The 57,671-nt window shown below is 64.1% G+C and carries 55 protein-coding genes and 1 pseudogene (1 of these 56 only partly in view); 23 read left to right on the plus strand and 33 right to left on the minus strand.

Translation table 11 applies throughout. The features are described 5' to 3' along the window. Positions 1-85 precede the first annotated feature (85 nt). Entirely contained in the window at positions 86-1,117 is a 1,032-nt protein-coding gene (locus E3T39_RS07525) for an NADPH:quinone reductase (protein WP_134514098.1), read from the plus strand. Positions 1,118-1,181: 64 nt separating this feature from the next. Here E3T39_RS07525 and E3T39_RS07530 read toward each other — a convergent pair whose 3' ends face one another. Beyond that, the gene (locus E3T39_RS07530) at positions 1,182-3,047 is read right to left on the minus strand and encodes a DEAD/DEAH box helicase (RefSeq protein ID WP_134514099.1); all 1,866 of its coding nucleotides are present in this window, start codon (positions 3,045-3,047) and stop codon (positions 1,182-1,184) included. Between the two features lie 247 nt (positions 3,048-3,294). On the opposite strand from E3T39_RS07530, the gene E3T39_RS07535 reads away from it, so the two are divergent. Then, a complete protein-coding gene (locus E3T39_RS07535; RefSeq protein ID WP_134514100.1) occupies positions 3,295-3,726 on the plus strand; it encodes a VOC family protein in 432 nt (143 codons plus the stop codon). Between the two features lie 3 nt (positions 3,727-3,729). Here E3T39_RS07535 and E3T39_RS07540 read toward each other — a convergent pair whose 3' ends face one another. Next, positions 3,730-4,506 (minus strand): alpha/beta fold hydrolase, encoded by a 777-nt coding sequence (locus tag E3T39_RS07540; protein WP_134514101.1) that lies wholly within the window; start codon positions 4,504-4,506, stop codon positions 3,730-3,732. 313 nt (positions 4,507-4,819) lie between these two features. On the opposite strand from E3T39_RS07540, the gene E3T39_RS07545 reads away from it, so the two are divergent. After that, positions 4,820-5,629, plus strand: a complete 810-nt coding sequence (locus E3T39_RS07545) for an aggregation-promoting factor C-terminal-like domain-containing protein (RefSeq protein ID WP_134514102.1) — start codon at positions 4,820-4,822, stop codon at positions 5,627-5,629. A 234-nt stretch (positions 5,630-5,863) separates the two neighbouring features. Then, positions 5,864-6,277, plus strand: a complete 414-nt coding sequence (locus tag E3T39_RS07550) for an ankyrin repeat domain-containing protein (protein WP_198416105.1) — start codon at positions 5,864-5,866, stop codon at positions 6,275-6,277. A 55-nt stretch (positions 6,278-6,332) separates the two neighbouring features. Here the strand turns inward: E3T39_RS07550 and E3T39_RS07555 are convergent, their stop codons facing one another. The 4 genes from E3T39_RS07555 to E3T39_RS07570 form a co-directional block, all read right to left on the minus strand. Further along, on the minus strand, positions 6,333-6,893 hold the full coding sequence (locus tag E3T39_RS07555; RefSeq protein ID WP_134514103.1) for a hypothetical protein: 561 nt from the start codon (positions 6,891-6,893) through the stop codon (positions 6,333-6,335). A 245-nt stretch (positions 6,894-7,138) separates the two neighbouring features. Further along, a complete protein-coding gene (locus E3T39_RS07560) occupies positions 7,139-7,999 on the minus strand; it encodes a 3-methyladenine DNA glycosylase (RefSeq protein ID WP_241979583.1) in 861 nt (286 codons plus the stop codon). A 37-nt stretch (positions 8,000-8,036) separates the two neighbouring features. Then, the gene (locus E3T39_RS07565; protein ID WP_134514104.1) at positions 8,037-8,924 is read right to left on the minus strand and encodes a dihydrodipicolinate synthase family protein; all 888 of its coding nucleotides are present in this window, start codon (positions 8,922-8,924) and stop codon (positions 8,037-8,039) included. A 254-nt stretch (positions 8,925-9,178) separates the two neighbouring features. Next, complete coding sequence (locus E3T39_RS07570) at positions 9,179-9,367, minus strand: hypothetical protein (RefSeq protein ID WP_134514105.1); 189 nt, start codon at positions 9,365-9,367, stop codon at positions 9,179-9,181. 299 nt (positions 9,368-9,666) lie between these two features. Here E3T39_RS07570 and E3T39_RS07575 point away from each other — a divergent pair, with 299 nt between their 5' ends. Continuing rightward, positions 9,667-10,665, plus strand: coding sequence for an LLM class flavin-dependent oxidoreductase (locus E3T39_RS07575; RefSeq protein WP_134514106.1), 999 nt, complete (start codon positions 9,667-9,669; stop codon positions 10,663-10,665). A gap of 8 nt (positions 10,666-10,673) precedes the next feature. Next, complete coding sequence (locus E3T39_RS07580; protein WP_241979584.1) at positions 10,674-11,024, plus strand: MmcQ/YjbR family DNA-binding protein; 351 nt, start codon at positions 10,674-10,676, stop codon at positions 11,022-11,024. Between the two features lie 56 nt (positions 11,025-11,080). Here E3T39_RS07580 and E3T39_RS07585 read toward each other — a convergent pair whose 3' ends face one another. Beyond that, positions 11,081-11,743 (minus strand): histidine phosphatase family protein, encoded by a 663-nt coding sequence (locus E3T39_RS07585; protein ID WP_134514108.1) that lies wholly within the window; start codon positions 11,741-11,743, stop codon positions 11,081-11,083. A 97-nt stretch (positions 11,744-11,840) separates the two neighbouring features. After that, complete coding sequence (locus tag E3T39_RS16405; protein ID WP_241979585.1) at positions 11,841-12,347, minus strand: putative quinol monooxygenase; 507 nt, start codon at positions 12,345-12,347, stop codon at positions 11,841-11,843. Positions 12,348-12,374: 27 nt separating this feature from the next. Between E3T39_RS16405 and E3T39_RS07595 the strand changes: the two genes are divergently transcribed. Next, complete coding sequence (locus E3T39_RS07595; protein WP_134514109.1) at positions 12,375-12,701, plus strand: antibiotic biosynthesis monooxygenase family protein; 327 nt, start codon at positions 12,375-12,377, stop codon at positions 12,699-12,701. 69 nt (positions 12,702-12,770) lie between these two features. Here the strand turns inward: E3T39_RS07595 and E3T39_RS07600 are convergent, their stop codons facing one another. The 3 genes from E3T39_RS07600 to E3T39_RS07610 are packed head-to-tail and all read right to left on the minus strand — an operon-like array spanning position 12,771 to position 14,714. Then, positions 12,771-13,244: a hypothetical protein gene (locus E3T39_RS07600; protein WP_241979586.1), complete on the minus strand. Its 474-nt coding sequence runs from the start codon at positions 13,242-13,244 to the stop codon at positions 12,771-12,773. Beyond that, positions 13,237-14,256, minus strand: a complete 1,020-nt coding sequence (locus E3T39_RS07605) for a DUF6545 domain-containing protein (protein ID WP_134514110.1) — start codon at positions 14,254-14,256, stop codon at positions 13,237-13,239. The genes E3T39_RS07600 and E3T39_RS07605 overlap by 8 nt, the downstream gene beginning before the upstream one ends. After that, entirely contained in the window at positions 14,256-14,714 is a 459-nt protein-coding gene (locus tag E3T39_RS07610; RefSeq protein WP_134514111.1) for a hypothetical protein, read from the minus strand. The genes E3T39_RS07605 and E3T39_RS07610 overlap by 1 nt, the downstream gene beginning before the upstream one ends. A gap of 162 nt (positions 14,715-14,876) precedes the next feature. On the opposite strand from E3T39_RS07610, the gene E3T39_RS07615 reads away from it, so the two are divergent. The 3 genes from E3T39_RS07615 to E3T39_RS07625 all read left to right on the plus strand — a co-directional run bounded on the left by E3T39_RS07615 (position 14,877) and on the right by E3T39_RS07625 (position 19,973). Then, complete coding sequence (locus E3T39_RS07615; protein WP_134514112.1) at positions 14,877-15,527, plus strand: hypothetical protein; 651 nt, start codon at positions 14,877-14,879, stop codon at positions 15,525-15,527. 87 nt (positions 15,528-15,614) lie between these two features. Next, a complete protein-coding gene (metH, locus tag E3T39_RS07620; RefSeq protein WP_134514113.1) occupies positions 15,615-19,232 on the plus strand; it encodes a methionine synthase in 3,618 nt (1,205 codons plus the stop codon). 99 nt (positions 19,233-19,331) lie between these two features. Beyond that, positions 19,332-19,973: a M23 family metallopeptidase gene (locus E3T39_RS07625; protein ID WP_134514114.1), complete on the plus strand. Its 642-nt coding sequence runs from the start codon at positions 19,332-19,334 to the stop codon at positions 19,971-19,973. A 74-nt stretch (positions 19,974-20,047) separates the two neighbouring features. On the opposite strand, the gene E3T39_RS07630 is transcribed toward E3T39_RS07625, so the two are convergent. From E3T39_RS07630 to E3T39_RS07650, 5 genes are read right to left on the minus strand one after another with little or no spacing between them, the layout of a single operon-like run. Further along, complete coding sequence (locus E3T39_RS07630) at positions 20,048-20,956, minus strand: ECF transporter S component family protein (protein WP_338145263.1); 909 nt, start codon at positions 20,954-20,956, stop codon at positions 20,048-20,050. Beyond that, entirely contained in the window at positions 20,953-22,944 is a 1,992-nt protein-coding gene (locus E3T39_RS07635) for an ATP-binding cassette domain-containing protein (RefSeq protein WP_134514115.1), read from the minus strand. Before E3T39_RS07635 ends, E3T39_RS07630 begins: the two co-directional genes overlap by 4 nt. Next, a complete protein-coding gene (locus E3T39_RS07640; RefSeq protein ID WP_134514116.1) occupies positions 22,944-23,531 on the minus strand; it encodes a hypothetical protein in 588 nt (195 codons plus the stop codon). Before E3T39_RS07640 ends, E3T39_RS07635 begins: the two co-directional genes overlap by 1 nt. A 20-nt stretch (positions 23,532-23,551) precedes the next feature. After that, complete coding sequence (locus tag E3T39_RS07645; RefSeq protein WP_134514117.1) at positions 23,552-24,919, minus strand: O-acetylhomoserine aminocarboxypropyltransferase/cysteine synthase family protein; 1,368 nt, start codon at positions 24,917-24,919, stop codon at positions 23,552-23,554. Between the two features lie 56 nt (positions 24,920-24,975). Continuing rightward, positions 24,976-26,160, minus strand: a complete 1,185-nt coding sequence (locus tag E3T39_RS07650; protein WP_134514118.1) for a MalY/PatB family protein — start codon at positions 26,158-26,160, stop codon at positions 24,976-24,978. A gap of 282 nt (positions 26,161-26,442) precedes the next feature. Here E3T39_RS07650 and E3T39_RS07655 point away from each other — a divergent pair, with 282 nt between their 5' ends. Further along, positions 26,443-27,090: a hypothetical protein gene (locus E3T39_RS07655; RefSeq protein ID WP_134514119.1), complete on the plus strand. Its 648-nt coding sequence runs from the start codon at positions 26,443-26,445 to the stop codon at positions 27,088-27,090. A gap of 120 nt (positions 27,091-27,210) precedes the next feature. Here E3T39_RS07655 and E3T39_RS07660 read toward each other — a convergent pair whose 3' ends face one another. The 6 genes from E3T39_RS07660 to E3T39_RS07685 form a co-directional block, all read right to left on the minus strand. Further along, positions 27,211-27,867 (minus strand): anti-sigma factor, encoded by a 657-nt coding sequence (locus E3T39_RS07660; RefSeq protein WP_134514120.1) that lies wholly within the window; start codon positions 27,865-27,867, stop codon positions 27,211-27,213. Next, on the minus strand, positions 27,857-28,393 hold the full coding sequence (locus E3T39_RS07665; RefSeq protein WP_338145265.1) for an RNA polymerase sigma factor: 537 nt from the start codon (positions 28,391-28,393) through the stop codon (positions 27,857-27,859). The genes E3T39_RS07660 and E3T39_RS07665 overlap by 11 nt, the downstream gene beginning before the upstream one ends. A 372-nt stretch (positions 28,394-28,765) precedes the next feature. Then, positions 28,766-28,972, minus strand: a complete 207-nt coding sequence (locus tag E3T39_RS07670) for a hypothetical protein (RefSeq protein WP_134514122.1) — start codon at positions 28,970-28,972, stop codon at positions 28,766-28,768. Between the two features lie 140 nt (positions 28,973-29,112). Next, positions 29,113-29,556 (minus strand): hypothetical protein, encoded by a 444-nt coding sequence (locus E3T39_RS07675; protein ID WP_134514123.1) that lies wholly within the window; start codon positions 29,554-29,556, stop codon positions 29,113-29,115. Positions 29,557-29,568: 12 nt separating this feature from the next. Continuing rightward, positions 29,569-30,105 carry an RNA polymerase sigma factor gene (locus E3T39_RS07680; RefSeq protein ID WP_134514124.1) on the minus strand — a complete coding sequence of 179 codons (537 nt, stop codon included), beginning with the start codon at positions 30,103-30,105 and terminating at the stop codon, positions 29,569-29,571. Positions 30,106-30,285: 180 nt separating this feature from the next. Next, on the minus strand, positions 30,286-31,212 hold the full coding sequence (locus E3T39_RS07685; RefSeq protein ID WP_166784081.1) for an alpha/beta hydrolase: 927 nt from the start codon (positions 31,210-31,212) through the stop codon (positions 30,286-30,288). 178 nt (positions 31,213-31,390) lie between these two features. Between E3T39_RS07685 and E3T39_RS07690 the strand changes: the two genes are divergently transcribed. Further along, positions 31,391-31,819 (plus strand): GNAT family N-acetyltransferase, encoded by a 429-nt coding sequence (locus E3T39_RS07690; protein ID WP_134514126.1) that lies wholly within the window; start codon positions 31,391-31,393, stop codon positions 31,817-31,819. Positions 31,820-32,003: 184 nt separating this feature from the next. On the opposite strand, the gene E3T39_RS07695 is transcribed toward E3T39_RS07690, so the two are convergent. After that, positions 32,004-32,573, minus strand: coding sequence for a GNAT family N-acetyltransferase (locus tag E3T39_RS07695; RefSeq protein WP_134514127.1), 570 nt, complete (start codon positions 32,571-32,573; stop codon positions 32,004-32,006). Between the two features lie 310 nt (positions 32,574-32,883). After that, complete coding sequence (locus E3T39_RS16160) at positions 32,884-33,027, minus strand: hypothetical protein (RefSeq protein ID WP_166784082.1); 144 nt, start codon at positions 33,025-33,027, stop codon at positions 32,884-32,886. 124 nt (positions 33,028-33,151) lie between these two features. Between E3T39_RS16160 and E3T39_RS07700 the strand changes: the two genes are divergently transcribed. Further along, the gene (locus tag E3T39_RS07700; RefSeq protein ID WP_134514128.1) at positions 33,152-35,065 is read left to right on the plus strand and encodes a sensor histidine kinase; all 1,914 of its coding nucleotides are present in this window, start codon (positions 33,152-33,154) and stop codon (positions 35,063-35,065) included. A 56-nt stretch (positions 35,066-35,121) separates the two neighbouring features. Then, entirely contained in the window at positions 35,122-35,772 is a 651-nt protein-coding gene (locus E3T39_RS07705) for a LuxR C-terminal-related transcriptional regulator (RefSeq protein ID WP_241979587.1), read from the plus strand. Between the two features lie 34 nt (positions 35,773-35,806). Here the strand turns inward: E3T39_RS07705 and E3T39_RS07710 are convergent, their stop codons facing one another. Further along, on the minus strand, positions 35,807-36,376 hold the full coding sequence (locus E3T39_RS07710; protein WP_241979588.1) for a cysteine hydrolase family protein: 570 nt from the start codon (positions 36,374-36,376) through the stop codon (positions 35,807-35,809). Between the two features lie 796 nt (positions 36,377-37,172). Here E3T39_RS07710 and E3T39_RS07715 point away from each other — a divergent pair. Further along, entirely contained in the window at positions 37,173-37,628 is a 456-nt protein-coding gene (locus E3T39_RS07715; RefSeq protein ID WP_134514130.1) for a GNAT family N-acetyltransferase, read from the plus strand. A gap of 137 nt (positions 37,629-37,765) precedes the next feature. On the opposite strand, the gene E3T39_RS07720 is transcribed toward E3T39_RS07715, so the two are convergent. The 4 genes and pseudogenes from E3T39_RS07720 to E3T39_RS07735 all read right to left on the minus strand — a co-directional run bounded on the left by E3T39_RS07720 (position 37,766) and on the right by E3T39_RS07735 (position 39,815). Continuing rightward, positions 37,766-38,077 carry a cytidine/deoxycytidylate deaminase family protein gene (locus E3T39_RS07720; RefSeq protein ID WP_134514131.1) on the minus strand — a complete coding sequence of 104 codons (312 nt, stop codon included), beginning with the start codon at positions 38,075-38,077 and terminating at the stop codon, positions 37,766-37,768. Between the two features lie 81 nt (positions 38,078-38,158). Beyond that, the gene (locus tag E3T39_RS07725) at positions 38,159-38,371 is read right to left on the minus strand and encodes a hypothetical protein (protein WP_134514132.1); all 213 of its coding nucleotides are present in this window, start codon (positions 38,369-38,371) and stop codon (positions 38,159-38,161) included. 396 nt (positions 38,372-38,767) lie between these two features. Then, positions 38,768-39,095 (minus strand): annotated as a pseudogene (locus E3T39_RS07730) (phospho-N-acetylmuramoyl-pentapeptide-transferase); the annotation flags it as partial. Positions 39,096-39,389: 294 nt separating this feature from the next. Continuing rightward, complete coding sequence (locus E3T39_RS07735; RefSeq protein WP_241979589.1) at positions 39,390-39,815, minus strand: hypothetical protein; 426 nt, start codon at positions 39,813-39,815, stop codon at positions 39,390-39,392. 160 nt (positions 39,816-39,975) lie between these two features. Here E3T39_RS07735 and E3T39_RS16700 point away from each other — a divergent pair, with 160 nt between their 5' ends. Beyond that, positions 39,976-40,461: an HXXEE domain-containing protein gene (locus E3T39_RS16700; RefSeq protein ID WP_166784083.1), complete on the plus strand. Its 486-nt coding sequence runs from the start codon at positions 39,976-39,978 to the stop codon at positions 40,459-40,461. 221 nt (positions 40,462-40,682) lie between these two features. Here E3T39_RS16700 and E3T39_RS07745 read toward each other — a convergent pair whose 3' ends face one another. The 3 genes from E3T39_RS07745 to E3T39_RS07755 all read right to left on the minus strand — a co-directional run bounded on the left by E3T39_RS07745 (position 40,683) and on the right by E3T39_RS07755 (position 44,204). Next, complete coding sequence (locus E3T39_RS07745; protein ID WP_134514133.1) at positions 40,683-41,966, minus strand: Fic family protein; 1,284 nt, start codon at positions 41,964-41,966, stop codon at positions 40,683-40,685. A 247-nt stretch (positions 41,967-42,213) separates the two neighbouring features. Further along, positions 42,214-42,915, minus strand: a complete 702-nt coding sequence (locus E3T39_RS07750; protein ID WP_134514134.1) for a hypothetical protein — start codon at positions 42,913-42,915, stop codon at positions 42,214-42,216. 647 nt (positions 42,916-43,562) lie between these two features. Next, the gene (locus tag E3T39_RS07755; protein ID WP_134514135.1) at positions 43,563-44,204 is read right to left on the minus strand and encodes a hypothetical protein; all 642 of its coding nucleotides are present in this window, start codon (positions 44,202-44,204) and stop codon (positions 43,563-43,565) included. A 684-nt stretch (positions 44,205-44,888) separates the two neighbouring features. Here E3T39_RS07755 and E3T39_RS07760 point away from each other — a divergent pair. The 7 genes from E3T39_RS07760 to E3T39_RS07790 all read left to right on the plus strand — a co-directional run bounded on the left by E3T39_RS07760 (position 44,889) and on the right by E3T39_RS07790 (position 57,426). Further along, positions 44,889-47,114: a HelD family protein gene (locus E3T39_RS07760; RefSeq protein WP_134514136.1), complete on the plus strand. Its 2,226-nt coding sequence runs from the start codon at positions 44,889-44,891 to the stop codon at positions 47,112-47,114. Between the two features lie 204 nt (positions 47,115-47,318). Beyond that, positions 47,319-48,866 carry an HNH endonuclease signature motif containing protein gene (locus E3T39_RS07765; RefSeq protein WP_134514137.1) on the plus strand — a complete coding sequence of 516 codons (1,548 nt, stop codon included), beginning with the start codon at positions 47,319-47,321 and terminating at the stop codon, positions 48,864-48,866. Positions 48,867-48,926: 60 nt separating this feature from the next. After that, positions 48,927-51,020, plus strand: coding sequence for a S9 family peptidase (locus tag E3T39_RS07770; protein WP_134514138.1), 2,094 nt, complete (start codon positions 48,927-48,929; stop codon positions 51,018-51,020). 59 nt (positions 51,021-51,079) lie between these two features. Further along, positions 51,080-52,591, plus strand: a complete 1,512-nt coding sequence (locus E3T39_RS07775) for a DUF3375 family protein (protein ID WP_166784084.1) — start codon at positions 51,080-51,082, stop codon at positions 52,589-52,591. Then, positions 52,584-53,279, plus strand: a complete 696-nt coding sequence (locus tag E3T39_RS07780) for a DUF4194 domain-containing protein (RefSeq protein WP_134514140.1) — start codon at positions 52,584-52,586, stop codon at positions 53,277-53,279. Before E3T39_RS07775 ends, E3T39_RS07780 begins: the two co-directional genes overlap by 8 nt. Then, positions 53,276-56,644 carry an ATP-binding protein gene (locus E3T39_RS07785; RefSeq protein WP_134514141.1) on the plus strand — a complete coding sequence of 1,123 codons (3,369 nt, stop codon included), beginning with the start codon at positions 53,276-53,278 and terminating at the stop codon, positions 56,642-56,644. Before E3T39_RS07780 ends, E3T39_RS07785 begins: the two co-directional genes overlap by 4 nt. Before the next feature lie 164 nt (positions 56,645-56,808). Continuing rightward, the gene (locus E3T39_RS07790; RefSeq protein WP_134514142.1) at positions 56,809-57,426 is read left to right on the plus strand and encodes a hypothetical protein; all 618 of its coding nucleotides are present in this window, start codon (positions 56,809-56,811) and stop codon (positions 57,424-57,426) included. Positions 57,427-57,475: 49 nt separating this feature from the next. On the opposite strand, the gene E3T39_RS07795 is transcribed toward E3T39_RS07790, so the two are convergent. Continuing rightward, positions 57,476-57,671, minus strand: partial view of a GNAT family N-acetyltransferase gene (locus tag E3T39_RS07795; protein WP_134514143.1) — the final stretch only. It continues 338 nt past the right edge of the window; 196 of the gene's 534 nt are visible here — the last part of the coding sequence; the start codon falls outside the window, past its right edge; it ends in the stop codon at positions 57,476-57,478.

A 57,671-nucleotide genomic window follows, 5' to 3' on the forward strand; every position in this document is an offset into this window, starting at 1 on the left:
TCAACCGTAGGTAGTGTCTAGAGGCCACCTTCGAGCGCGCCGCTGGGTGAGGGAACATTCCGGCGCCCCGAACGTTAGGTCTCCTATGAAGACCATTGTGTACAGCGAAACCGGTGACCCGTCCGTGCTCCACCTTGTTGATCGACCGGTGAGCGAACCCGGTTCGGGAGAGGTGCGCGTTCGGATCGCGGTGAGCGCGGTCAACCCCACCGACTGGAAGTCGCGCCGTGGCACCAAATCGGGCGAGGCGCTGGCTTTCACCGACGTAGTCCCGAACCAGGACGGCGCGGGCTTCGTCGATGCCGTCGGCCCCGGTGTGTCGAATGTGGCCGTCGGCGATCGCGTCTGGCTCGCCCTCGCCGCCTACCAGCGGGCGAATGGCGGAACTGCCCAGGAGTACGCGGTGCTTCCGGCCGAACGCGTCTTTTTGCTGCCCGCCCCGGCCACTTTCGATCAGGGAGCCAGCCTCGGCGTGCCGGCCATCACCGCCTACCGGGCCCTCACAGTGGCCGAAGATGGGCCAACGCGTCTGCATCCCGGGGCGCTCGACGGCAAGATTGTGCTCGTCGCGGGAGGCGCCGGAGCCGTCGGCCACGCCGCCATCCAGCTCGCCCGCTGGGCGGGCGCCACCGTGATCACGACCGTGAGTGGGCCAGTTAAGGCGACCCTCGCGACAGCTACCGGGGCACACCACGTGCTCACCTACACCGACTCCGATGTGGCAGCCGAAATCCGAAGCATTGCGCCCGATGGCGTCGACCTCATCGTCGAGGTGGCTCCCGCCCAGAACTCCGAACTCGACCTCGAGGTCATTCGCAATCGCGGATCCATCGCGGTCTACGCCAACAACGGCGGCGACCAGATGACCCTCGACGTGCGTAAGCACTTCAGCCTCAACGTGCGGTACCAGTTCCTACTGCTATACACCGTCGGCATAGAGGTCGTGCAGCAGGCGGCCGCCGCGATCAATGAGGCACTCCTTGACGGCGCGCTGCCGATCGGAGCGGATGCGGGTCTGCCGCTGCACCGCTTCGACCTCGCCCACACAGCGGATGCCCATGCTCTCGTCGAAAGCGGAGTCACCGGCAAGGTGCTGATCGACGTCTCCGCGGGCTGAATACTTGCCTGAATGCACAAACACCCTCGTCGCGAGCGACGAGGGTGTTTGACTGCTACAGGCTTTAGTACTCGCGGCGCGGAGCGCGCGGCGGGCGATCACCCTGCTCGGCGGAACGCGAGGCGCCGCCCTTGTCGGCACGCAGCTCGATGAGCTTGCCGCTGATGCGGGTGTTCTCCAGCTTGGAGAACACGTCGTTCGACAGGTCAGCGGGCAACTCGACCAGCGAGAACTCCGGCAGAATCTTGATGTGCCCGAAGTCGTCGCGGCTCAGCCCGCCCTCGTTGGCGAGGGCGCCGACGATCTGACGCGGCTCGACCTTGTGACGCTTGCCGACCTCGATGCGGTACTGAGCCATCGGCTTACCGCTCGAACGTACCGGGCGTTCGCTTCGCACCGGCCGGTCGTCGCGGGCGCTGTAGCTGCCGCGGTCGTCGCGGCTGCTTCGCTCGTCCCGATTGAAGCGGTCGGGGCGGTCCGAACGTCCGCCGCGTTCGGGGCGGTCGCCGCGCTGCTCGGAGCGTTCAACCCGTTCGTCGCGCTCGAGGCGCTGCTGGGCGCGAACATCCTCGGCCGAGAGCAGCAGCGGAGTTTCGCCCTGCCCGACAACGGCAAGGGCCGCGGCCACATCGACCTCGGGCACATCGTGGTGGGATACGTAGTGCGCGATGATGTCGCGGAACTTGCTGATGCGGTCGGTCTCGTCGAGTGCCGCCGTGATGGCGTCGTCGAAGCGGGTGAGGCGCGTCACATTGACGTCCTCGACGCTCGGCAACTGCATCTGGGTGAGCGGCTGGCGGGTCGCCTTCTCGATCGCGGAGAGCAGACGGCGTTCGCGCGGCGTGACGAAGCTGATCGCTGCGCCCGAACGGCCGGCGCGGCCGGTGCGGCCGATGCGGTGCACATACGACTCGGTGTCGATCGGAATGTCGTAGTTAACGACGTGGCTGATGCGCTCCACGTCGAGGCCGCGAGCGGCGACATCCGTTGCGACCAGAATGTCGAGCTTGCCACTCTTGAGCTGATTAATCGTGCGTTCGCGTTGTACCTGCTGCACGTCGCCGTTGATCGCCATGGCCGAATAACCGCGCGCACGCAGCTTTTCGGCAAGGATTTCGGTCTCGTTCTTGGTGCGGGCGAAAATGATCATGCCCTCGAAGTTCTCGACCTCAAGAATGCGGGTGAGTGCGTCGAGCTTCTGCGGGTACGACACCATCAGGTAGCGCTGGGTCGTGTTCGCGCTGGTCGTGGTCTTGCTCTTGACCGTGATCTCTTCCGGGTCGTGCAGGTACTTTTTGGAAATACGACGAATCTGCGCCGGCATGGTGGCCGAGAACAGAGCCACCTGCTTGTCGTCGGGGGTATCGGCGAGAATGGTCTCGATGTCCTCAACGAATCCCATGTTCAGCATCTCATCGGCCTCATCGAGCACCAGGAACTTCAGCTCAGAGAGGTCGAGGGTGCCCTTGGCGAGGTGGTCCATGATTCGACCCGGAGTACCCACGACGATGTGCACTCCGCGACGCAGGGCCGACAGCTGCTGGCCGTAGCCCTGTCCGCCGTAAACGGGCAGCACGTGCACGCCTCGCATATGGGCGGCGTACTTCTCGAACGCCTCACACACCTGCAGCGCGAGCTCGCGGGTGGGCGCGAGCACGAGGGCCTGCGGGTTCTTCTGCGCTAGGTCGAGTCGGTTCAGAATGGGCAGCGCGAACGCAGCCGTCTTGCCGGTACCGGTCTGGGCGAGTCCGACAACGTCGCGACCCTCCAACAGCGGGGGAATAGTGGCGGCCTGAATAGCCGAGGGGGTCTCGTAGCCGACGACTTTGAGCGCCTTAAGCATGGCGTCATTGAGTCCAAGGTCGGCAAAGGTCTTCGTTATGGAGGCAGAATCTGCCTCGTTCTGCGTTGTAGTGTCTGGGGCGGTCATAGTATCAACGGTAGTCGAAGAGTTCGCCCCCCGCGTTAAGGCACGTCTGGCAACTTGAAAAGCGGATGCCCGCGGCCGCGGCATCCGCTTATGTCCTGCGCTGGCCGGCCACGCGTCCGCCCCCGCTGGCGGCACGTGTTTGAGAAGTTCGCCCCTGTTTAAACCAGTGCCAACTTCTCAAACCCGTGCCACGAGAGCCATGCAGACAGCTGACCGCATGCTCAGGCCGGGCTGCAACACTCGTCTAATGGAACAGCGCGTGAACTTCATTACCCTGGCCACAAACGACCTCGAGGCAGTGCGCACGTTCTATCGCGACGGCCTCGGCTGGACTCCGCTGGTGGACGTACCCGGCGAGATCGTCTTCTTTCAGGTTGGGCCCGGCCTGATGCTCGGCCTGTTCGACGCTGCGAAGTTCGACGAAGACCTGCAGCGCGAACACACGAGCGGCGGTGCGACCGGCATCACCCTGTCGCACAATCTCCAAAGCCGTGACGAGGTCACCAGCACGATCGCCGCGATGGCCGCAGCCGGCGGTACCGTGCTCAAACCCGCCCAGGACGGCGCCTTCGGCGGCATCTTTCACGGGCACGTCGCCGACCCAAATGGCGTCATCTGGGAGATCGCTCACAACCCCGGCTGGCACGTAGACGACGACGGAACGGTATCGCTTGGCTGAGGCCTAAGCCTTCAAGAAGCCAATCGCCGCCTCGCGGAACGCCCGCGATGTGGGCGCATTGAAGTGATTGCGGCCGGGAATCTCGAAAAAGCTGCCGTTGGGCGTGGCCTCGGCCAAGACCCGGGAGGCGTCGAGAATGCTGTCCTCGCTGCCGGTGGCAAACAGCACCGGCTGAGTGGGTGCGTTTGCGGCGCCGGGCTGCGGGCCGCCGCGCATACCTTCGACCAGGGCGACGAGTGCCGCCAGATCGTTGCCCGGTAGAGCCTTCGCCATCGTGAGATAGGTGCCCGTGAGGCGATCGGTGAGTTCGGTGCCGTGTTCGAGGTGGGCGCGGGCATCCGCTATTTGAAATCTTTTGAGCGGATCACCGTCGGGAATCCCTCCGAGCACCGCCTGCGTGATGCGGCCGCCGAAGTCGCGGGTAGCCTGCCAGCCCACCCGGGCACCGAGCGAGTAGCCCACGTAACGCACCTCGGTGAGCAGGTAGGCATCGAGCACTGCCTCAACGTCGGCGACGAGTAATTCCATCGTGTAAGCGTCGGGGGAGTGCGGTTTGTCACTGGCGCCGTGGCCGCGCTGGTCGATGCCGATGACGTGAAAACCGGCCCGGGTCAGATCGCGGGTCCAGCCGGTGGCGTGCCAGTTCGCGATGGCGCTTGAGGCGAAGCCGTGCACCACGAACACGGTCGGATGCTCCGGGTCGCCGAGCTCGTAGGTGGCCAACTGCACGCCGTCGACGGACGGAACAAAACTGTGCTCGGGGATGTTTCGGTGCAACATCCCCCTATCTCACCACGGATGCTGCGCGGCAGGCGGCCACCGGCCTCGCCAGCACTGGATCTTGGTACGGCGACGGCTGCGCTAGCGACCGGTATAGCAAAAGTGAGGAAGTTTTCAGGAAAGCCGTGCATACTGGGAACTTCGCCCGCGACGCCGCCCGTGGAGTATCGATCCAGAACCGCCAGTGCGACCGCCAGCGATTCGTCCTCTGAAAGCCAGGCCTATTTCTTCTTCAACCACGCCCACCACATCCCTTGAGACCGACGGCAGACGCCTTCAGACTGCCCGTCGTCGCCGGAAGCGGAGCCGCTTGATGGCAGCCGGCGCCGCCATTGCCATCACCGCGGTCGTCGGCACCGGCTTCGCGGTGCAGTCCGCTGTCGCAGACCAGAACGAGCGCACAGCCGTCATGACGGCGCTGGTCGCCAGCGGTGCTGGCCATGCCGAACAGTTGGAACTAAATGCGGGACGCTTGCGAGACCGTGCCGAACACGCCTCAGAAACTGCCGTGACAGGTGCCAGCGTCGTAATCGCTGCAGCGCAGGGCAAAACGGATGCCACCGGCCTGTCGGAATCCGTTGCAGCGCTCTCCCACGTCACCCTTCTTGCTCCGGAACGGATTTTCGAACTCGTCGACGAAACGACAACCGAAACCGCGAATGTGCACGCTTCCACGACCGAGATCGATCGCGTCACCGCCGAGCAGGCAGCGCTTGCCGAGGCCGATGCTGAGGCCGCTGCTGAGGCCGCTGCCGCCGAGGACGAAGCTGCAGCAGCCGTCCCGGAGGCACAGGCCCGCCCGTCCGCTCCAGCTGACCCCAGCGCGGCGCAGCAGATCGCCCATCAACTCATGGCCAGCCAGTACGGTTGGGGTGAAGATCAGTTCGGTTGCCTCGTGAGCCTGTGGGACAAAGAATCCGGCTGGAACGTAAATGCCTACAATTCCTCCAGTGGTGCCACAGGTATTCCTCAGGCACTGCCCGGCAACAAGATGGCCTCGGCCGGAGCCGATTGGCAGACCAACCCCGCCACCCAGATCACCTGGGGCCTGGGCTACATTGCGAGCCGGTACAGCACACCCTGTGATGCCTGGGACAAGTCGGAAGCGTCGGGCTGGTACTAGAGCGGGAGCGGTACGTCGTAGCCAGGCGGTTCCCGATGCGCCACGTTCTGGTCAGGTAGAGATTAGGCGATCCACGCCGGCGCGCTCAACTCGCCCTCGCCCTTCTGCAAAACGGTGCCCTGGCCGAATTGCGCCACCAGTTCAAGCCGCTCCGGCACCCAAATCGTAACGTTCACGTCGCTCGCCGGGCCGAAACGGATACGCTGGGCGTTCGTCTGTCGAGTGGGAGTATCAGTGAACGAGAACACGCAAATACCCGGCGGAGCTATCAGCTCGCAGGTCATCGAGGGCGTTTTCGACCTCGCCCGCGACGGCTTGACCGGTCCGCTGGGCGAGATGATCGACGCCGGAGTGCCCCTCAACGTGGTCAACCCGCGCGGCGACACACTGTTGATCGTCGCAGCGTACCAGCAGCACGCCGAGACCGTCGCTGAGCTGCTTCGGCGCGGGGCGGAAACATCCGCGGTCAATGCCATGGGGCAGACCGCCATCTCGTGCGCGGTTTTTCGCGACAATGAGCCGGTTCTGCGGTTGCTCCTCGAAGCGGATGCCGACCCTGACCTCGGCACGCACAGCGGCGTGGCCATCGCCGACCAGTTCGGCCTGCCGCGCATGCGCGAGATCATCGAGTCGCACCCGCGCGGCTGAAACCAGAAAAGGGCGCCCCCCGAATGGGAGGCGCCCTCACTTCTAGTCGAATGCGTTAGCGTCCGAGGCCGAGTCCGAGGTCGCCGAGAACATCGTTGACGATCGAGTCGACCGAGCCGTCGATGTTTTCAATGTCGACGCCGCCGACATCGGTGCCGTTACCGGCGTCAACCGGGGCGTCCACTGGGGCGTCAATCGGGGCGGTGACGGGTGCCTCGATCGGAGCGACAACGTCGTTGCCGCTGCCGACGGATGCGTCGTTGCCGACCTCGTTGCCCGACGCGACATCACCGATGTCACTGTTGAGGGAATCATTGACGACGCCGCCGTTGAGGATTCCGCCGTTGCCGACGCCGCCTACTGAGGTGTCGTTGCCGAGCACGCCGTTACCGGTCGAGTCGTTGCCGGAAAGGTTGAACAGGTCGCCGATAACGTCGAGGCGGTTCTGCTCGGACGAGCTGTCGGTGCTCGTGCTCGTCGTCGTGCTGGTGCTGTCGCCGTCAAACGCCTGCGCGGGGGCGACGAAACCACCAATGATGAGAGCGGATGCTGCGGCGCCGGTGATTCCCAGGGCGGTGATCTTGCGAACGTTCGTGTGCTTCGTAGTCGTGTTCATGGGAGCTCCTATTCGTTGTTCTGTTCCGGCCTCGTTGTGTTCTCGGGCCGCACAGGTGGTCCGGAGCCGGGACCGTTGTGGTTTGGTCCCCGTGCCCCAAATGGGTGCCGTCGGACAGTTTGGGCGAGCGTCACGCTCGTGGCAACACCTTGAGATCGCCGCAACGAGGGGCATCCGCTCGCCGCGGCGGCACAACCTGAGAAAGGACTGGCAACCGGTGCTCGATGGCAATCGACGGAGCTGCTCTAGACGAGAAGGCCCAGCACGCGGTCACGCAGCGCGTTGCTGCGCTCGGTGAAGCCGCGTTGGCGACGCACGTACTCAGCCTTGCCCCCGGCAGTCTCAACCTCGACCGGTTCGTAGCCCCATTCGGCGAGGTCGTAGGGGGAGGCCTCCATATCAAGCTGGCGAATGTCTCGCGCGAGCTCGAAAGAGTCGAGCAAAACCTCGCCGGGAACCAGCGGGCCGAGCTTGATCACCCACTTGTAGATGTCCATTCCGGCGTGCAGGCACCCCGGCTGTTCCATCATCGGTTGGTTCTCGCGGGAGGGTTGCAATTGGTTGAGGGGCAGTGCTGCCGGGGTGAAGAACCGAAACGCGTCGAAATGGCTGCAGCCGATGCGATTTCCGTCGACGACAGCGTCGGTGTCAGCCTGGCCCAGTCGGAGCGGTGCGACATGCCGGTGCTCGCCCTGCCGGTAGACCATCGCCCACTCGTGCAATCCGAAACAGCCAAAGTGCGCCGGCCGCTGGCGGGTCGCGGCGAGGAGTGTTCTGATGAAGCGCAGGACGCGCTCATTCTTCTCGCAGAAGGCGGCAGCATCCACTTGACTGGCGCCGCCCTCGCTGCGGTACCACTTCCAACTCGCGCGGGGCTGGCCGGCGGCACCCTGCAGGAGCACGCCGGCGCCGGGATGCCAGCGGCGCAATAGGCCGGGACGAAACGGGTAGTACGTGAACAGAAAATCGTCGACCGGATGCACCTGGCCGATTGCCGCGCGCTCGCGGCGACCGAGAGTGAACGCATCAGCGCGTTCCTCATGGGCTTGCTCGAGGCTCCGCCAGTCGGCGGTCTCGAGCACCCGGGTCAGGTCTGTAAGTTGCACCCATCGACCTTACGCCGTCATCCGTGGGGGCCCGGCCTCAGTTTCCGAGGCCCAGCTCGCGCAGTGTCGCGTTGAGTTCGGTGCGGGCGACAGGGTCGAGGCCGAGCAGCGGCAGCGGCAGGTTGGGCGAGGCGGCGAGGCCCAGAGTTTCGGCCGCAGCGGACATGACGCGAAGGCTGCCGTGCCGGCGAAAGAGCGCCCAGAGGGGTTCGAGTTGGTCGGAGGCTGCGACGGCCGCTGTACTGTCGCCGGCCTGGGCGGCACGCGTGATCGACATGGCGGTCTCGGGAAAAAGCCCGCCAAGCACGCTGTACCACGCGTCGGCGCCGCCAAGCAGTCCGCCGATGGCGAGCCAATCCCCGGAGACTCCAATCGTGACGTGCGGGGGAATCACCGCGCGGAGAGCGGCGATTCTGGCCCGGGCCGCCGTGGCGGTGAGTCCCGGAATCTTGATCGAGCCGACGTTCGGCAACGCGGCAATGCGCCCGTGCAATTCGTCGCTGAAGGCGACGTGCGTGGTTCCCGGGTTGTCGTAAACGACGAGCGGAATGGTCAGCTCCGCGGTCACGGCCTCGTACAGGCCGAAGACTTCATCGTCGTTGAGGGGCTGGTACGTCATCGGCGCGAGCAGTACGCCGGCGGCGCCGGCAGCGTGGGCATCCGCTGCCAGGTCGAGCACCTGCCGGGTGCGGAGTGCGCCGATTCCCACGATGACAGGGGTGATGCCGGCCGCCTCGACTGCGGCCCTGGCTGCCCAGGCACGTTGTTCACGGCTGAGGTAGGCGTACCCGCCGGTCGAGCCGAGCGCGCCGATCGAGTCGACGCCAGCTGCGGCAAGTCGGGAGATCAGGCGCACGAAGGCCAGCTCGTCGATGCCGCTCTCGTCGGTTGGCGTAAGGGGAAATGCGCTGAGCCCCGTGAACATAGCTGTGCCCCTTCGTCGGTGCGCGCGCGTACGCGGCGCTTCCACCATCCTCCCGCACGCTGGGGCGAAGAGTCTGCCCATCCAGATGCGCCCCACGCGGGTCGAGCCCGTTGCGATCGTCGCGACTGCCGGAGCATCGCGGTCAGCCGGGTCGAGTACGGCTGGCCGGTTGGGCGCCTATTTTTCCCAGTTGGGTTTTTCGGTGGGGGTGGCGGCGCGGTTCGAACAGCAGACGCAGCCTTTCGGTGGGGCGGCTACGCGGCCAGAGCGCCGGCCACCCAGCGAATGGCCCGCACTCCGGCCCGGGTGCCGTGCGTGTCGTCCTCGTGGCCGCGCTGGCGGCGGCACTCAACGAGGTCCTCGGCCGGCGTGATGTGCAGGTCCCGGCAGGAGCTGTCGTAGTCGGTGTAGTCAATTTCAAGAAGGAGTTCGTCGTCGGTCATGGTGTGGATCCACTTCAGCAGCGCATCTCAGGGTTGGATGCCGGAAGGGTGCACGTGACGGAGCACATGCTTACCCCGAGCTGATCGTGCGCGAGTTTTTGGCGCATGATCTGAATCGAGGCCGATGTCACTCTCCGGCAGCGCCGACGGAGCTGGTTCAGCGATTGACAGCGTAAGTCGCCATCATCCGGATTGTCTGTAACACGGTGAAATTGTTTCATTTCGTTACCGGCCGGAGATGCGTCTTGCCCATTTCGAGCCCCTGGTAACGATTTGCGCGCGAAAGCGTTGGCCCCAGTATGACTATTCCGCTCTCCATCCTTGACCTTGCTCCGATTACCCCTGGCCAGACCGCTCGGGAGAGCTTTGCGGGGAGTGTTGCGCTCGCCCAGACGGCCGAAAAACACGGGTATGAGCGGGTCTGGTATGCCGAGCACCACAATATGCCGACCATCGGTTCGTCGGCGACGAGCATTCTGATCGGCCACGTGGCCGGCCAGACCTCCACGATTCGGCTCGGATCCGGCGGCGTCATGCTGCCCAATCACTCACCGCTCGTGATCGCCGAGCAGTACGGAACCCTCGCGGAACTGTACCCCGACCGCATCGACCTGGGCCTCGGCCGGGCACCCGGAAGCGACCAGAACACCGCTCGGGCAATGCGCCGCGACCCACGTGCTTCTGACCAGTTTCCGCAGGACGTCATGGAGCTCCAGGCCTACCTGCGCGGGCAGTCGATCGTGCCGGGCGTGCAGGCCATCCCCGGAGCGGGTACCAATGTGCCACTGTTCATTCTCGGATCGTCGCTGTTCGGCGCCGGGCTCGCCGCAGCCCTCGGCTTGCCCTACGCCTTCGCGTCGCATTTCGCGCCCGACGCGCTGCACGAAGCGATCGCGCTCTACCGCCGCGATTTCACGCCGTCAGAGCAGCTTGCAGCGCCGCACCTCATCATTGCCGCCAACGTGATCGCTGCCGATGACAAAGCGGATGCAGTGGAGCAGTTTGAGACGACCCGCCGCACCCGGGTGCGCGGCATGCTCTCTCGCGGACCGGCAACCCCCGAATACGACGACGACCAGATCGACGTCTTCCTGACTACGCCGGAGGGTCGCAATATCGCCAACATGATGCGCTACTCGGCGGTTGGTACCGCCGACGAGGTGCGCGCCTACCTTGAGGAGTTCGCCGAGGGAACCGGGGCCGATGAGCTCATTCTCGCCCACCAGTCCCCGTCGATCGAGGACCGCCTGCGCTCGGTCGAGCTCACGGCCGATGCGATGAACCTCGTCACTGCCTGAGTCCGTACGTGACCCCTGACACGCTCGTGGACCTCTGCCTGGGCCTGCCCCAGGCGATGGAAACTTTTCCATTCGGCGAGGAGACGAGCGTGTTCAAGACCAGTGGTAACGGCAAAATCTTTGCCCTCGCGGCCCTGGCAAGCGAGCCGCTCACGGTATCACTCAAGTGTGACCCGGAAGAAGGTCGCGCCCTGCGCGAGGAGTTTCCTCTGTGGATCACTCCGGGCTATCACCTGAACAAGAAGCACTGGATCACGATCGTGCTCGATGGCGATGTGCCAGCTGAGCTCGTCGAACAACTGCTGCGGGACAGTCACGCGCTGGTACGGCCCCGGGTTCCCCGACCCCAGCCAAACTAGCGGGGCTGGTCCCTGGCCGCGGCCAGTGTTTCAGGTCGGGGAGCGGATACCCCGACTTACGCCCCGGGGAGCGGGTCGCCCAGGGGATCGGCAGCGCTCAGGTCGGCAAGGGCCATCCCGCCCACCGGCAAGCCGGCCCAGGACAGTAGGGTCCATCCCGCCTCTGGCGAGCCGGTGAGTTCGACGACACCGGTGTTATCGAGCTCGTTCTCCCCAGCAAAAGTCGACGGAACGTTCTGCGCGCGGGCCGCGGTCCAGACACGAATGGCTGCCCCGTGGCTGAATACCGCGGCGACCTCGGAGCCCGCAGCTGCGAGCGCGATGTCGGCGTCGAACCGACGGAAGAAGGCGTGACCGTCGTGCGCACCCGGCATCCGTTTGTCGAGGTTGCCAGAGCCCCAAGCCACCGCCGTCTCCAAATAGGTGCGAACGGATGCCCGATCGCGCAGCCCCTCGAGGGATCCGGCTTCGATCTCGTGCAACCCGGTCGCGACCTGCACCTCCAGCCCGCGATCGGCGGCGAGCGGATGCGCCGTCAGGTGCGTGCGCAGCAGCGTCGACACGAAGATGGCGTCAATCGAGTCGGAGCGCAGCGCATCGGGAATAGCGGATGCCTGGCGCAGGCCGAGATCGGTCAGTCCGGGACCGGGATGATCGGTATCGAGCCGCCCGAGAACGTTGCCGGGAGTCTGGCCATGGCGGATCAAGAGAAGTCGCATATCCCCTCCAGCATAGGGAACGCTGCCAGGCAATAGAAGACGTCGGTATAGACGGCTCCAGCGTTGAGGGTTTCGAGTTTCACCTCCGGCGGTGGCGTCAGATGTCCGTGGCGGTCTCGAACTTGGTGAGCACGGGCTTGCCGGACAGGATCGCTCCCAAAGAAGATTTACCCGGACCAGCACGATAGGTGCGGTAAGCGGTGTCGTGCTCTAAGGAGATCCATTTTTCCACGAGGACGAAGTGGGTGGGGTCTTCGGTGTCGACGAGCACATCGACACCGAGGCATCCATCGAATGCGCGGGTGGCGAGGAGAGTGTCGTGTATCACCTCGGAAGCCTCAGCGAGGGACTCGGGCTTTACATGAATATCGAGAAAAGCGGTGATTGGCACAACAGCTCCAGACAGGTTGAGGTCACGGGAAAAATTGGTTACGAGTGGTCGATCTGGCACGCCCTGACCGATCAGGAGAAGGGTCGCGTATTTCCAGCATAGGGAACGCGGTGTGCCAGGGGGAGTCGGATGCGCCGACCGCACGGCTGTGCCTGGTCGCCGCAGCGCCGGCGCGGCCTGGCCGCCGAGCGTGGCAGCATGGAGCAAATACACTTTGCCCCTTCGACAGGAAGCAGTTTCATGACGATTATCAAAATTAACGCCATTACCGTGCCGAGCGACGGCGGCGACGAGCTCGCCCGCCGATTTGCTGCCCGTGCTGGCGCTGTCGACGACCGGCCCGGCTTCGAGGGCTTCGAGCTTCTGAAGCCGACCGATGACCGCCTCACCTGGCTTGTCGTGACCCGCTGGGCCGACGAAGAATCGTTCCAAGCCTGGTTGAGTTCTCCGTCGTTCGCCCATGGGCACCGCAGCGAAACGCCGAAAGAGGGCGAGCCGGCCGCGCGCCCGGTCGGTGTCAGCAGCGAGCTATGGTCGTATGCCATCGCCGGCGGTACCGCCAGCTAGCCGATCGCCCGACAGATCGGGACGTCGCAATTTTGACGGTGTCGTTCCGAACGGACACGCTGGCCCGCGCTACGTAGGCGGGCGCGACTCTGGATCGGGGGTGTTGTCCTGGAGCAGGTCTGTGATCGACCGGAGGGTTTCTGGCGAGACGTCGCCGAGCATCCGTGCTGCGAAGCTCACCACGCGGGCAACGCGCAGGCTCTTGACGAAAGAGAGTTGTGCATCGACGCGTTCCGGCAGGTCGCTGTCGGAGCCGAGCATGTATTCCGCGGGGATGCGGAAGAATTCGGCGATGCCGGTGAGGAGTGCGGGATCGGTCACAAGGGGCCCATCGCCAGTGATCATGTAGGCCCAGCGTGCGCGCGACAAGGCGACGCCCTTGTTCTTGAGACCGTGCTCAATCTGCTTGTAGGTGTAGGGGGTGTTACCCTCGGCCACAACCACATCAAGCAGCAGATTGAGTTTTCGAGCCAGCTCTACTTGGGGGCTGACGGTCGGTCCATGGCGTGGAGTGGGAGACTCCTGCCCTGGGAGATTAGACAACAGTATTGATCCCATCGTGTCGGATCGGTCCGGGCGGCACCTGGGTCTGCCGTTCGACCCGATCGATGATCGATTGTTCGGCCAACGACACGGCCTGCGTCGGGTCAAGAAGTAGGCTGTCGCGAATTTCAACGTACCGACGGTACAAGTGGAGACCGGGCCGCCGAACGACGAGCAGGCCAGGACGAGTCAGCTTTCTGTCAATACTGAGGTCAGGCGTAGTCAAGAGTAAACGGCGCCACATTGGTGTAATGCGCCACAGCAACACCCGATCGTGAAAGGTCTTGCGGCTGGCGGTAAGTCCGTCGACGGTTGCGGTGAGGCCCAGGCCGATTGCCAGACTTACCGGTGCGATTTGGAGCGCAAGCGCGTACGTCGTACGCGGCCATCCTTGAAAGACAAATCCTGGATCCCGCATCGATTGCGCAGCACTAGTCAGACTGATGAGGGCATACAACAGCACCCCCAAGCATGCCAGGGTCACAAATACTAAGGACAAGCGTGTGATCATTCTGGGCTGCTTGCGAATGTCCGACAGGCACGCGTGCGACACGGAGACGGCGAAGAAGGCCATGGCAATCCAGGTGGTCGATGCGTACAAGGTGAAATCCCACCGGGCGACAAAGCCCTGGGAGACGATGTCCTTCAGGCGCCAATCGCTCGACAAGAAAAGAACTGCCTGCGCGGTGATGATTAGGCCGGCGACGAGAGCCGAAGCTCGTCCACGGTTCCGCGTGATTCCTCCGGCAGACAGTGCCCCCTGCACGATCACATCGAGCAACGCCACGGCTACGATCGCGAGGGCATGGAACAGAAAGTACGTGGCATTGATTCCGCCCAGAAACGCATCCACGACCTCATAGATCGGTTTGGGCTGCAGGGTTAGGGTCAGCGCGGAAACGATCAAAAACCAAAGGAGCGGACGGCGGTGTCCGCGTACGGCCGAGGGTACGCAAAACAATGCGGCGGTCCAGAGCAGAACGGGCACGAAGATCAGCACGGTGGTCGGCACTACAACACCTGACCGAAACCGGTCTGCACACCCAGCGCAACTGCAGGACCATCGCTCAGCATGATCAGGGCCAGCCGATCGCCGATGGCCTCGGCCAAGGCCTCTTGTTCGTCGGTGAACCGGCTTCGAGAGAGCGCATAGGCGATGGCATCCAAGGGAATCAACGGCGCGAGAAGCGCGACCCGTTCCGCAGGAACAAGCTGCTGTTTGTGATCAAGAATCATGTGGCCGTATTCGTGATTGATGAACTGCTGGCGGTGTACCACCGAGCTGGTCGGTGCATGGTAGATGCGCTCGAAATCTTCGTCGGCCACGGTAATCCACAACCCGCAGAGCCCGGCCTCGAGCATTCGCGGCGGCGCACTTTGAACCACGATCTTCTTGCCCCGTACCGTTTCCATGTGGCGGTGCAGCAGCTCGGCCGTAAGTGGCCGGGGCAGACCGAGTTCGGCGACCATGGCGTGCGCCCGTTTCTGGCGTAACTCGTAGCTCATCCGTACCCCCTGACGACACTCTGAGCCTACCTCCTTGCTGGGAGCGGGTAACGAGAGCGTCGGCACACGGCCCACAGAAGCCCTACGATAGACATGTCCAACGTTGGTCTAGGGGGAGGATCGGCTATGGCTTGGCTCGTAACTGGCGGTAATGCGGGGGCTCTGATGCCGGTGTCTGACACTGGTTACGGCCGTCCAGCACTCGGGCACAGGCTGCGCTCCACTTGGAATCTGCGCGCTTGGCGCCCCCGAATCGCGGGCGCCAAGCGGCAGAATGGTCGATCGGTCTTTCGCCCTGCGATCGGCGGCGCCGTGGTGTCTAGTGACGCAGCAACTCAGAGCGGTTCGAGCGTTGACGTTCTTGCGCTGAGGTGGTTGCGGGGACTCGTGCCCGCCGAAATCGATCAGCGGGTCACCCTGAGCTTTGATAGCTGGCACAACGCGCAAACGAAGACGGAGATAGTCACTGGCGTGGACGGCGTCATGACCGTGGCGAATCTACTGGCCGTTCGCGCAGCCTGGCGTATCGTTCAGTCCGGTCACAGTGTCGTGGTTCAGGTTTGGTCTATGCCAGAACGTCCAAGTGCATCCGGCGCCACCATCAGGGTCTGGGTGTGCAACGGAGACAGCGCCCGTGCGGTCGAGGCCAAGATTTTGGAGCAGAATTTGCAGCTCGATGAGGGCGAGCCAGCGCAGACTACGCAGACTACGACGACCCGCTTCGCGACCGGCTGGATTGTGACCGGGGAACCGGGTGGCGCTCACCGCTCGCAGTGACACTTGCCGCGTCGCTCATAATCCCCAACGCTAAGAAACGTTACTTCGCGGCCGCAGTCAATTCGGACCCGCCGTTAAGCTGTGCCAATGAGCACTGTGCGAACTACTGACGCCGAAACACCAGTCGATGCGGCGCGCCCGGCTCGATCCCAAGCCCTGCTGGATGCAGTCACAAACTCTGTCGTCATCGCCGACGGCGCCATGGGTACCATGCTGCAGGAACACAATCCCACCCTCGACGACTATCAACAGCTTGAGGGCTGCAACGAGATTCTCAACGTGAGCCGCCCCGACATCATCGCGGCCATCCACGACGTCTACCTCGAAACCGGCATCGACGCCATCGAGACCAACACCTTCGGCGCCAACTGGTCGAACCTCTCGGACTACGGCATCGAAGATCGCATCGAGGAACTCGCTCAACTCGGCGCCGAGATCGCCCGCGCCAGCGCCGAAAAATTCGAAGGCCGCGACGGCCGCGTGCGCTGGGTGCTCGGCTCGATGGGCCCCGGCACCAAGCTGCCGAGCCTCGGCCACACCACCTACGCCAACCTCAAAGCCACCTTTGCCGAGCAGGCGCTCGGCCTCATCCGCGGTGGCGCTGATGCCTTCCTCATCGAGACCTCTCAAGACCTGCTGCAGACCAAGAGCGCGGTGAACGGATGCAAGCAGGCTATCGCCGAGACCGGCATCCGCTTGCCGATTTTCGTCGAGGTGACGGTGGAGACGACCGGAACCATGCTGATGGGCAGCGAGATCGGCGCCGCGCTGACCGCACTGGAGCCGCTCGGAATCGATGCCATCGGCTTGAACTGTGCGACCGGGCCGACCGAGATGAGCGAGCACCTGCGCCACCTCTCGAAGTTCTCCCGCGTGCCCGTCATCTGCATGCCCAACGCCGGGCTGCCGCAGCTGACCAAAACCGGCGCGAGCTACCCGCTGACCCCCGACCAGCTCGCCACGGCACACGAACAGTTCGTGAAGGAGTTCGGGCTGGGCCTGGTCGGCGGATGCTGCGGCACGACTCCCGCACACATGACCGCCGTGGTCGAACGGTTGCGCGGTGTCACGGCGAAACCCCGCACCCTCGAAGCAGATCCCGGGGTCGCGAGTCTGTACCAGCACGTCAGTTTCGACCAGGACAGCGCATTTCTGGCCATCGGGGAGCGCACCAACGCCAATGGCTCGCGCGCTTTTCGCGATGCCATGCTCGCTGAGAACTGGGACGAGTGCGTCGATATCGCCCGCAGCCAGGTGCGCGACGGCGCCCACCTGCTCGACGTCTGCATCGACTACGTCGGTCGCGACGGCGTCGCCGACATGAAGCAGGTCGTCTCTCGACTCGCGAGCGCCTCGACCCTGCCGCTCGTCGTCGACTCCACTGAGCCGGCCGTGTTGCAGGCCGGTATGGAACTCATCGGCGGCCGCCCGGTCGTGAACTCGGTCAACTTCGAAGACGGCGAGGGGCCCACGTCGAGGTTCGGCCGTATCATGCCGCTCGTCAAGGAGCACGGCGCCGCCGTGATCGCCCTCACCATCGACGAGGAGGGCCAGGCGCGCACCGCCGAACACAAGGTGCGCATCGCCACGCGGCTGGTGGACACTCTCGTGAATGTGTGGGGCATGCGGGTCGAGGACATCATCGTCGACGCGTTGACCTTTCCCATCGCGACCGGCCAGGAAGAAACCCGCCGCGACGGCATCGAAACCATCGAGGCGATTCGGCAGATCAAAGCCAAGTACCCCGGCATCCACACCACGCTCGGCGTCTCGAACGTGTCGTTCGGGCTCAACCCCGCTGCGCGCTCGGTGCTCAACTCGGTCTTTCTGCACGAAGCCACCGAGGCGGGCCTCGACTCGGCCATCGTGAACTCGGCCAAGATCGTGCCGCTCGCCTCTGTACCCGACGACCGCCGCAAGGTGGCGCTCGACCTGGTCTGGGACCGCCGCGAATACGACGCCGATGGCACCCTCACCTACGACCCGCTGGTGGCCCTGCTCGACCTGTTCGCCGGCGTCGACTCCGCCGCCCTGAAAGACGAGCGCGCCGCCGAACTCGCCGCCCTTCCGGTGGGTGAACGGCTGGAGCGCCGCATCATCGACGGCGAGGCCAAGGGCCTCGAGGCCGACCTTGACCTCGCCAGAGCCGGAGGACTGAGCGCCCTCGACATCGTCAACGTGCACCTGCTCGTTGGCATGCAGGTCGTCGGCGCCCGCTTCGGCAGCGGCGAGATGCAGCTGCCGTTCGTACTGCAATCCGCCGAGGTGATGAAAGCCGCCGTCGCCCTGCTCGAGCCTCACATGGAGAAATCTGAGGCGGCCGGCAAGGGCACGATCGTGCTCGGCACCGTGCGCGGTGACGTGCACGACATCGGCAAGAACCTCGTCGACATCATCCTCACCAACAACGGCTACGACGTAATCAATATCGGCATCAAACAGCCGATAGCCGAGTTCATCCGGGTGGCCGAAGAGAACAACGCCGACGTCATCGGCATGAGCGGGCTGCTCGTGAAGTCCACAGTGGTGATGAAAGAGAACCTGCTCGAGCTTGAGTCGCGCGGCTTCGCCGACAAGTGGCCCATTTTGCTCGGCGGCGCGGCCCTCACCCGTTCGTACGTCGAGGACGACCTCGACAGCGTCTTCGCGGGGCAGGTACGGTATGCCCGCGATGCCTTCGAGGGCCTCGCCCTGATGGAACCGCTCGTGGCGATCTCCCGCGGCGCCGATCCGCTGTCGGTGGGGCTGCCGCCGCTGAAGAAACGCATTCACAAGAAGAGCCTGCTCACCCTGACCGAACCGGAGGAGATGCCCGCCCGCTCCGAGGTGGCGAGCGACAACCCCATTCCGGTGCCGCCGTTCTGGGGCACCCGCATCGTCAAGGGTGTTGCCCTCGCCGATTTCTCGGCTTTTCTCGACGAACGCGCCACCTTCATGGGGCAGTGGGGGCTCAAGCCCAGCCGCGCCGAAGACGGCGCGAGCTACCAGGAACTGGTCGACACGGTCGGTCGGCCGCGCCTGCGATATTGGCTCGACCGCATCCTAAGCGAGGGCCTACTCGATGCGTCCGTGGCCTACGGCTACTTTCCGGTGGTGGCCGACGGCGATGACATGGTCGTGCTGCACCATGGCGACGACCCCACGGGTATGGTCGGCCAGGCCGGACTGCTCGCGCCCGATGGCGGCTCCGGCGGCGAGCTCGGCACCGACCGCCTGCGGTTCAATTTTCCGCGGCAGCGCCGGGACAAGCACCTGTGCCTGGCCGACTTTGTGCGGTCAAGAGAGAGTGGTCAAACGGATGTCGTCGCCCTCCAGCTGGTCACCGCCGGCTCCCACGTCGACGAGGTCACGGCCAAAATGTTCGCCGAGAACCAGTACCGCGACTACATGGAACTCAACGGGCTCACTATGCAGCTGACCGAGGCCCTCGCCGAGTACTGGCACTCGCGCATCCGTTCGGAATTCGGCGTGGGCGGCGAAGATCCCACCGATATCGCCGGCATGTTCAAACTTGAGTATCGCGGTGCCAGGTTCTCGCTCGGCTACCCGGCCTGCCCCGAGATGGAGGACCGCCGCAAGGTGGTCGAGCTGCTGGGGCCCGAGCGGATGGGCGTGGTCTTGTCGGAGGAGCTGCAGCTGCACCCCGAACAGTCGACGGACGCGTTCGTGTTTCACCACCCGGAGGCGAAGTACTTCTCGGTGTAGCTGGTGGCCGATGTTCGGGCCCGGGTGACGTTGGCTTCTCGTTACACTGAGCGTGTCGCCTGGACGACACCACTTTGTGCGGCCGGAGGAGGTCCTGGGATGTTAGAACCAGTCGTGCTCCGGTTGCCGTTCCGGGGCCGGTGGATCGCGGAGAACAGCCCGGCGAACCGCATTCCGAGCCACGGCAGTCACCTTTTCGGCACGACATTCGCGATCGACTTCGTCGCTGTCAACGAACGTGGTCTTTCGGGAAAGCGCGGCTGGCGCTCGGTGCTGGCAACCGAGTCGCCAGAGGCCTTCGTGGGATTCGGCGCACCAATCCTCGCGCCGGCATCGGGCACGGTCGTTGCCGCGATCGACGGTGAGCTTGATCACGAGGCCCGCCGCTCACAATTGGCGCTCATTCCTTACGCACTCTCACAGGCCCGTCGCGTTCGGCAGGGCGTGCGCGCGATCGCAGGGAATCACGTGGTTATCGCGCTGGGTTCTTCCGGGCCCTTCGTGCTCATCGCGCATCTGCGCCGGGGCACGGTGAACGTCACAGTTGGATCGGTTGTCCAGGTGGGCGACACCATTGGCTCGTGCGGAAACTCGGGTAACAGCACGCAACCGCACGTGCACGTGCAGGTCACGGACTCGACTGTCTGGCCGACGGCGCGCGGCCTTCCGATCATCTTTGAGGGTCCTCACGGCGGCGACAACTGGCTGCCGAGAAACGGCGAGGCGTTCAACGCCTCATGAGTTGCGCGGAAACCCCAGAGCGCTTCGACTCCGCCGGGTTTCAGAGCGAATATCCCGGAGCCATTCCCGGCGGGTCACCGGCGGGGACTCAAGCGTGCCCGCCGGAGCGCCGCGAGCACGGCGGGTCCGACCAGCGCAATGCCGACCATGGTTGTAATGGCGCGCACGGTATCCCAGGTGAGGGTCGAGGTGACGAGCGAGTACAGCGCGAAGGAAGCGAAGTTCTGGCCGGGATCGGCGGCGGCTTGATAGGAGATGTCGGTGCCGCTGCCCACCGCAAACGGCCAGAACCAAAGGTTCATCAGGAGTCCGAACAGGTACGACGCGACCACGCCGTAGACAGCGAGGAGCGCAATTTCGCTGCGAGCCCGCCAACGCCGCGTCGTCGCACTGTGCGAAGGCGCATTGTGCGAGCGCGGCAGCAGACCAGCGCCGGCGCCGACCCAGCCGCAGGCGAACATCTGGAACGGGGTCCACGGGCCGAAGCCGCCCCAGAGCACCGAGGACACCGCGATGGTGAGCAGGCCGAGTAGAAAGGCGAACCGGGCGCCGTAGACTCGCCCGGCCAGAATGAGCAGCACGAACACCGCCTCGACCCCGCCGACACCAGCGCCCGCGATGCGCACTGCGGCGCCGACGGCGGAGAGCACGCCGAGCAGAGCGACGGTCTTCGCCGTGTACATTTCACGGTCGAGAGTGAGCGCCAGTGCCACAATGAGCGCCGGAATGAGCGCGAACGCTACGATCGGAACCGCGACCTGTGCGTCGGCCGGCACCGCCGAAACGAAGAACGGCCAAGCGAAGGCGGCCGCGGCGAGCACGCTGCCACCGCCGAGAATCCACGAAGGCCAACGGATGCTGCGGCGCTGCCGTGCCTGATCCGCGCGCTGTCGGGGGCGGTCGCCCACGGAACCGGGAGCGCTGTGGACATTGTGGGCGTTGTCGCGGTTGGTTTCCCTGGCGTTGGTCGACATTTCAGTCACGCGAGCACCTCAATCGGTTCGCTGAGCCGGCCAGCCTGCATGCGGAGAGTTCGCGTGGCGAGGCCCCGGGCGAAGTCATCGTCGTGGGTGGCGAACAGAACCGCTGAACTGTGGCCGGCAGCCGTCAGCAGCGCCGCACGCACGAGAGCGCGCGCCGCGAGGTCGAGGCCGCGCGTTGGCTCATCGACCAGCAGCAGGGCCGGCCGGACCGCGAGCTGAATGGCCAGCACGAGGCAGAGCCGCTCTCCGGCCGAGAGATCGCGCGGGTGGCGCGGCAGCAGGTGGGCGGCATCCGTCACCGTCTCGAAACCGAGCAGGTGCGCAAACAGGGCGGCGGTGTTGACGGGTCGTTGGGTGGTCGCGGGTGCCGTGCGAGTGAAACGCGGCAATCCGCGATCGGCCCGGCGACATTCTTCGGCCACGGTAGTGGCAAACAGCAGGTCGTCGATATTTTCGGGCACGAGGGCCACTGCCTGCCGCCGTGCCCGCCGTCTGTACGCATGAACGTCGCGCCCGGCGACGATGACGGTGTCGGCAGCAGTCGGCAGCGCGATCGCTCGTAACAGGCTGCTCTTGCCGGCGCCGTTGCTACCGCGCAGGGCGATCAGGTCGCCGGCCAGGACCTCGATCGATACGTCGTTCACGACGCGATCGGCCGCGTGCGAGACGCTCAGTCCACGGATGCTCGCCAGCGACAGCGCAGGCGCGCCCGCGAGTAACTTCCGTGCCGGAATAGCGTTGTCGACGTCGGGCTGTGGCGTCGAGTGGTCGTCCTCGGGGGCGAGCTGGTGCAGGCGGCTGCCCCGAATCTGGAGCCAGGCATCCGCTATCGAGACGAACTCCTTCGTATTGTGTTCGGCGATGACTACGCAGACGCCGGCCTCGTGCGCCAGCTGGCCGAGGACGGTGCAGACGCGATCCCTGGCGGCCGTATCGAGGTCGGCGAGCGGCTCATCCACGAGTAACAGGATGGGGCTATTGACCAGCGCGGCGGCAATCGCGACGAGGCTCGCTTCGCCGGCCGAGAGCTGGTCAATCGAACGGTCGACCAGGTGAACGATCTGCAGCCGGGCAGCCACTTCGAATACGCGAGCGTGCACGATGGTTGGGGCGACGTTCCGCACGGTGAGGGCGAATCCGATTTCGTCGTGCACGGTTTCGGCGGCGAACCCCAGCCGCACGTTTTGCGCGACGAGCCCGACGAAACCGGCGGTGTCGCGTGGGGGAGTCAGCGCGCGGTCGGCGCCGGCAATGTCGATACGCCCGTGCTGGGTGCCGTCGTAGAAGTGCTGGAACAGTCCGCTCATGCTGTGCAGCAGGCTGGTTTTTCCAGATCCGGTCGCGCCGACGATGACCGTCAGGGTGCCGGGCTTGAGCGTGACGTTGAGCTCGTCGAGGTGCCAGTCTGCGCCGAAATGTAAGCCGGCATCCGCCATCAGCACGGGTGTCTCGCAGATACCGGGCACGGCGCGGACGGCAGCAAATCCGCGGGTCTCCATTGACGCCGCCAGCGCGAGAGCGCGTTCGATGGTCTGTTCAAAAATGGGTACGAGCAGTGATGCGATCGATCGTTCAGCGCGTAGGGCGCGAGCGACCCGCACCCGCCGCACCGACTCCAGGAGCGCCGGAAAGGTGGCCCAGGCGATCACGAGCGAGCGCGAAATCGCCCGCAGCGGGCCGCGGCCAGCGCCGCGGGCAAACAACGCCTGCACATTGACGACTGCGTTCAGCAGGCCAAAGAACACGATCACAGCGGCGACCGGGAGGGCGCTGAGCGCGGCGTTGCCGAGCCCGAGCAGGGTGATCGGTCCGAATAGCGTGATGTGGCTGAATGGTCCGTCGAGGCGCAGCCGGGGAAGATCCAGCAGGAGCGGGCCTGCGCCGGCGCCCGCGCCGCCGAAGACCACCCGGTAGACGACCCGCAGCAGCACGAAGCCGATCGCGAGTACGACTGCCGCGCACAGCGGGGCGAGGCGCAGGCGAAACACTAGCTGCCGGGCGTGGCAGTTTCCATGCCGGTGGTGGTGAAGAGGAGTCCCAGCGAGTGTCCGGGGTCAATTTCGAGCTCACCGAGTCCGACCGGCGCGTACTCCCAGTCGGCCTCGGGAGAGGCCTGCACCCAGAGGCCCCAGTACGCGTGCATCGGTGCCATCGTTGCGCAGCTTTCGGTGAACGGCTCCTGCCCCTCGACCTCGATGGTCTCGTCGGCGGCCGGGCGGTCATTGACCCGGCAGGCGACCATGTCGCCGTATTCGACGGTGCCCTCGGTCGTGATGCCGGCGCTCTCCAGGGCGTCGCCCGCGGCGATGGTCTCAGTCGTGTCGACGCACTGGGTGATCGTATCGGCGTCGAGCAAGCCGAAGTCGACAACGACGACGACGCCGGCGCAGTCTGCGGGCGAGGCATCCGTTGTGGCCGACTCGGTACCTGCGGCGGCGGTCGCGGATGCGCTCGAGCCGGCGGCGGCGCCAGAGTCAGTTCCGGCGCATCCGCTCAGAACGACGAGCAGAACGAGCGCTCCCAGGGCGGCAAAGGTGCGAGTGGGCGCAGAAGAAAATGGCGCGGTGAGGTTCATGAATCCAGAGTACCTAGCGTTTAGAGGATGCCGGCGACTCGGTCGAGTCCCCCGCGGAGGTCGAGCAGAAGGTCATCGAGGGATTCGATGCCGACCGACAGGCGCAGCATTCCGGCGGTAATGCCGAGTCGTGCGTTCAAATCGGGGGCGAACGACGCGTGGGTGGTGGTGAGCGGATGCAGCACCATCGAGCGGGTATCGCCGATTCCGGTCATGCGGCTGAACACCCGCAGACCGTTCGTGAACGCTCGGGCACCCTCGGTACCGCCCTTGACGGTGACGGCGAACACCGATCCGGTCCGGCCGTTGTAGTACTTTTGTGCGATCGCGTGCAGCGGGCTGCTCGGCAGGCCGGCGTAGTCGACGACCTCGACCTCGGGCTGCTCCTCGAGCCAGTGCGCGATGGCGATCGAGTTGTCGACGTGGCGCTCCATGCGCAGCGACAGGGTTTCGATGCCCTGGTGCAACAGAAATCCGTTGAACGGCGACAGCGACGGGCCGACATCGTTGACGACGGCCTCGCGCACGTACTGGGCGTAGGCGGCCGGGCCGAACCGGTCGAGCAGTGACGGCAGGCCGGGGCGCAACGAATCGGTCAGCAGCGGGTAGCGGCGGGAGCTCGCTGCCCAGTCGAAGGTGCCACCGTCAACGATCGCGCCCGATACCCCGGCGCCGTGGCCGCTGAGAAACTTGGTGGTGGAGTGCACGACGATGTCGGCGCCGTGCTCGAATGGGCGAATGAGGTGGGGCGTGGCGACGGTGTTGTCGACGACGAGCGGAATGCCGTGGCGGCGGGCGACGGCGGCAATGCGGGCAATATCGACGACGTCATTGCGCGGGTTTGGAATGGTTTCGGTGAAGATCGCCTTGGTCTCCGGCCGAATTACCGCGTCCCAGGCGGCATCGGAGTCGGTGTCCCAGACGTAATCGACCTCGATGCCCATGCGCCGAAAGCTGCGGCCGAGCAGAATGCGGGTGCCGCCGTAAATGCTCGCCGTCGACACGATGTGCTCACCCGATTCGGCCAGGGCAAACAGCGCGGCGCTGATTGCGGCCTGCCCGCTCGACACGGCGACGCAGGCGGTGCCGCCTTCGAGTGAGGCGAGGCGCTGTTCGGCGACCGCGTTGGTGGGGTTGCCCTGCCGAGAGTAGATGGGTTCGCGCGAACCTCCGTTGAAGCGGGCAGCGCCGTCGTCGAAGGAGTCGAAGACGTAGCCGGCACTCAGGGTGAGCGGCGGAATGCGTGCGCCGCGGTTCTCGTCGACGTATTCTCCGACGTGCACCTGGCGGGTGTCGAAGCTGAAGCCGTCCCAGTCGGTGATCGGCGCGACCACCTCGGTGGCGTCAGAATTCAGTAGCGAAGCGGATGCTGGTGCGGGCGTGGCCATGTAACTTCCTGTTGCGTCGGTGTCGGTCTGGAGCGGGGCATCCGTTGTGGCGGGCACTAGGCGGCCGTGACTGTCGGGGGAGCGGCGGCAACACGTGCAACGAGCGCCGCGATGCGGGCGACGGCCTCGCGCAGGGTGTCGGGCGAGCAGGCCAGGTTGAGACGGGCAAACCCTTGGCCGCCGAGGCCGAAGCACTCACCGTTATTGAGGGCGACCCGGGCATCGTCGAGAATGCGCTGGTACGGGCAGTCCCCGAGGCCGAGGTGGCGCAGATCCAGCCAGGCCAGGTAGCTGGCGCGCGGTCGGTGGTAAATCACGGCGGGCAGATATTCACGCAGTAGTTCAGCAAGCAGAAAATCGTTGGCGACAATTTGATCGATGGCATTGTCGAGCCACTCGGTACAACCGAACGCGGTGATGTTGGCGTGCAGGCCCAGGATGCTGGTGCGACAGGCGACCTCTTCGGGCAGCCGGTTCAGCAGGTCATTGGTGGCGTCATCCGCGGCGATGACGAGCGCACACTTGAGCCCGGCCACATTCCAGCCCTTGCTCGCCGAGGTCACGGTGACCGCGCGGGCGCCGGCGGCCAGGGCCAGCGGGGCGAACGGCGTGAATGTGACGCCCGGGTAGGTGAGCGGCGCGTGGATCTCGTCGGAGATGACAAACACGTCGTACTGCGCGGCCAGGCGGGCAAGCGTTTCGAGCGTCTCGCGGCGCCACACAATGCCGTGCGGGTTGTGCGGGTTGCACAGCAGAAAAGCGTCGACGCCGCTCGCGAAGCTGATTTCGAGCGCCTCGAGGTCGAGCACCCAGCTATCACCCTGTTCGAGCAGCGGCGTTTCCACAACGGATGCCGCAGCCTCCTCCACGAGTTCGTAGAAGGGCGGGTAGACGGGCGGGGTGATCGCAACTCGGCCTCCGTGCGGAACAGCCAGGCGAAGGGCCTCAACGATGCCGACGCTCACGTCGGTCGCCAGGTGCACGTGGCTGGGGTCGACGGTCCAGCCCCAGCGATTCAGAGCAAATGCGGCAAAGGCCGGAGCTAGCGGGCCCGGACCGTCAAGGTAACCGGTGTCGGAAGCCTGAACCCGCTCCACGAGGGTGGCGACGATTTCGGGAGCGAGGGGGTAGTCCATCTCGGCAACAAACAAGGGAAGTACGTCGGCGGGAAACCGAGTCCACTTGATGCTGCTGCGCTCGCGCCGGATATGCTCCAGCGGTGCGACCTTGATGACTGACATGACGACAGCTTGTTCCTGCCGTCGCCAATAAGCGAACAGGCACGTAAACATTCGACACATGAGCCACGCGTACGGAATCCCGGCGCCCTTCGACCACTGCCGCCGTAACCATCACGCCTCCACCTGGCTGGGCTTTACGTCCTCGGCGCGGTCACCGGAGAACTGGGCGCCAATATCCGAGTTTGTGACACGAGCGCGGAGATCGTCATAACTACAGTGCACGCGTCTTGACGCCGATTCGCGTGGTGACACCAACCCCCTAACGAATGGAAGGTATTCACAATGCGACACACAACACGACGCCTGCTGGTCGGCCTCACCGCCGCAGTGCTCCTCGCCGGTCCGGTCAGCGCAGCCAGCGCTTATGACGGCTGGGGCGGTGGTAGCTACAGTTCGAGCGATGGGAAGGCGAGTTCCTACATCAACCCCGACACGGGCGCCGCGACAGCGAACAACGACGTTGACCCGAACTCGAGTTGCTTCCGCGCCGACCGGTACGACATGCAGATGTTCAGCCCTGCCGGAACGGCCACGAAGAACGTTCATAACGACGCATGCTTCCTCGACCGCAATGGCAAGAAGCTCGACGGCCCGGCGAGCTTCGAGTCGCGGGGCGTTGGCGTCATCTCCGCGTGTCCCGACCCCGATAACGCCGGACCCAAGACAGCGAGCCTGCGGGACAAGAACGGGGACGGGCGCGCTGACCTGTGCTTCCAGTCCGGATACCAGACCAAGGGCACGGCCGGTGACTTCGAATTCCACGCCCGGCTGAACAACACGGGCATGGTAGGAACCCAGTACGTAACCTGGTGCTCCGACAAGGACGCCGACGGATGCTCCGATGAGTGGAACAAGAGCAGTATCCGCATCGACTGGAGCGCCGACGGCAAGGGAAGTTTCAGCGGCGGCGGATACGACGGACGCTGGTAATACCACCCGGGATGCTGCCTGCGCAGCCGCTACATCCGCGGCCACGTTGACACTTGGGAATCAGGGCGGGAAGTGCGCAACGCACTTCCCGCCCTTCCACTCATTGCACGCCCTAAACGGTCAGTCGATGACGTCGAGCTCTCCCCGAAGAATTTCCGTGTCGGACGGACGTGGGTTCCCGTCGCCCGGCTCCGCTGTAATGACGAGGATTGGATATAGCCGGGGGTCGACGGCCGCCGTCAACGCGACATCCGTTTTCCCCTCCGTGTCAGGATGAAAGGTGCCGGCCGAGATGCGATTTTGTGACTCGGGGGTGTCGCCGGGGCCGACGAACCAGACCTCATAAAACTCGCCCTTGGGCAGGATCGGGAGATCACTCGAGGAAAGGTCGACGATGCGGCCGATGCCGACCAGACGCCCTTCGACGTTGACCCTGCCGCTGCCGGCTGCGGTGATGGATTGGGCGAACTCGACCACGCCCGCCCGGGAGGCCGCATCGCCAATGACGGCGGACTGAACCTGCGCGCCGACCGCGAAGCCCACCCCCAGGCTGGCGGCGACCGCCACGATCTGCAGAATCCGACGTGAGCGCAGCGGAGTGACCGCGCGAGCGGGTTCGGCCTCGTGAACAGCGTCGGCGCCGGAGGAGGTCATCTCGGCCATGCGCGTGGCGGCGACAGCGCGGACCCGTGCGACATCCGCTGCCCGGGGTTCGGGCCGTAAGCCACCGTCCAGGGCCCGACGGAGCCGGTCGATCAGTTCGTCGTCAGTCGCCACGGTCCACCTCCGTCATAAAAGTCCTAAGCCTATCGAGGGCGCGAGCCTGAGCCATGCGCACCGCACCTGGTTTCTTTCCCAACACCTCGGCAGCGCCATCCGATGTCAGTTCAGCGACAACTCTCAGTTCGAGCACTTCCTGTTCACTCGCCGAAAGCTGAGAGAAAGCCCTGCGCACTCGGTCGGCATCATTGAGTGCAACCACCGTCTCGAGTGGGTCAAGCCGCACGCTATCATCCGGCACGAAGTATCGATCGCGACGGGCCTTCGCGTCGGCACGGTAACCCTCGAAAACCACATTGCGCATGATGCCGAACAGCCACGCGTCGAAACCCGCACCGCTCCAGCTGAAGCGGTCGATCTGCTCCATCGCCCGAACTATGGTTTCACTCACAGCATCCTCTGCCGAGTGCACAGAGAACGTCCGTCGCCTGGCGTAGGAAAAAAGTCGCCCATGCGATCGTCGGTATATCTCCTCCCAAGCGTCGGGGTCACAATCCACAGCGCGGCTCACAAGTGACCGCACATCGTCTTCCTCACTCAACGCTCACTCCTTAGACATGACGACCCACGGGGGTTTGTCACAAACCGGGCTCCGCCATCGCAGAAGGTGGCCCCAATGCCGACGAGGAGCCCCGCAACGACGTGCATCAGCATGCCGGCCAGCGTGCGTCGGCATTCTAGGCTGTTTCTCGATAGCGGGATTTGTCGGCCACCACCGGCCCTGGCCTCGAAGATCCCCGAACGCGTCGAAGCCACAAGACCTGCACCGACTAACACGGCGCCGAAAGTCAAGGCCAACATAACGTCCGATCGAAGCCCAGCCAGTAGAGCTTATGTTGCCGAGACTGTACGCCAATCAGGCGCCTTGTGGAGCTGTCCGTAAGAAATGCCGCATTCAGACGACACAGAACGTCACTACGACCGAAATCGCGACCGGAAGATCTGGATTCATTTGGATAACAAGCTGCTGGATCGGATATCCCCATAAGTAGACGCGGTAAGACAGATCGATTCCCGAGCTAGATTTTTTAGAGCGCAGCGCAATCGCGAGGATAACCGCGGGCACGACCGCCCAAGCGAAAATCGCTGCGATGGGAGCCATGAATTCGCCGAGCAGGAGCCACGCGACGACGAGGCTCCAACATGCGTCACCCACTGCTACATATCACCGCATGAGTAATTGGCGGGTATCGAGCCACCCGCCAAACTGTCGAAGCTGAGTCCACGGTGCGGGGATACGGATCAGTTTGAAATGCCCATGATCGATTCCCCTACGTCGGCAGATATTTCCTCCTGGCACAACGAGATCGCGCGGCCGGCTTCACCCTGGGTGTCTTGAAGGAGGTGACTGGACACGACGGTGTGAGTAGAAGTATCGAAGCCCCAACTCTCGATGATGGGAGCCCCTTCGGCGGGGCTAAGAATTTGGGCGTCCCATCCAGCTGCCTGGATGCAATCGGCGAAGTCCTCGACGTAGACCGTCTTCACAACGCCTTCGAGGTCGACATACTGGGGGAAAAAGGCCGTAGCAGCTCCGTTGCCGGCAATGCCGAGAACCATCAGGGCTCCGGCTCCGATTCCGACGCGAGCCATGTTCCGGCGACGTTCGATGGTGCGGCGCACACTACGTTCAGCGGTTGCGACGGTCGATTCAATCTGTGCGTGGGTGGGGGGTGCGATGTTCATGCCGTGCTCCTTTTACTGGTTTTCGATTCGTGCTGCACCCAAGTGGATGCGGGTGCGCTGGATGCGCTTGCGCGCGGCCGCGGGCGACATTCCGAGGGCCGCCGCGGCAGCGGCGTAGCTCTCTCCTTCGACGAGACATCGTTCAATCAACTGCCTATCGATCGGGCCGAGCGCGCCAATCTCTTCCCTTACCCAGTTCAGCTCGTCGATTGCTGACGCCGGAGCACCCGTGCTTGTGGCAGTCTCCGCGGCGTCGAGTGGAAGCGTGCGGCGAGCACGGGAGTTCCTGTTCGAGTTGTACGCCGTGAACCGGCAAGTAGTGAGCAGCCAGGGGAGCAGTGACTCACTTGCCAGCACGATCTTGTGTCGTCGCTTCCACATCACCAGGAAGGTCTCCTGTAGAAGATCGTCGGCTTGGTGCGCTTCGTCCGCCAACGCCCAAGCAAACCGGTATACAGCCGGTCCGTGCCGCGTCATGAGCTCGGAGAAGGCGGCTTTGTCGCCGCGGTTAAGGCTCGTCACGAGCTCATGGTCAGAATCTGAATTCAAGGTGGACCTCCACCTACACAGTGTCAGCCGAACACAGGTTTGTGACACGCGGTCGACTTCTATTTCATCAGCGGCGGCTCGTTGAGCTGGCTCAGTTTCGTCCCGATAGCTCGATCGAGGCCATGCCGCCGTGCCAAGTAACACTGCCTCAAGACCGTCATTTAGTGCTGCGGTTCACACTCATCCCACCGACGTCGAACCTGGCTGTCGGTCCGCGAGCGGAACCCTCAGGTGAGACGTGCTTCCCCTCTGCTTGCCAGCCCAGTCGATGATCAGACGCATACCCTCGGTGAAATCCGATTCGTGCGGACGATTGAGGAAAGCGTGGAAGGTCCCGGGCAACACGTGGTAATCGACCACGACCCCTGCTGCAGACAGTTCCTCGGCGAATAAGCCGCCCGATGAGCGCATCGAGTCCCGATCAGAGTCGATCATGAGCGTCGGAGGAAACTCGTGCAGGGCGTGGCCGCCGGCAAATGCGTGACGTTCCGCCATGGCGGTTCGCGTCCCTGCGTAGTGGAGATTCGTCAAGTTGAGAAGCATCGGCGTGTGCACGAAACGGCGCCGACCACGAAGACGGCCGCGCAAATCGGGTGACCGTTTCGGCAGCGCCGCATGGAAAAACCCGTAAGCGAAGAAAACGCCGACGAGAGGGTCATTTTTTTCGTCCGCCATCCGCAGGACCGCACCGGCTGATAAGCATGCTCCGGCGCTGGCACCACCCAGGATGACCCCGTTGGGTGCCTCGCGCTGCACCTCCCGGACCACGGCCACAACATCGTCAACCGGTATCGGATAGTGAACGGCTGGGCTCCATCCAATCCCACGCGGCGACCGACGAAACCTCGAGAATGTCGCGAGTCGATAGCCAACGGTGACGACAGTGAATCCCGCTGCCGCCAGCGTTCGCGCGACGTCATGCGATTCCGGCTGGTCGAGGTTGCCCTTGAAAAACCCGCCTCCGTGAATCCACACGATCGTTGCAGATCTCAGATGCGCAGTGCCGGTAGGCGGTGAGTACCAGCGCACCGGTATGGAGCCGTGCGGGCCCTGGATCGTACTATCGACCGAGTGGACAGCCATCGAGATCTGGTCGAGCGGCGTCACGTTCTCAACGCCAGGCAGACTGACCCAACCGGCAACGACAGACGATTCCCCATTCGTGAACCCTAGCGCGAGACCGCAAACTGACCGGACCACCCAAACTCTTGATGGGGACTGCGTGCTCCGTTCCGGTAGGGAGACGCCCGTGAAATCCCGTGCCGGCGCGTGAGACCATGACAGCATGTCTCTCTTCACGTTTTCCGAGTCGAAGCACGTAGTGCGAACCGACCTCGTTGGTCTCTACGCAAGCGTCGGGTGGTCAGCGTACGCGAGCGACCCCGATGCTCTTGTCCGCGCGGTGGAGCAGTCGTCCTACGTCGTAACAGCGAGGGACTCGACCGGAGCGCTGGTGGGCCTGGCCCGCGCAATCTCCGATGACGTCACCATCTGTTACCTCCAAGACATCCTCGTTAACCCTGGTCATCAGCGAAACGGCCTCGGCAGAGCTTTGGTCGATAACGTCATCGAGCACTACGTTCACGTTCGACAAAAGGTGCTACTGACCGATGACGAACCGGGCCAACGGGCATTTTACGAATCCATGGGTTTCATCGAAGGGCACGACTTCAGCCCAACGCCCTTGCGTGCTTTCGTCCAAATCGGGAGCTAAGAGCGCCCACGATAGCCCGGCGCAAGCATGGATTCCTCTGCCGGCGTCAACGAATCCCAGGAACTGGTCTTTTCTGAGCGCTATGTCGAACTTGTCGACGTGGTTTCCGGCCCACGCCCTATCACTCCCCACCCACTCTCAAAGCAGTGCCAGCAAGCCGAACGTCGTGCGGGACAGAACGCGGTCAAGAAAGGATCGTCCAGACCGGTGATTTCTGCCGGTCTCCAACGAGGATGCCCGCAACCCAATCGTCTTCTCTGGCATGCCGTCCCATAGCACCGAGCCGGAGTGTCCCCTCGAATTGAAAACCGACACGACGGGCAACGCGAGCGGATGCGACATTGCCCGCATAGGCATGCCACTCGATGCGAACCAGGCCCAGTCCTTCGGGCGAGCTGTCGAATCCGAACTCGACGACAGCTTGAGCAGCCTCGGTGAGCAGGCCGCGACCGCGAAACGGGGCTGCCATCCAGTAGCCGATCGTCGCTTGGTCAGAACCGACGCTGTCGAGGCTGATTGCGCCCGCGAATTCATCGGCGATCGTGATGGCCCACGTGCAACTCTTACCGCTTGCCCAACCGAAGTCGGAGTAGGCGGTGACGTACCCTTCAGCCTCCGTCCGCGTATACGGAACCGGGATCGGCACTCGCCGCTGAATCTCCGGATCCTGACAAGCAGCAGTGATGGCGTCAACGTCCATGAGCGACGGAGCCCTCAGGATGAGTCGGTCCGTGCGCAGTTCTACCTTATTCATACGTTCAAGCTATCGGTTGGCCGAAATTGCCGCGTAAATCACGGTCCGGAAGTGGAATCTTTAGCGGGCGTCTCCTGCGTTGGTCGCTCGGACCATTCGAAGCTCCCGCACACGGTCGTCGGTTTAAACCGCACCGTCGGCGAAAAAGCCATGCTTCGGTAGAAGGCTTGCGCGCGTGGGTTGGCGTCAGCGACCCAGAGCGCACCGGCGCGGTCCTGTCGATGACTGCGTTGAGAAGCGCCGGGAGAGTCCCGAACGGCGTATCGCGTGCGACATTGCTGTCTGCGCAGGCGTAAGTGCAAAGGTCAGCTCAGGAAACAGTGGTTGGCAACCTGTCGGGTACCGCGATATTCGAGTGCGTCGTTTCCGTCAGATCGATGGCGTAGGTGCCGATGAGCGCGATGGCCGCGGGGTCGATGGCGCCAAAGGCTGGCGTGGTGTTTTCTCTTTTCATGCCCCCAGCTAAACAGCCGGGGCCTGGTTCTGTCGTCAGCCTACGGGTTAGATCCACTCATCCTTTGGGAGGAATTTGCAGCAATTTGCCACTCACGCCACGTAGCGGGTTCTAGCGTTGAAGTATGCATCCTGCTTCTAATAATCATCGTTGGCTCGTCGAGCCGCTAATCGGCAGCGTTCTCGTGTTGATCTGGGCTGTCGGTTTCAGCACACACTTGGTGAGCTTCGTCCCGTTGCGCGGAGAAATGATCTGGTCTACAACTCCATACGCGTTCGCGCTCGTGGTCGGCTTCGCGGCCGCCATCGCGCTCTCCCGCGTTGCAACCGGCACCTCGCTCGTCCTGGTTGGCGTGCTTCTGGCGGCTCAGCTGCTCTTTTGGCCTGCTCGGTTCAGCGCGCTCAGTTGGTCGGCGTATTTTATGCTGCTCGTCTTCGCCACACTCGTCGGGTTCTATGCAGCCAGGCGGATGCGCATGGTTGCGCCGTTCGTCTTGGTCCTCTACGCGGTCGTGGTCTCGGCTCTGCTGGTCCTTCCCCGCTTCAGCGCAACCAGCATCGATGGTTTGATCAACGGAAAGCATCTGTCATCTGTTGCCTCGATCCCGGATCTCCTCGTTTGTAGCGGCGTGGCCGCGCTGATCACGTTCGGGTTCTGGTACCTCGGGTTTCGGCTCCGCTTGGTGAGCTCCGCGCTGCGGTCGGGCTGGGATGACGCTACGTCGCCGATTATCAGCATCGCCCAACGGGTGCTGCTTCCGCTGCGCCCGGTGCTAGAGCCAGCCATCGCCGTCGCGTTCTACGTGTTGTGGATTATCGCGGAAGCCGGTCGTTCCGGCGGTTCGCCATGGCCGTCGTTTCCCTTCACACTTGGCCTTCTCGCTGCGTCGATCGCCGTCGCCCGAACCTCTCCCCGGGTTGCGGTCGCGCTGCCTGGCGTCGTGCTTGCGATTCAACTCTTCGGTATTCCCACCCGGTTCAGTTCGACGACCTGGCCCGTGTACTTCGCCGTTCTCGTCACCTGCTTGATCGTGAGTGCGACCGCGGATCGGCGCATCCGCTGGCTGTCTCTGCCGATCACGGCCGTGTATGTCGTCGTGATTACGACGCTGATGACTGTTCCCGCGCTGTCCGACGGCTACGGCTGGACGTCATGGGTCGGCGCTCGAAATTCAGGCGACAACGTCATCGAAAGCTTCGCCGGTGTCCTCGTGGTCGGTCTACTCCTTGCGGCAGCCGCCTGGTTCATCGGTTTTGGCCTTCGTGCATCGCAGTTGAATCGAGCCGCCGACGCGAAGCTCGGTGCAACCGTCGACGAACTCCGCTCGGCCGAGATCGACTTGATCGTCGCGAGCGAGCGCGACCGTATCGCCCAGGACGTGCACGACATCATGGCGCATTCTCTGGCCGTAATCATCGCGCAAGCCGACGGCGCACGTTTCATCGGCCCGCAACGGCCGGATGCGATCAGCGAATCCCTGGAACGAATCGCTGCATCCGCCCGCACGTCGCTGGCCGAGGTGCGAATGCTGATCGAGTCACTTGTCGAAGATCCTGACGGCCACTCGAATCCCAACCTCGAGAACCTGGACGAACTCGTACAGCGGATGCGCGGGGCCGGCCTCACCATCACCGTCGACCGCTTCGGCGACCCCACCGTGCTCACGTCTGGACAGCAACTGGCGGTGTACCGCATCGTGCAGGAGAGCCTGACGAACGCACTCAAACACGCAGGAGCCCAGTCCGCTGCTCGGCTCACGCTCGACTGGCGCGGACCAGGACTTGCCTTGACGGTCGCCTCTATCGGGAAGCCCCGGCAACACCCAGACTCGAACGTGCGCGGGCACGGGCACGGCCGCGGGATCTATGGGATGCGCGAACGCGCACGTCTGGCCGGCGGCTGGCTGACCGCGGACGTGGACGATGAAGCACCGGGCGGCTTCCTGGTCACTGCATTCGTGCCGACGGCGTGCGTTGTCGAACAGACAACCGAGGCGCCGGAAGCCACCCTCCTGGCAGCAGAAGCAGGCTCGCGGTGAGAGCCATCCGAGTTGCGATTGCCGATGACCAGCAACTGTTCTGTTCTGGGATCCAGATGCTCATCGAGTCACAGCCCGACCTGCAGTTCGTCGGTGCCGCTTACGACGGAGAAGCCGCTATCGTCCTCGCTCGCCAGGCGCGCCCGGACGTCATGTTGATGGACATCCGGATGCCGTTGCTCGACGGCATTGAGGCGACTGCGCGCATCCTGGGCGCCACAGACAAACCCGACAGTGACAGCGGTGAATGCGACGCCGATGACTGTGCCACCGTTCTCGACGCGCAGCCAAAGGTAATCATGCTCACGACGTTCCAACGCGATGAAGCGGTCGTTCGCGCAATCCACGCGGGCGCAGACGGTTTCATAATGAAGGACACCACGCCTGAGTTCGTACTCGCTTCGATCCGCACGGTCTACGCCGGGCACTCCGTGATCGCGCCTACCGACACAGCCGACATTATCCGGGCGCAGACGTCCCAGAAACACAGGGAGCCAACCGCAGAATCAATCTCAGCGCTCTCCGCACGCGAGAAAGAGGTCTTCCTGCTCGCAGCGCGCGGCCTCAGCAACGCGGACATCGCCCAGACCGCCTATATCAGCGAGGCGACGGTCAAGAGCCACATCCGCAGCATCCTGGCGAAACTGTCACTCACCTCACGCGTGCAGATCGTCGCGCACGCCTACGAGAACGGGCTGCTGCGCTGAGTCGCCTACTCGCAGAACCCCCTACGGGACGCTTTCAGCGGTTGAGAAGTTCGTGCGAGAGGACGACGGTGGCGAACTCGTCGTGAAGATTGATCGCGGTTACTCGGGAAAGTTCCGCCGCACTGATCATTCCACCTTCGAGGTCTGTCCTGTCAAACGTGTGAGTTGCATCTACGGCAAAGTAGACGGTGTATCCCAGGTTTCCGCCAATGCGTGCTGTTGTTTCGCAGCAGTGATTGGTGGTGATACCGCAGATCACAATGGTAGAGATAGCGTTTTCTCGAAGCCAGAAGTCAAGATCGGGGGTGCCGTGAAAACTTGAGTTGACCGTTTTCTGGACCAATAGATCCGGAGTGCCAGACATGTAGCTTTTCAAGGCATGGCCGGGGTTGCTGGGGTGCAGCGGGGAGAGCGGATTGGAGGAATTATGCTGCACGAAGACAACCGGTCGCGAAAGCCTGTGCCACTCGTTCACTAACGCTGCGATGTTCTGATCACAGTCCGCGTTGTTTCGGGGTCCCCACCATTTGACTTGGTCAAATCCTTGCTGAGCGTCAACGACGATCAGGGCGGTGTGATCATCGATCGAGGGTAGTTGGATCAAGATTTAGGCTCCTTATTAATTTTCAGATCAATGACCAAAATGGTTGATCCCGCGACGCCAGGTAGGACCGAGACTTCCCGCTGCCGCCAGCGTTCGCGCGACGTCATGCGATTCCGGCTGGTCGAGGTTGCCCTTGAAAAACCCGCCTCCGTGAATCCACACGATCGTTGCAGATCTCAGATGCGCAGTGCCGGTAGGCGGTGAGTACCAGCGCACCGGTACGGAGCCGTGCGGGCCCTGGATCGTACTATCGACCGAGTGGACAGGCATCGAGATCTGGTCGAGCGACGTCACGTTCTCAACGCCAGGCAGACTGACCCAACCGGCAACGACAGACGATTCCCCATTCGTGAACCCTAGCGCGAGACCGCAAACGATTACTGCAGGGGCCGCAACGCCCCCCGTGGCACCCATGCCGGGTCTCCCTGACCGGACCACCCAAACTCTTGATGGAAACTTCGTAAGCGGAACCTCAGACGGGACGGGTTTTGCCATCAATGTAGAACCAGATGCGTGCCCCACCGGAGAGTTCGTATTGCCATTGATCGTGGGTGATGCCGTCGCGAACAACAGTTGCAATTGGCCCTTGAGCTGGTGGCAGTTGAGGTCTGATCGCTTGGGGGCCTTCGTGAGTCGGTCCTAGGCATCCGCGGCAGAGCTTTTTGCATTGCGACGATGTCGCGCCATCCGGTGGCAGCTTGACTCGTAGCGTGCTCGATCGCGAATTCTCATGATTTGAGTGGCCCGGAAACGGAACCCTTCTCAGGCGTTCTACGCGGGCTATATTCTGGAGCGAATGCTCCATTTGACACTCACGACGCCCCAAGATCTCGACGCAGTCACCGCGTTCCTTCGCGTTGCTGACCTGACGCTCAGCGGACTCGATTCCCCCACTGTGCGACTGTGGACGGCACGCGACGCCGAAACCGGACGCATCGTTGCCAGCACGGGCTACGAGCGCAGCGACGACAACGAACACGTTCTCATTCGCAGCGTTGCCGTCGCTCCGGCACTCCGAGGTCTAGGCGTGGGCCTCCAATTGGCACGCTTCGCGCTCGACCGAGCCGCCGAATCCGGAGCAACTCGAGCCTGGCTCTTCAGTCGACGATCCGGACCGTTCTGGCAAAAAGTCGGATTCGTCTCGGCGGACAGGAGCGAACTCGCGATCGCTCTCGCGTCGACGCATCAGGTGCAGCTCTTCACAGAATCCGGGCAGCTCCAACGCGAAGTGGCGTGGAGCCGACTTCTCTAGAGAGATCCGCCCTACGCAATTCTAGGAACGCCTGTAAGGGGAACCCCCTACGAAAAGGCTTTGTCGTGCTCCAAAAAAGCAGATCACGGTCGACGCTACAGGCATCTAGGAGTCACCCCTTTTGTTCGCACCCGTCGTCAACGAAAACGCTCGTCGTCGAATTGCTGAACGCCACCCGCCATGCTCCACGTGGCGGCAAACGGCATCAGGGTCTCGATGGCGACGACGCGCACTCCCTCAATAGACGGGAGCAGCACCCGGGTACCCGGGTAATAATCGAAAAGAACCTGCCGGTCCCGCCCGCACGGGCCGACAACACCGCGCCCGTGATTGCCAACAGCGACGATGGTCGTAATGCCTCGCCCCCTGTTCGCACGAGCCGCGCCGAGCGCGACCAGTTCGGCGCACGGTCCGCCCGTGAAGTGGAACGTGTTGACCCCGGCGAACATGCGCCCGTCCTCGTCGCGTACTGGTCCGCGTTGTGCGCATCCCCTTCTATGAAGCCGAGAGACGCGTGGAGGTCGCGCGCCTCAATTAGGTCGGTGCGGGTGTCCAACCGCAGCTCCTTGCGGGCCAGCGAGCCGCGTTAGGAAGAGATCGACTGACTCGTTCTCCAGCATCCGATTAAGAATTTCCCTGTCGAATATAGCTGTCTGTGAGAGCTGCGGAAGCAATCGGCGAATCTCTTCCGCGACAGCGTCGTCGGCGTGGGTGGCGATCGAAATGGTCAACTGATCTTCCATAGGGAGAGGCTACCTGTGGCGCAATGCTCACCTGCGGAACTTCACTCGCTTTGGGATTACGCACTCCCGTGCGGACAAGGTGCAGCAACGAGGCCATGAGCTTGGCCGCCGCGATGCTGTCTGCGGCAAGATCCGCAACTGGCAGTGGCGACGAAAGCGGCACGGGTCCGGGTAAACGAACCCGATTCGTTAGCTCCGGAAGTTCAGCGGAATCGGAAAGAAACGTGCTGAGGAAGGTTCCCATCGGTTGCCTCCCGCGCCCTCGACCGTTCACGTGGGCGTGGAGCCAAACGGTCATCGGTGAACCCCACTTTATCCCCACGGTACGAGTTGCAATTGACGATGCTGAGGCCGAGCAATCAGGCACGGATTAGAGCCGGCGATAGGTCAGCTGGCGAGCAGACCAAAGACAGACGCGACAAGCGTCTGTCCGGCGATCTTGGCCCACCCGCCGAGCCCGAGGCTGCGTTGGTGATGCACTTTGAGGAAGTCGTCGACGAACCCTACGCCAGCCGTGCCTATGAACATGAATAGCACGAGCAGTGAAGACGCCGAAATACCCTCGCCGCCGCTGACGATTACCGCGACGAAGAACCCGAATAGCGTCGCCAAGATGATCACAATGCCGCCCATTGAGGGCGTTCCACGCTTGGTGTGATGCGACTTCGGACCGTCGGCGGATGAACTGGCCGAGTTCAAGCCGCTTGAACAAACGGACGAACAACGGAGTTAGAAGAAGCGAAAAGGCAAGGGCGAGACCGCTGGCCGTTAGTAGAGTCCCACTGCGTCAGTGTGGCAGTTGGCTGCCCATATGTCGCACTACAGCCGACTATTGCCCACATGACGCGATATCGTCCCAGGCAAGTCCGGGAGATTTACCTGTTGGCGGGCGGACGGCGCTTGGCCTTCTCGAGGGTGCCCGTAAGCCGAACCCCCTGCGGTAAAGTGGCGGGTCAATCTCCGTGTGCTCAATACTTTCGGCAATCGAAACATTGAGTTCAGCGGCGTGGACCGACAATCAAAATATCTTCCTCGGTTGTCCATCTGGCGTATGGCCAAACCTGGCTATCAGCAAGAGCACAAGCGCGGTGCCCGATAACACCCCGTCCAGTATTCCGGCAGGAAGCAGAAAGATCATTAGCGCCAACGTCACGATGCAGTTGATCAAGGAAAGCGCGAGCCCCCAGAGTCGGTTCCGTAACAGCCCGACCGCGCCGAGCACACGAAGAGCCGCGAAAACCCCACTCATAGCCATCATGAGATAGAGATTGTCCTGCAAATAGGGAAGCGCGAAGACCTCGGCATTTTCGACTATGGACGCTGGCGGGATCTGGAGAGCGAGGAGGACAACGACGCCAATGAAGACCAATCCCTCCATAAGTACGCCCTGGACTAGGAGCAACCCGGCCGCCCACCGATACTGCCGTCGTTGAATTGTGTCCACTCCACAACCCTATCGACCGCACAGGGTCCCGGCTGTCGAACCTCCTGCGGGGCTCCGAACGGGCACGAAATTTGCGAGGCACCCCAAACAAAGTTCGGGTGGCGGGGATGGATATGATTTCGTTGTGTCGATCGAGCCAGCTAGAACCCGAATCGCTGCGGTGGCACTCTTCGCCGCTTGGCTTGTGCACGACGTAGAAGAAGTGTTCACCTTCCCGGCCACGTCCAGGCTGCTCGCCGCACGTTTGGGCACCGACCGGGTGGTAGTTTCTCCGTCGCAATCTGTACTCGCCATCGCGCTCATGGGAGTGCTTGTTGGCGCGGCCTGCGTTCGCGGCGCACGCACCCAAGGAAGATCACGTCTCTACCGAGCGGTGTTAGCGGGCTTGGAAGCTCATGTGGTCACGCACATCGCGACTTCGATCTCCTTCAAGAGCTACACCGCTGGACTCATAACGGCACCCCTCGTGATGTTTCCCGGGGCGCGAGTAGCCCGGGCTGAACTCCGTCGAGGCGGCTCGCCCCTCCTGCCGTCTGACACCGTACATGGCGGGGCGCTTCTGTTCGCCGCGGCAATATTTTCGCACTTCATTTCACGCCTCTTCCTCGGAGCAGGTTACCCGCGGGCACGAATCCCACGTATGTAGCAAATTCGGCTCCGGCGTCAGCCAAACCTCACTTCGTCATCGTGAACGTCCGCTTACAAATTTTTGACGTACTTGTTGAGGCTGTAGGAGCCAGCGGGACAGAGACGAGCGCACGTATCAATTGGCACTCGGAGCAAGAGCGTCTTGCAGGCGAGCGACGCGAGACCATTGGAATGGATTGTTGTACGTCTGCTATTCCGACGAGTATTGATCGTGTGGGCTCAATCTTTTGGGCGCAGCACGCCTATCTGGTCGATGGCTGGCACCGGCGGTCCCAGCCGCGGCTTGCCGGGTCCGGTGTCACCTGCTCCGACGCGGTTGCTGCGTTCGGTCAAGCTGACGAGGGCGAGGTGGCGGTCGGCGCTCCAGCAGATCAGTCGACCCTTCTGGTCCTTGTTGCGCCCCAGGATGCCCGCGTCGGCGAGCTGTACCAGCGCGCGATGTGCCGCTGCCGTGGACACTCTGTGCCGTGCAGCAACAGTTTCGATGGTTAGCACGGGCTCGCTGGCCAGAGTGTCCAGAATGCGCAAGATCACAGCATCACTGCGCGGAGCGGCCGGCGAGATCTCGTGCTGTCTGCGGTAGTGGCTGAGTTCCTCGCGGACCGTCAGGTCAAGTGCCTCGATGTCGACAGACAAACGCACTGCGTTTGCGGCAGCCAGCTCAGCCGCGTGGGCAAAGCCAATGATCCACTCGTCCAGTCGAGAGGGCTGTGCCCGGAAGGCCGTCAATCCCTCGAGGTACGCATCCTTGTTGCCCGCAAACACCGTGCTAATCGGGATCAGCACGTTCCGCAGCGCATCCGTTCGACGGAGGATCGTGTGGATGAGTGCACGTCCGGTGCGACCGTTACCGTCGATGAACGGGTGGATAGTTTCGAACTGGGCATGAGCGATCGCTGCCCGCACTATGGGATTGCCCGCTGTTGCGCTCACGAATAGGCACAGATCATCGACCAGGCGCGGTACCTCGGTCTCTGGCGGAGGTACGAAGTCTGCACGGAGCGGGCTCCAGCCGGGCCCGCCCACCCAGATTTGCTCAGTTCTCAGCCCGAGCTTGAGCGCGGGCTCGATGATGTGCTGCAGGCGCTCGATATCGGCCGTGGTGACAGCGCGATCGCGATCAGCAAGCTGCGCGATCGCCGCCTCAGTAGCGCGCACGTTCGCAAGGACGTCCACCGCAACGCGCGTTCCCTGCTGAAGGAGCTCGGCGATAGCGAGCTTCTTGGGGGTGACGCTGTTTCCTTCGATCCACGACGACGAGATGCTCTCGGAACGAATCAACAGGTGATTGAGGTAGCCCCCGCGGGCGCCGATGCGCTCGTCTGCACGCGCGAGCACCGCCAGGGCGTCTTCCGCAGCCTGCTGCGCTTCCCGGCCGAGTTGCGACACCGGGGTGCCAAGCGCGTCGGGAACGTACGCTTGATAGCGCCCCGGTGCCCTGTCCTGACGGCCGAGGTGCGCAGCGTCTTCCGGGTTCCAAAGCAGGTCAACGTAGTGGGGCATGAGTCACTTCTAACGTCAATGACTGAGTGAGTATATTTACTTTATCAGTAATAAAGGTGATTCAGCCCGCTGGCGCTTCCGCTTGTGCGTTTTGCAGATGGACGTCGGCGAGTACGCGAGGCAAGTCCTGCCTCTACGTGAAACGCCTCGACGCCGTCGACCTCGACCTCGTCGAACGGCTATTTCAGGAGGCCTGGACGGCGCTGCACCCCGAATAACTCCGCCCGCCGACCCGTTGGCCGAGTCCTTACGGCGCTTCAACAGCCACACGGAAGATCAGTTCCGTGCCGCTCGCTGTGAGGTCGACGGATATCGTGGCCGATACGTGCGCGCCAATGGCATCCGCCGGGCCAATCCGCGCGGAGTACCGATCCCCCTGCGTCGTGCGCTGGTCCACCACAAGATCCGACTCGAGTTGAGCGAGGTCTGCCTCCGTCCAGCCGAAGTTCGGGCCCAGCCGTTCAAGTAGTGCGAAGGCCTCTCCGTACTCGCCGTTTCCCGCGTACGTGGCCTCGACGGCAACGGTGTGATCGTTCTCCGACCAGACCGTGAAAGAGTCCACGGCGTCCAGGATGAATGCCCCCTCTGGCCCCAATACGCGGATCTCCAGGGGACGCAGCGGTGTCGTCACGGTTTCACCGCTGGCCGGAAGTCCGAGGTCAGAGGGTGGTGTCGCATCCGGTCGAAGTTGCATCTTGACGACACCCGATCGAGTGAAGTAATCGACGCCAGGTTTCGTGAAGGTCGACATGCCGTCGGTTGCCGTTTGGTCTGCGCTGGGGGCGGTGACCGGTACGGCCCACCACGACCCGTTGACTCTGGCGGTGATGAACCCGACACCACAAATAATGACGACCAGGAGGGCTGCGGGTATCCACGCACGACGTGCCCGCTTTCTAGCGAGCGCGGCAACGGATGTCCCGCCGGACACCGAATCGCCGAGTTTCACTGGGAACTCACGGCGATGAGGCACTGCGTCAGGGCGCCTCTCGGGGCCGCGATGCTCCGAATACACACGCACAGACTCACGATCGACCCCCGTCGGTTAGCGCCAGAGTATCAGGCGTGGCCGGGTTCGTGATCCGGCGTCGGGCCGGGACGGACGGGTGCTGCCCCCACTGGGATTTGAAACCAAACGTGGCCCCAATCAGGGCCCGGCGGCCGCCCAACTTCCGCGTAAAATCAACGATCCGTGATCACCATGCGAGGCTCACAATCACGCACTTCTGCCGCGTTTGTGGGCAAAATGTGGGCAAGCCGATGGATGATGGATCGGCTGAGTGAGGTCCGGGCGGACGGAGGTTCGCCCGCCGGCCCACCCGTGAGGCGTGTCCCGCCGGGCGAAACGCCGGCTTCGTGTGACCTCGGATGATGGCGCACACGACGTGTCGACATAGGCGAGCGCCAAGACTCTCCCTAGGACCAATCCGCAGCGCACGCACTACCGTTGCCGTGGACCATAAGGGGCGATCGACGGTGCGGACAGGTGTGAAGCCAATCGCGAGGGGCGCCCGAGCTGATTTACCCGCACGGGGAACCCCCTGCGCGACGGATCCGCGGCCAATCGGGCCGATTGCCGAGCGCCCAGATTCTGGTTCAGTGGGGGGACCGTAGCTGGTCGCCCGGCTGGAGCGCCGTGCCGGCTGCGCACCCGAGCTCTCCGGGCTGAAGCAGAATCTTGGGCACCTGCAACACCTGCACGCCGTCGACGTCTCGTTTCACGAGCAGGCAGTCGTCCCCATCGCCCATCGCGAAGCCGATGTCGCCGTCGACTACCGTCGCCTCGGGATCGAATGCGACCTCACGCTCACCGGTCGGCTGCGGCATCCGCTTGACGATCTCGGCGACTATGTCGTCAGCAGATGCCGCGGACGGCGCGTTTGTCAGCACCTCGACGACGAGAGCCTCCGCTCCGTCGGGAACAACGTCAACCAAGCGGGTGTCGACCGGAGGGGGGATGCGCTGTGCGTCCGGCGGGCAAACGATGTCGTGGGCGACCGCTGTGTCGTCGCTCCATTCGCCGGGCTCCTCGGTCGCGACGCCCCAGAAATCGAACTGCGACTCAAAGCAAGCGACGTGCGGCCCTTCGTTCGGGATGGGCTGTATCGTCGCACGAAACTGCAGCGCTCCAACTAGTTCGCCGTGGATCGCGCCGGGATATGGTTCGTAGCCGATCAACTCGACTACGGTCGATTTCTCGGTGTCGGTGTCCGCCAAGCGGGCATAGTCATCGATCACGTCCGTCCCCTCACGGTAGAGACCCCGAGAGACGTCAGCGACTGCCTTGCGCGCCGACACTTGTGACACCGCGTCCGACGCCGGGACTGCTCCCGCGCAACCAGTGAGCGTGCCGCACACCGCGAGGGACAACCATGCGACGGGGCTCGGACGGTGTCGGTTCGAAACGGAATGGCGCACGTTGTTGATCAAACCACAAGTCGGCCGGATGTTGTTGCGTGGGGGATCGCCCACATCAGCACGGCGTCAACGCCGAAGGCGAAGTCAAGCGGTGGTAATCATGTCATCGACGGTACCGCGGCTCCCCGCCCGCAAGCCGGACGGTGACCGGGACACCTGTACGCATTTGACACTCTTAAGATGATCCGCGTGGTTCCGGGAGTGCTCGATTCCCGTAAACCCCGGCCGAGAAAATGCCCGGTCAAGCGGGGGCTTAGCGGTACGGTCCAACAGCCTGACTGGGAGGTCTTTCGGCTGCGCGCGCGTATCCACCAACGAGCAGAATCTCCGGCTCAAAGGAATGTCGTCGTCAGTCTCGGCACTACGGCCGAGAGGACGTTCACCAATCAAGACCGCACCGGAACGAAGCGTGCCCGGCCAGGCCTTCGCGAGCGGCTCAAGACACACAGCCAAGCCCACACTGATCGCGACTAAACTAGGGACTTCGGTTTAAGGGGTGCGTGCGTGATCGACCAGGAGCTTGTTCGAGAGCAGGACTATGTTCGGGCGCTGTATGAGCGGCTCGACGCGCTGCAGGAAGAGGCCGAAGGCCAGCTCAAAGCGGTGCGCCGCGTGGACGTCGGCGGTAACCACCAATCCCGCAGCGAACGCGATACCTTCGCTCGCCTCTACGAGGACCGCATCGTGCAATTGCGTGAGGTCGACGACCGACTTGCCTTCGGCCGGCTCGAAACCATGCCAGACGACTCCGGTGACTCGGTCTACCGCTATATCGGCCGGGTGGGTTTGCGTGACGAGGATCACAAGCCGCTGCTTCTCGACTGGCGCGTGCCACAGGCGAGCGCTTTCTACCAGGCCACCGCCGCCACGCCGCTCGGCGCCAGGGCCCGCCGCCACCTGCTCTCCAAGGGGCGCAATATCATCCGCATCGAAGACGAAATTCTCGATGCCGCCCTGCTCGCCGACCCTGAAGCCAGCACTCACCAGGGGGAGGGCGCCCTGCTCGCGGCGCTCACCGCGCAACGCACCGGACACATGTCCGACATCGTCTCAACCATTCAGGCGGAGCAGGACCGCATCATCCGCTCGGAGCTGGCCGGTGTTCTCGTCGTGCAAGGTGGTCCAGGCACCGGCAAGACCGCCGTGGCGCTGCACCGTGCCGCCTACCTGCTGTACACGCACCGAGATCGCCTGCGCGACAGCGGCGTACTCATCATCGGCCCGTCGCGTTCCTTTCTGCAGTACATCGAGGCCGTGCTGCCCTCCCTCGGCGAAACTGGTGTTGTGCTGGCCTCGGTTGGGCAGCTCTTTCCCGGCGTCGAAGCGACCAAAGAGGATGCCCCGGCCGTCGCGGCCCTTAAAGGCCAGGCGTTCATGGCCGACCTCATCGCGCGGGCCGTGCATTCCCGGCAGCGCACCCCTTCGGCCCCGCAGCAGCTGGTGGTGAACGGCGACCGCATCGTGCTGCAGCCCGAGCTCGTCGCCAGTGCGATCGCACGCGCTCGCGGCACCGGTAAGACTCACAACGAGGCCAGGGTCACGTTCGTGAAGACCGCTATCAACGCGCTCTCCCGGGTCTGGCTCGAGCAACTGCAAAGCCAGGGCCGTTCGATGGACGAGACCGACCTGCCCATGCTGCGCGAAGACCTACGTTTGGCCGACGATGTGCGGATCGCGCTCAACAGCGCCTGGCTTCCGCTTACGCCGCAAAAAATGTTGCAAGATCTCTATGCGCGGCCGCAGTGGCTGGAGGAGCTGACTCCGCGCTGGCGCTTCGCCCAGCGCAAGCTGTTGGCGCGGCCGCGGGACGCTGAGTTCACGATCGCCGACATTCCACTCCTCGATGAGGCGGCGGAGCTGCTCGGTGAATATAACGCGGTCGACCAGGCGAAGAAGCGTGCGCTCAAGGAACAGCGAAAGCGCGACGTTGAGAATGCCGAAACGGCCATTGAAAACATGCAGGTGAAGGGCCTGGTCAACGCAAAGGACCTCGCCGCCAGCTTCGCCGAACTCGATGAACGCGCAACGACCAGCGAGCGTGCCGCGCGGGATCGCAGTTGGACGTACGGCCACGTCGTCATTGACGAGGCCCAGGAACTCTCCCCGATGCAGTGGCGGCTGGTGTTGCGGCGTGGTCCGCGTCGGTCGTTCACGATCGTCGGTGACATCGCGCAGGCGGCGAGTGCTGCGGCATCCGCCAGCTGGAAAGAGGCATTGCAGCCGGTGCTTGACGGCTCGCCCGAAGCCGATCGCTGGCGACTCGAAGAATTGACCGTGAACTATCGCACGCCGAGTCAGATCGCTACGGCGGCCGAGACTGTCGCGATGTCGCACCGGTTGCCGATCACGCCGTCCCGTACGGTGCGGTCGAGCGAGTGGCCGGTCGAAACGGTAGCGGATGCCGCGGTCGCGGTGCGCAGCGACCTGGCGCTCGGCGCCGGCGGCACCCTCGCCGTAATCGTCGTCGACGCCGCTCTCGACGACCTTGAATCCACCCTGCGCGCTGAATTCGGCGATCTGCTCGGCGTCGGGGCGCTCGGCCTCAGCCGCGAGATCGCGCTGCTCACGCCGCAGGATGCCAAGGGGCTGGAATTCGATGCGGTCATCGTCGTTGACCCGGCTGCGATTCTCGCGGCCTCCGAGCGTGGCGCCGGCGCGCTCTATGTAGCGATGACCCGGCCCACGCAGCGGCTGTATCTCGTGGGGGACGCGCCGCTCGGTCGCTCATAATCTCGGCGCCACTGACCTGAACACGCGGTCAGGGGCGACGTCGAAGGCGAAGGCGGGCACCGAGTCTTTCAGTCGTCGTGCCGAGCAGCCTTTGGCGATCGTGCATCGTATGTATCTCGCAAAAAATCTCAGATAATTACTGAGATCTTCTCGCCTTTAGGGGCGATTTGGGCTATAATTGTGGATGAAGGAGGCACCGACGCCATGACCCTCACCGCCCCGCCCGCCGCAGCCGGTTCTGTGCCGGAACCCGAGGGTTCCCGGGTTGCGGTCATTGGTCAGGCCGGTGCATTGCTGGGCTCCGTTTTGGACGGAACACGGTTTGGTTACCTCGATGATGCTGAGGCCGTCGCGGTGTTGGCGGCGTTGGAAGAGCTGGGTCGCAGGGTTGATGGTGCAAGACTACGAGCCACCACCGACATCGGGGTTCGTGCCGAAACCGACCTGGGCAATGGGTCGCTCGCCTATAGAAACGGATGCCGTACCCGGATCGAATTCATCACCCAGCTCGCTGGTATCTCCGGCCGCGAAGCCAAACGCCGCCTGAAACTGGGCGAGACCGTCGTGGAACGCACGCCGATGGGCCTGCCGGTGCCAGCCCGATACTCGGTCATCGCCGCCGGCCTCAGCAGCGGGGAGCTCGGGGTGGAATCGGCAGAGATCATCGCCACCACGTTGACCGCGCTGCACGGGAAAGTCCTGCAGGACGACCTCGACCATGTTGAACGTGCCCTCGTCGCCACCGCCACCGGCGCGATCACGCCGGAGACCGCTGGACTGCCCGGGGCAGGCGTTCGCTTCGCGCCCGATGTACTGCGCGCCCAGGCCCTGGAGTGGCAGGGCCGGCTCGACCCCGACGGCACCGTCCCCAGTGACGACGTGACGGAGGCCACAAGCACGCTCACGTTTGGGCTGCTGCGCAACGGGCTCTACCCGCTGCGTGCCGACGTCACTCCCGAGCTGCGCGGCATCATGGACACCCTTTTCGACACCTACCTGTCCGCCCGGTCGCGCACGCCTCGGTTCGAACCGACCGAATCCGTTGACGACACCGGTACCGAGCTGGACGGCGTCGACGTTACTGACCCGAACGCCGACACCGAGCGCTTCAGCGCCGACCCGTTCACCGGGGACACCCGCTACGACGGCGACCGCCGCACCGCCGGCGAGAAACGCGCCGACATCCTCCGCTCCGTATTCGAAGCTGCCGCCCGCGATCCGAAAACCCCGACCATGGGCGGCGCCGCCCCCACCGTGATGATTCACGTCAATGCCGCCGACCTCGACCAGGGCCGCGGCGTCGGCTGGATCGACGGCATCGAAGCGCCCGTATCGTTGCGCCGCGTGAAAGAAGCCATCTGCGCCGGCGGCACCCAAAAAATCATCGTTGGCACCAACGGCGACATCCTCCACCTCGCCGACAAAATGCGCTGCTTCAGCCCGAAGCAACGAGCCGCGATCGCCGCCCGCGACGAAGGCTGCATCATCCCCGGCTGCACCACCCCCGCCCGCTGGTGCGAAGTCCACCACATACACCCCCACCACCAGGGCGGACCAACCACCATCACCAACGGCACCCTGTTGTGCTGGTTCCACCACCACACCATCGACACCAGCGGCTGGAACATCCGCATGATCAACGGCAGACCCCAAATACGCGGGCCACTGCTGTGGGACCCGACCCAAACCTGGCGGCCAGCCCACACCCACCGCGCCAACACCCCCAGCCCAGAACCACCCTGGCGCACCTAGCCAAGCCGCGCCACTAATGGGAGCACGAGGCTGGGCATCCGCATCGGCTAGCCTGCAATCATGACATCGGAGTCCCACACCACGCCATTTTCCAGCCTCGACGACTACATCGCGTTGCCCCGCGTGGAAGGTCTCACCCTCTCGCCCGATGGGGCGAGCGTCGTGCTGACCGTCGCCACACTCGCCCGTGATCGCACGACCTACGAGCGGGCACTCTGGTCGGTGAGCGCCGACGGCACCGGTGTTCCGACCCGTCTGACCCGGTCGGCCAAGGGCGAATCGGGGGCGGCTTTCACTGCCGCTGGCGACGTTCTGTTCGTCTCCGGCCGGCCCGACGCTGGTGCAGAAAAAGACACCGAGGCCGCCCAGCTCTGGCTGCTGCCCGCCGCTGGCGGCGAGGCCCGCGCGATCACTCGCCTCGCTGGGGGAGTATCCGGCATCGCCGCAGTAGCCGTGGCCGCCACCTCGTTCGTGATCGCCGCCGACCTGCTGCCGAGCGCCACCGACCTCGAATCGGAAAGCGTGGCACGCAAGGAACGCACCGACAAGAAGGTCGCGGCCATTCTGCACGAGAGCTACCCGGTGCGTTACTGGGACCACGACCTTGGCCCCGCCGAGCCGCACCTGCTCGCGCTCGACCTCGCCGACTTCCACGACACGATCGCCGGCCCCACCAGCGACACCCCAGCGGATGCCCCCGCTCCCTACCCCACCGACCTCCCACGTCCCCGAGACCTCACCCCCACCCCCGGCCGCACCATGGACACCGCCGGCCAGGCCCTGACCCCCGACGGATCAACGCTCATCGTGGCCCGGCGGGTGGCCGAGCAGCGCTCCGGCCGGTACGTTCTGGTCTCGATCGACGTTTCGACGGGCACCCAGACCACGCTTTTCGACGAACCGAAGGTCGACTTCGAGTCACCGGTCGTCAGCCTCGACGGCCGACTGATCGCCTTCGTGAGGTCCGCTGTCAGCACCCCGCAAGGCCCGGCTGACCAGGAAATCTGGGTCGCCGACCTCGACGGCAGCCACCCCCGACGCCTCGCCACCGAATGGGACCGCTGGCCGACGAGCCTGGTCTTCGACGCGCCCACCGAATCCAATCAGGCCCTCATTGTCACCGCCGATCACAACGGCCGCGGACCCATTTTTCGGATACCGCTCGACGGCGGGGCCCCCGAACAGCTCACCACCGATGACTTCAGCTACACGAATGTGTGCGTCGACCCCCAGACCGGCGACCTCGTAGCGTTGCGCTCCTCGTGGATCGCACCGGCGCATCCGGTGCGCATCAGCCGCTCCGGCTCCGTCACCTCGCTGGCTACACCGGCCGCGCTGCCCGACGTTCCCGGCACGATCACCGAGGTCGAGACTCTCGCCGAGGACGGGGCGCGAGTGCGCGCCTGGCTGCTGCTGCCTGATCGAGCCTCGGCGCAGCATCCGGCCCCACTGTTGTTGTGGATCCACGGCGGACCGCTGAACAGCTGGAACGCCTGGAGCTGGCGCTGGAGCCCGCTGCTCGCCGTGGCCCGCGGCTACGCGGTGCTGTTGCCCGACCCCGCGCTGTCTACCGGCTACGGCCTGAATTTCATCGCGCGCGGCTGGAACGCCTGGGGCGCTAAGCCATACACCGACCTGCTCGCGATCACCGACGCCGCCGAAGCCCTCCCCGAAATTGACGAGACACTGACCGCGGCCATGGGCGGATCTTTCGGCGGATACATGGCCAACTGGGTCGCCGGGCACACCGACCGGTTCCGTGCCATCGTCAGCCACGCGAGTCTCTGGTCGCTCGACCAGTTCAATGGAACGACGGACAACTCCGAGTACTGGCAAAGCATCTTTTCGACGCAGGGCATGATCGACAATTCGCCGCACCAGGCCGTGCGTGACATTGCCACGCCCATGCTCGTGATTCACGGCGACCACGACTACCGGGTACCGATCGGCGAGAGCCTGCGGCTGTGGTCGGAACTAGCAGAACACCACGCCAATGCTGACGGCAGCACCCAGCACAAGTTCCTCTTCTTTCCCGATGAGAACCACTGGGTGTTGAAGCCGCAGCACGCCGTCGTCTGGTATCAGACCGTGTTCGCCTTTCTCGACTTACACGTGCACGGCGCCGACTGGAAGCGGCCGCGCCTGCTCGGCTGAGCGGGTCAGGGGCAACCCGCCCAATCGGTTAAAGTGGAGAGCTGGAGAGGAACCAGCTATTGAGTGATATTGCGAGCGAATTGGCGCGGGTACGCGAAGCCTTCGACAAACCCACCCTGCGCCTCCTCGACCGCAAATGGGCGCCGTTCGTGCTCGCCGTGTTCAAGACCTCGTTCAGCCGGGACCGCCGCAGCGTAGCGTGCGAGCTGCTGCACACCCAAGTGGATGCCTACCTCGCCGACCTCCGCAGCACCGGTGTCGACGCCCCCGAAAAGACCGGCCGTGCCCTCTGCGTGCAGTGGATGAACGACCTGTGGCTGTACCGGGAGATCCGCGACGCGGGCGAGGGGAGTGAGGAGCACTACTCACTCACCAGCCACGCGCTCGAAGCACTGCTGCTCGTGGACGGTCTCGCCAGCGATCGGGCGCTGATCAGCGAATCCAGGCTCTCGACGATCGTCGACACCGTGCGCCACCGAGCCACAGAGGCCAACCCCGATCGTGAGGAGCGGGTTCGCCGTCTCGACCAGCAGATCGACGAACTGACCAGCGAGCGCGATCGTCTCGCTCGCGGCGGCGCTATCGAAGCCGCCTCGAACGAGCAGATGCACGAGGGCTACGCAAACCTCATCGACCTCATCCAGCAACTCCCGAGCGACTTCAAACGGGTCGAGGAGTCGGTCGCGGCCATGCACCGGCAGATCGTCAACGACTTTCGCGGCGAGGAACGCCCGATCAGCGAGGTTCTCGACGACTACCTGGCCAAAACGGATGCCCTCATGTCCTCGACCGCTGAGGGTCGCGCCTTCGAGGGCGCGTTCACCCTGCTGCGCAACGACACTCTCATGCAGGGGCTCAAGGCAGATCTGGAGACGATCCTGCTGCATCCGTTCGCCCTCGAACTGAGCCTGAACGAACGTCGCAGCTTCATGAGCACGGTGACGCTACTGCGCAAGGGCATCGACGACGTTCTGACCCAGCGCAAAGGGCTCACGACCACCCTGCGCGAGCACATCGTCAACCACGACGTGGTGAAAGACCGCGAGCTCGAGCATGTCCTGCGCGACATCAACCGCGAACTTGCCGTCTGGATGCAGACCGCCGGGCCCCGCGCCACTGTCACCACCGAGCTCATGCCCGGCACTCTCGAGGTGGAACACCTGCGCGAACGGTTCTACGATCCGGTCGCCCACCTCGGGCCGCCCGCGCTGGCCGACGTGTCCGACGCTGCTCCCACAGCACCGAGCCTCGGCGACCTGCGCTTGCAGGGCGGGCCCTTGCTCGAAGATCTGCGTGACGCCCTGGTGGCGGCTTTCGGGGCGGGGGAGGCGGCATCCGTTGGCAGCGCATTTAACGGGTTCGGTGCGAGCCTGCGGCGTCCGGTCGAGATTCTCGGCCTGCTGCAACTGGCCGCCCAGCTGAGTGCTTCGACCGGCCAGGCCGAGCTGGAGAGCTTCGAAACGATACGACCGGATGGCTCGGTGCGGGTCTTCGACGTGCCGCGCCGCATCTTGACCGACGACGACACGGCGGCCCTGGCCGCCCAGAATTTGGGTTCCCAGCATGATTGACGACTTTTCGGCTGAGGCGACCGCCAACGCCAACGCCATCGACAGCGATCCCCAATCACTCTCCCTGTTCGAGGGCGACGAGGGCGGGTTGAGCGCCTCGCAGCGTCGTACCCTCGTGCTGCTGCTAAAACACCGCTATATCTCGGCGGCCCTGCAGCCCGCCGAATGGCAGACGCTGCTGCAGTCGCAGAGCCTGCTCAAGTCCCGCCTCAACGACGTCTTCCTCGACCTGCACGTCGATCTCCATTACGAGGTCGCCTTCAAGAGACAGGCCCTCGCCGAGGGCGGCGAACGGTTTCCGACGCTGCTGCACGATGTGGCCTACACCCGCGAAGAGACAATTCTGCTCGTGCTGCTGCGCCAGCGCTTTCGCAGTGAACGGGCAAACGGGCAGGAAATCGTACTCGTCGACCGGGACAACCTGGTCGAAAACGTTGCGCACTTTCGCCCGGAATACGCCACCGACCTTTCCGGTGACGCCCGAAAGGCCGCTGCCGCGGTCGATAGCCTCGCCAAGGCACGGGTACTGCTGAAGACCAGCGATCCAGACCGGTTTCGCATTTCTGCGGTGATCGAAGTGCTGTTGTCGGTGGAACGCCTCGGCGAACTGCTCAACTGGCTGCGTCAGGAAAACCGTGACGAAGATACCGAACCGCTCACCGTCTCGCACCTGGAGCCCCTCGTATGAACGATTCCCCGCTGTTCTACATCGACGGCGCCACCGAGGGCACTACCCAGTGGCGGGCTGAATCCATGCAATTGGTCAACTGGGGCGGATTTCACGGCCACCACGCGATCGACTTCAGCGCCGCGGCCACGCTCGTCTCCGGTGCGTCAGGCACCGGCAAGAGCAGCTTGCTCGACGCCTACCTTGCGCTGATGATGCCCTCGGACACCCCGTTCAACGGCGCCTCGAACGACGCCGGCTCCGGCCGAGCCCGAAGCCACGACCAGCGCAACCTGATGACCTACCTGCGTGGCAAGACCGACGCCAACCGGGAAGCGGCAACCGGCGAGTTGACCGACCAGGTGCTGCGCGGCGCGCACGAGGCTACCTGGGGCGCCATCGCCCTGACCTTCATCGACGACAACCAACGCCGGTTCACCGTGCTGCGGGCGTATTTCGTACCGCGTGGCGCCCATAAATTCGCCGACGTCGCCATGAAAATGGCCACGACCGACGGATACCTCGACCTACGCGACCTCGCCTCCTGCGCCGAGAACCGGTTCGACAAGCGCGCCCTCAAGGCCCGCTTCGAGGGCCTCGACGTGTTCGACACCTATGCGGCGTTCGCCCAAACCCTGTACACCCGGCTCGGCATTGGCGCCAACGGCGAGGGCGGCAAGGCCCTGCGCCTGCTCGCCCGCATCCAGGCCGGCCAGCAGGTGAAAACGGTCGACGGACTGTACAAGTCGATGGTGCTCGAAGAGCCTGCGACCTTCGCTGCCGCCGACAAAGCGGTTGACCACTTCGAAGACCTGGAACGTTCCTACGGTGCCATGGTCACCGAAGCGCAGAAGGCCCAGGTGCTCGAACGCCTGCCCGAACTGCACCAGGCTTACGAGGCCGCGACCGCCAAAGCCGAACTGGTCGACACCTTCGGGGTACACCGGGCAGGGGACACCCCCTTCGTGTTGTGGCAGCTGCTCACCGAGCACGCCCTGCTCGAAAACGCTGCCGACACCAACCGGGCAGCCCGCCGCGACAACCAGAGCGCCCTCGTACAGGCCCGTGACGCCGAGACCGCGCTAAAAATCCGGGTTGTCGACTTGCAACAGCAGGAGCGCGACAACGGCGGCGATGTGCTCGAACGGCTGCAGACCGAGCTCGTGCACCTCGGCGACCAGCGCGACAATGTGGCTCGGGAGCACGAAAATTTCGGTCAGCGGGTGCACGTTCTGGCGCCGCCGATCGATTCCGCTGATAGCTTCGCGGCCGCCCAGCAGGAGGCCCAGCGCTTTGCCGCCGGGTTCGCCGCCGCCGAGTCTGCCCTGGAGGCGACCCGCTCGGCACTGCAGCGTGAGGCGTACCCAGTAGAGGAGGGCATCCGCTCACTCAAAAAGGAGCGCGTATTCCTGACCGGGCGCGAAAGCCTGGTGCCACAGTCCCTGCACCAGGCGCGGCTGTTGATCGCCGAAGCGTCGGGAATTCCGGCCGAGGAGCTGCCGTTCGTGGCCGAACTCATCGACATCGCCGCCGGTGAGGAACAGTGGCGGCAGTCCGCCGAGGTGACCCTGTCGTCGGTCGTCAGGGTTCTGCTCGTCGACGAGACCCGCCTCGCGCACCTGAGCGCGGCGATCGACCCGCTACAGCTGCCTCTGCGCATCCACTTCGAGGGTGTGGCGCTGAAGCAGCACCAGACGGTGACCGGCGATGCCCGTTATGTGTCTGGCAAGCTCGACCTGAAGGACTCACCGTTCAGCAACTGGGTGCGGGCGCGCCTTCGGTCGTCAAACCTTGATGCGTTCTGCGTGGCCAACCCGTCCGAGCTGGTTGGTGAGGGTGCACGGGTGACACCGAGCGGGCAGACACGCAACGGTTCCCGTGGCGCCCATGGCTGGAACACTGGCCAGAAGTCGATCATCGGGTTTTCCAGCCGTGCCCGGCTCGATGACATTGCCGTAGAGCTGGCCGCGCAGGGGCTGGCGGCTGACGCGATCGCGGGGCGGGCATCCGCTGTTACCGAGCAACTCGGTGAGCTGCGCGACCACCAGGCCGCTCATCAGTACATTCTCGACACCGACTGGTCCACAATTGACGTTGCGACAGCGGCCGAACGCATTCAGGTCAAGAAATCCGAGCAAGAGCGGATGCTGGCCAGCAGTGATATTCTCCGCGCTCTGAGTGACGAAGGGGCGCGGCTCGCCCTCGAGCTCGATGCTGCCCAGAAACTCAAGCACAGCACCGATCAGGCCGGGGCAGTACTCAATGACGAGCAGGGCAGCATCGTTGACGCCCAGGACGCGGTGAATGATCGACTCGAACAGATCCAACAGAGCGACGCGCTGACCCTGTCGCCCGAACATTCTCTGCACCTTGATGAGCAGTTCGCGCGCGTCACCGACCAGAACGATCTCGAGGCTTTCCCCGGCGGCCTGAAACGCCTGCGTGAGCGGCTGATCAATCAGTCGGCGCAGGATCGTGACAGTGCCGCCCGCGACCGCGCCACCATGATCGGTATCTTCGAGACTTACCAGGCTCGATGGCCCGACCCGAATATCGGTGTAGCCCTCGAATCGGTCACGAGCTACACCGATATTCTCGACGCCATCCGCACACTCGGCCTCTCTGAGCGTCGCCAGGAATGGAAACGCCGTCTCTCAGCGTGGAGCGGGCAGGACCTCGTGCCGCTCACCGGCGCGTTCAACACGGCCATCGAAGAGATCGAAGACCGGTTACGGCCAATCAATGAGATCCTCGCGACCCTGCCTTTCGGCGCAACCCGCGACCGCCTTCAGATTTCGCTGCGGCGACTGCACCGCGACGACGCGACCGCGTTCCGTAAGGAGCTCAAGGCGCTCTCCTCCGGCGCGACGGAAGAATTCACCGACGATCAAACGGAGGACCGCTTCACCCGGCTGCAGCAGTTCATGGCTGTGATTCGGCGCTCTGACGGCACCACCACCTCCCAGCGCGATGTGCTGCTCGATGTGCGCCAGCACGTCGAGATCACGGCCGTTCGCGTGACGCAGGACGGCACCCGCGTCAGCACCTACTCGTCCCTCGGCGGAAAAAGCGGTGGCGAATCGCAGGAGCTCGTGGCTTTCGTCGTCGGCGCAGCCCTGCGCTTTCAGCTCGGCGATGAAAGCCGCACCCGGCCGCGCTTCGCGCCGGTATTTCTCGACGAGGGTTTCGTCAAATCCGACGCTGAGTTCGCCGGCCGAGCCGTCGCCGCGTGGAAGGGTCTCGGCTTTCAACTCATCGTTGGAGCTCCGCTCGACAAGGTCACCGCGCTTGAACCATCCATGCAGCTCGTGCTGTCGATCACTAAGAACACGACCACCGGTTACTCCTACATCACACCGTTGACGTCGCCGCAAGCCGCGGCTTAGCTGACGAACGGATGCCGCGCCTGCTTCAGCGCAGCGTGGGGTAACGCCGATGCACCACCCCGGCGGCGCACCGGGGTGGGCGTAACATGTCTGCGGGTCGGTCGGAGATTCTTCGGGCTCACCGGAGCGAACGCCCGACCGAGGCTTGGGACTGGAGCAGAATCGTGACCAGCGCGCGGCGACTTCACCGCAATCCGAGCTTTCGAAACCCCACCTTCCTCTCTACCTGGCTGCTCTGGCTGGTCGGCGCTCTGGCATTTCCGGTTGCCGGTCTGGCCGGTATCGCGGTGGGTGGCCGGCTCAGTAACCCGGTTTCAGCCCTCATCGGCGGAGCGGTCTGTGGCGTAGTCATCGGCCTCGGCCAGGTGCTGGTTAGCCGAAAACGCCTCAACCCGCTGAGCTGGATTCCCCTGACGGCGATCGGCATGGGTGTGGGGCTACTGCTCGGTTCGACCGTTGTCAACTATCAGACGACCCTGGCCGAACTCGCGCTGATGGGAGCGATCACCGGGCTCGTGCTCGGTGCGGCGCAAGCTGTAGCCCTGCCGCCACGCGCGCGACGACGCTGGCTGTGGGCCCTCGGCATCGCCGCGCTGTGGGCGCTCGGCTGGACCGTGACGACGCTGGTAGGCGTCAACGTCGAGGCGCAGTTCACGAATTTCGGCGCCATCGGAGCGATAACCGTCACGGCGTTGTCCGGACTCCTCCTACATTTTCTGCTGCCGTTTCATCCCCCGTCGGGCGTGTGGTTGCGCTCACACCCCATCACTCCCGCGCAGTAAGGCGCCAAGCGGCCTGCCAGGCGTTAGCTGGAGCCCGCAGTGGGGGCGTTCAGCCGTGCTGCAGGACTTTTTCGAGCACCTCAAGTTGCAGGTCGTCGCGCCTGGGCACGCCGAAACGCGTGTCGGAGTGAAAGGGCTTCTGCACACCCGTTCGCTGGTAGCCGCGTCGCTCGTAGAACGCGATGAGGGAATCCCGCACATCGATGACTGTCATCGTCATCACCGTCGAATCCCACTCCGAGACG

The organism is Cryobacterium suzukii (genome assembly GCF_004403185.1).
GTDB lineage: Bacteria > Actinomycetota > Actinomycetes > Actinomycetales > Microbacteriaceae > Cryobacterium > Cryobacterium suzukii.

Coding starts and splice junctions, on each gene's coding strand:
- E3T39_RS07655 (WP_134514119.1), top strand. CDS start 26,443: ATGCGACACACAACACGACGCCTGCTGGTCGGCCTCACCGCCGCAGTG.
- E3T39_RS07570 (WP_134514105.1), bottom strand. CDS start 9,367: ATGACCGACGACGAACTCCTTCTTGAAATTGACTACACCGACTACGAC.
- E3T39_RS07640 (WP_134514116.1), bottom strand. CDS start 23,531: ATGAACCTCACCGCGCCATTTTCTTCTGCGCCCACTCGCACCTTTGCC.
- E3T39_RS07565 (WP_134514104.1), bottom strand. CDS start 8,924: ATGTTCACGGGGCTCAGCGCATTTCCCCTTACGCCAACCGACGAGAGC.
- E3T39_RS07555 (WP_134514103.1), bottom strand. CDS start 6,893: ATGAACACGACTACGAAGCACACGAACGTTCGCAAGATCACCGCCCTG.
- E3T39_RS07700 (WP_134514128.1), top strand. CDS start 33,152: ATGCATCCTGCTTCTAATAATCATCGTTGGCTCGTCGAGCCGCTAATC.
- E3T39_RS07575 (WP_134514106.1), top strand. CDS start 9,667: ATGACTATTCCGCTCTCCATCCTTGACCTTGCTCCGATTACCCCTGGC.
- E3T39_RS16160 (WP_166784082.1), bottom strand. CDS start 33,027: ATGAAAAGAGAAAACACCACGCCAGCCTTTGGCGCCATCGACCCCGCG.
- E3T39_RS07785 (WP_134514141.1), top strand. CDS start 53,276: ATGAACGATTCCCCGCTGTTCTACATCGACGGCGCCACCGAGGGCACT.
- E3T39_RS07625 (WP_134514114.1), top strand. CDS start 19,332: ATGTTAGAACCAGTCGTGCTCCGGTTGCCGTTCCGGGGCCGGTGGATC.
- E3T39_RS07525 (WP_134514098.1), top strand. CDS start 86: ATGAAGACCATTGTGTACAGCGAAACCGGTGACCCGTCCGTGCTCCAC.
- E3T39_RS07585 (WP_134514108.1), bottom strand. CDS start 11,743: ATGCGACTTCTCTTGATCCGCCATGGCCAGACTCCCGGCAACGTTCTC.
- E3T39_RS07545 (WP_134514102.1), top strand. CDS start 4,820: ATGGCAGCCGGCGCCGCCATTGCCATCACCGCGGTCGTCGGCACCGGC.
- E3T39_RS07530 (WP_134514099.1), bottom strand. CDS start 3,047: ATGACCGCCCCAGACACTACAACGCAGAACGAGGCAGATTCTGCCTCC.
- E3T39_RS07535 (WP_134514100.1), top strand. CDS start 3,295: ATGGAACAGCGCGTGAACTTCATTACCCTGGCCACAAACGACCTCGAG.
- E3T39_RS07595 (WP_134514109.1), top strand. CDS start 12,375: ATGACGATTATCAAAATTAACGCCATTACCGTGCCGAGCGACGGCGGC.
- E3T39_RS07715 (WP_134514130.1), top strand. CDS start 37,173: ATGCTCCATTTGACACTCACGACGCCCCAAGATCTCGACGCAGTCACC.
- E3T39_RS07650 (WP_134514118.1), bottom strand. CDS start 26,160: ATGTCAGTCATCAAGGTCGCACCGCTGGAGCATATCCGGCGCGAGCGC.
- E3T39_RS07720 (WP_134514131.1), bottom strand. CDS start 38,077: ATGTTCGCCGGGGTCAACACGTTCCACTTCACGGGCGGACCGTGCGCC.
- E3T39_RS07765 (WP_134514137.1), top strand. CDS start 47,319: ATGACCCTCACCGCCCCGCCCGCCGCAGCCGGTTCTGTGCCGGAACCC.
- E3T39_RS07695 (WP_134514127.1), bottom strand. CDS start 32,573: ATGAATAAGGTAGAACTGCGCACGGACCGACTCATCCTGAGGGCTCCG.
- E3T39_RS07670 (WP_134514122.1), bottom strand. CDS start 28,972: ATGGCTCCCATCGCAGCGATTTTCGCTTGGGCGGTCGTGCCCGCGGTT.
- E3T39_RS07745 (WP_134514133.1), bottom strand. CDS start 41,966: ATGCCCCACTACGTTGACCTGCTTTGGAACCCGGAAGACGCTGCGCAC.
- E3T39_RS07690 (WP_134514126.1), top strand. CDS start 31,391: ATGTCTCTCTTCACGTTTTCCGAGTCGAAGCACGTAGTGCGAACCGAC.
- E3T39_RS07725 (WP_134514132.1), bottom strand. CDS start 38,371: ATGGAAGATCAGTTGACCATTTCGATCGCCACCCACGCCGACGACGCT.
- E3T39_RS07610 (WP_134514111.1), bottom strand. CDS start 14,714: ATGGTCGCCGAACTCGGTCTGCCCCGGCCACTTACGGCCGAGCTGCTG.
- metH (WP_134514113.1), top strand. CDS start 15,615: ATGAGCACTGTGCGAACTACTGACGCCGAAACACCAGTCGATGCGGCG.
- E3T39_RS07780 (WP_134514140.1), top strand. CDS start 52,584: ATGATTGACGACTTTTCGGCTGAGGCGACCGCCAACGCCAACGCCATC.
- E3T39_RS07540 (WP_134514101.1), bottom strand. CDS start 4,506: ATGTTGCACCGAAACATCCCCGAGCACAGTTTTGTTCCGTCCGTCGAC.
- E3T39_RS07675 (WP_134514123.1), bottom strand. CDS start 29,556: ATGAACATCGCACCCCCCACCCACGCACAGATTGAATCGACCGTCGCA.
- E3T39_RS07770 (WP_134514138.1), top strand. CDS start 48,927: ATGACATCGGAGTCCCACACCACGCCATTTTCCAGCCTCGACGACTAC.
- E3T39_RS07615 (WP_134514112.1), top strand. CDS start 14,877: ATGGCTTGGCTCGTAACTGGCGGTAATGCGGGGGCTCTGATGCCGGTG.
- E3T39_RS07645 (WP_134514117.1), bottom strand. CDS start 24,919: ATGGCCACGCCCGCACCAGCATCCGCTTCGCTACTGAATTCTGACGCC.
- E3T39_RS07705 (WP_241979587.1), top strand. CDS start 35,122: ATGCTCATCGAGTCACAGCCCGACCTGCAGTTCGTCGGTGCCGCTTAC.